The sequence below is a fragment of the Pseudohalocynthiibacter sp. F2068 genome (genome assembly GCF_023015645.1).
GTDB lineage: Bacteria > Pseudomonadota > Alphaproteobacteria > Rhodobacterales > Rhodobacteraceae > Pseudohalocynthiibacter > Pseudohalocynthiibacter aestuariivivens.
The window spans coordinates 1-57,671 of sequence record NZ_JALKAK010000016.1 but is presented as its reverse complement, the minus strand read 5'-3'; the positions used below and the strand labels follow the sequence as shown (position 1 = coordinate 57,671).

Genomic DNA, 57,671 nt, shown 5'->3' with positions numbered 1-57,671 from the left:
GTACGAGGCTGCGATCCCGCGCCTTCGCAAAACCTTGTCTGACGCTCATATGGGTTTGCAGGTTTATCTGGCGGGTACAGAAAGCATCATTGGCCAGGCAATGCGCGAAGCAACCGATGCCGGTATTCCGCATACCGCCATTCAGACCGAACATCGCGGTTCAACCGCGCGCCGGATGCAATGTGTGCATTGCAAAGGTATCACCGAGGACGTGACTCATGATCCGTTCCAATGCGCGCACTGCGGTTTGCATCTGTTCGTGCGTGACCACTATTCGCGCCGCATTGCGGCTTATCAGGCCGTGCGCGTCGATGCCGAAGATCCCGGCAGTATCCCCGAACCGGTGGAGCGTTTCAAATGAGTGCAGGAACCGCAAAAATAAATGTAACCGTCACCGATGTGACCAAAGTCAACGATCTGGTAACGCGCTTTCGGTTTGCCAGAACTGATGGCGGCCCCCTGCCCCATTTTTCTGGCGGTGCGCATACCGTCGTTGAAATGGATGACAATGGCGTAACCCGTCTAAACCCTTACTCGCTGATGAGCGACCCAGCCGACCAATCTGGCTACGAAATTTCGGTCCGGCGTGATGACGAAGGCCGCGGCGGATCGCTGTTCATGCACAACAATGCCAAACCCGGCATGGAGATGGTGATCAGCTATCCGGTCAACCTGTTTCCGCTGGATTTACGCGCACGCAAACATTTGTTTCTGGCAGGCGGCATTGGCATCACACCATTCCTTGCGCAGATCAAACAGCTCTCAGCCTCAAACGGTCTTTTTGAGTTGCACTACTCAGTACGTTCAAAAGCGCTCGGTTCGTATGTCCACGAGCTAACCGATCACTACCCCAACAGTGTCCACATTTACTACGACGAACAGAAACAGGCGATTGATCTGAAAAACCTGCTGGATGGACAACCCTTGGGTACACACACCTATGTCTGCGGCCCCAAGGGTATGATCGACTGGGTGCGCAGCATGGCAGAATCTCTTGGCTGGCCGCGCGAAGCCGTACACCACGAAGAGTTCCTGGCACCGTCCTCCGGTAAACCGTTTGAAGTCAAACTTTCGCGTTCAAACAAAGTCATCAAAGTGGGCGAACATCAAAGCCTGCTTGAAGCAATTGAAGCCGCCGGTGTCGACGCCCCGTACCTTTGTCGCGGCGGCGCCTGTGGCCAATGCGAAACCGAAGTGATCGGCTATGACGGCAAATTCCTGCATAACGACCACTGGCTGACCGACGAAGAGCACGCCAGTGGCAAGAAAATCATGCCATGCGTGTCACGGTTCGAGGGCAAGACCCTCGTCCTGGACCGATAGGAGAAACCGATGGGTATTAACTTCAAAGACGAAACGTTCCGCGACGATTTCACCTTTTTCAATTCGCCGGAACAAATTCGCCGCTTTCCGTTCCCCTTTCACGAAGACAGCTACATGTACTCCGTGAATATGGAACCACACACACCCGTCGTTCCCGGCAGCGTTTATGAAAATCGCTTCGACGTTGATGAGCATTACGTTTCGGAAATGCGTGACCGTGCACTGGTTCTGGCTGAAGATCCGCTTCGCTGCCAGTCCCTGCCGCATATGACCCTTGCGGGTTGGGATTTGCTGGAGCTGATCATGGAAGCGAAATCCGAGGACTACCCAGATCTGTTTTCGCTAACCCGTGACGGCAATAACTGGCATTGGATCAACAAACCCATGGGCATTGACCAGAAGTTTGTGTTCATGGATGAGGCCACTCTACCCTACGGCCCGATGGAATACATCACGCGCCAGACCCAGGGTGATTTTGCCGTGCTGGACCAACGTGACGATAACCTTTGGATGGACGCCGGAATGGTGACAACCCAGGCGGACTGGTCGCTGGATTTCGACATCGGAATGAATTTCTTTGAATGGCACGCCCCGGTTCCGAAAGCCCATGAAATGGGTATTTTTGTACGGGCGCTCAAGTTCCTTCTGAACATTCAGCAAGGTGCACCGGCACGTAGGCTGAACTGGACAATGACGGTAAACCCGCTGCTCGACACGAGCCCCGAGAATTACCACAAATGGGGGGTGCAGAAAAAGGGACTGACGCTTGAAAACATGGGGCAGAAAATGCACCTGAGGGTCGAGCTGCAAACTTTTTTCCGCCTGCCACGGTCAAACGCGCTCGTATTTCCGATCCGCGCTTACCTGATCAAAATGGATGAACTCGTGACTGTGCCAAAGTGGGGGCGTCGTTTTCACCGTGTGCTGCGCGATCTGCCCGAAGAACTGGCCACCTATAAAGGGTTTATCGACAATCGGCCAAAAATTCTCGAATGGCTGTCCAAATACGATGATGGCACGCCAACCTCGCCTGGCGTCTGGGCTGATCCTGTATAGCGGTCAACTCGACTGCGGATATGAAATGATCGAAAGATAGCGAGCCGGCAGAACGTTTAGTTTCTCTGGCCCGTGCGGCGCATCCGCATCAAAGAACAGACTATCACCCGGCTGCATCAGGAAAAGCTGGTCGCCGTGGCGATACTCAATCTCGCCTTCCAGCATGTAAAGCAGTTCTATCCCGGCATGCTGGAATGTCGGAAAAATATCTGATTGTTCGTTCAGGGTGATCATGTATGGCTCGACCATCACACCGCTGGCGTTTGACCCAATGTGCCCAAGCAAATTGTACTGATGGCCTGCGCGTGTTCCAGCGCGTTCCATCTCGACAGCTTCCCCGGCTTTTACGTGCACTACATCGCGGTTTTCCTCGAACCCTCGAAAAAATGATGTCAGCGGAACGCTAAGCGCGTTGGCAAGGGTTTGCAAAGTTGTGAGCGATGGTGACGTTATTCCATTCTCGATTTTGGACAGCATCCCGATCGACAGACCGGTCAAAGCGGAAAGTTCGGCAACAGTAATGTCTTTCTGACGGCGAAACCCGCGCACCTCGCGCCCGATTGCAACTTCCAGAACTTTTTCGCGCGCCTCAACAACCCGGTGCGGGTCCTGATTAAGAGGCATGTTCTTAGAATTCTTTTTTCCTTTAGATGACGCGATAACCACAATATTTCCCTTCTGGGTCGTCAAAATGTACAAAGAACAGCGAACGGCTGATCAATTTGAAACGATACAACAAATTAGGCTATTCTATCGTTCAAAGTTTCCTCTTAGTATAAAAACTATGATTAGAAATGAAAACAACAAGGTTCTTGGTTTCCTGATTTTTCCGGGGTTTCCGATGGCTTGCCTGACCTCGGCGATTGAGCCTTTGCGCGCCGCGAACGAAATTATCGGCCGCAAGGTGTTTTCCTGGACAGTCGTAGGCGAAACCAATTCACGCGTAACATCCAGCGCCAATGTCGGGTTCGACCCAGATGTCGCGCTTTCGGATGTGGAAAACCTTGATTTCCTGTTTCTGCTCAGCGGCCCAATGGGGAATTTTGAAAACCCCAAAGCCTCGAACGGGCAATTGCGTTGGCTTGCACGGCGTGGCATAAAAATTGGCGGCTTTAGCGGTGGGGTTTTTCCGCTCGTTCGATCTGGCTTGATGGACAAACATAAATGCAGCGTCCACTGGTGTTACGAAGCTGCGTTCAAAACAGAATTCCCGGATATCGAAGCAACGGACAATGTCATTACCATTGATCGCAGCCGCTATACCGCGTCAGGCTCAACCGCCGTCTTTGATTTGATGCTGAAGCTGATTGACGAAGAGCTGGGCGCCGAAACGATGACCGAAGTCGCCTGTTGGTTCCAGCACCCCTTCGTGCGCGGTGAAGATGTCAGCCAGAAAATACCGGCCTTCAAAACATCTGGCACCGACGACATGCTTCCATCTTCTGTGAATGATGCGATCAAGATGTTTGCTGAACACATTGAAGACCCTATCCATATTGCCGATGTAGCGTCGGCTGTTGCGGTCTCACCCCGCCAGCTCGAACGCAGCTTCAAACGTGCAACCGGGCAAAGCCCCTCGGCCTATTACCGTACCATGCGAATGAACGCCGCGCGCCAGTTGGTGATGTATTCCAACGACACGATGACAGAGATCGCCATCGCCGTCGGTTACGCCAGCTCAACACCGTTGATGCGCCACTATAGACAGGCCTTCGGCATGTCCCCCCTTCAGGAACGCACCAAGATCAACATGTTCAGGGTCGAGGGGAACAGCGCAATCCCGTCAACGTAGTTCATCGGTGCCAGGCAGGTTAGAGATCGGCATGCACTTCTGGAGTGCCTTGTAATATTCGAACATTTGTTTAGGTTGTGTCGCTCCAGAATGAGCAAAACTTAAATATGAAAAAGTGGCACTTTGTTTTGGCTTAGAAAAAACTCTTCTTCCAAAATTCTCAAAACTAATGAGTTGGAGCCGCTGCTGACATGCGTAACAATAGCAATGTTGCAGGTAACTTCAGCTATGGCCGAAGGTGTAGAAATTGCCGAAACGTCTGGTGACTACCCCAACCCGATTGTTTGCAGTTCCGAGAACAATTGCAGAATTCCATATGACCACATATCCAACTAAACTGACGAACCATTCATGTTTTCGGGCAAAATCGTCGACAGTGGGCATCCTCGGTATTCTGACTACGATAACGCCCTTAGAAAGTTTCGAAGAACGCAGGCTTGTTTGATGTCATCCGAGCGGATGGTCCAAACACCAAACTTGTTAAATATAGAGTGGCCAAATCTTAGGGACAGACATGACTTGGAAGTCTGCCTATTCAGAATATTCCGGAGTCTGGGAAATCTGGACGCTATTCGCGCTTGGTTGGAATTTCACGCGTTTGAAGTGTGGGGACCGACACGAAGCTATAGCGAAAATTGCAGACCGAGGAACGAGCGTGAACCACTTTACAGGTTTGGAGGAAGTTGGGATTCGGAGGAGACGATGAGACATCGTCCAAGTTTACTGTGGCGATTGACCGGCCTTACATTGGTCCACTCGATAGGTGTTAATATCGGGTTATCTGAAAGTGGTGAAGTAGTGGACGTTCGTGTATCCGCAACAATTGAATAGGTGGAGGCTTGGCCAAGTAGAGCCCAGGAGTTGTTGTCGAGTACTGAATACCACTTTACACCGCAGCTTACCCCTACCCTAAAGCGCGCTTATCGCCGCCGTTGTCAGCGTAAGGTGCAACGACCCGGCAGAGGAACGTGGGCCGTAGATGCCAGATCAAAGCCTGGCACATTTGAAAGCCCGATGACACACTCGTTCAGAGCGGCTTTTTAACGATTACACGGCGGTAGGCGTCGACAAGAGCATCGACTTGATGATCCCAGTTCAACTCGGTCTCCACGCGGTTACGTCCGAATGCGCCCATTTCTGCAGCAAGCGCGGGATCGTCCAGAAGTTCAAGAATTTTGTTAGCCATATCGCTTGTGTCGTTAGCGGCCGCATAGAGCGAAGCGCGCCCGGCAGAATGACGCCCTTCGGTCACATCAAATTGTACAATTGGTTTTGAAAATGCCATGTATTCCATGATTTTATTCATCGTAGATTTGTCATTCATCGGGTTTACCCGATCCGGATTCACACAAACATCAGCACTTGAAAGGACTTCAAACAACTCTGCATCCGGTGCCCGGCCGGTAAAAGTTACATGGTCTTGCAAACCCAGATCGTCAGCGAGCGTTCGCAGGCCCTGTAACGCCGGGCCACCCCCGACCAAGACAAACTGCACATCTCGCCCGCGATCCTGCACAATGATACGCGCAGCCTCAAGCAACAAATCAATACCCTCCTGATCGCCCATGACTCCGACATACCCGACCATATGTGCACGGCCATTGTGCCAATCTGGATTGGGGGCTGTTACCACCAACCGACTGAGATCAGGGCCAGAGCGGACTATAAACACATCTTCAGCCGCAACTCCGCCGCGCTCCATCGCGATCTCCCGGTAGCTTTCATTCGTAGAAATTACCACATCTGCAGTCCGGAACGTCCAGCGCTCGAACAGCACCATCAGACGCCAGAAAAACCCTCTGCGGCCGAATTTTGCCTCATAGAGTTCCGGATTTATGTCGTGATGGTCGAAAATAAAGCGCTTGCCAAACAATTTGAAAGGCAGAGCCACGAGAAAGATAAGATCTGGCGGGTTGCAGGCTTGAATCGTATCAAATCCCTGGCGACGTGCGACCTTGAGCGCCAGACGCATTTCATGAAAGAGCGCCATGCCGTATTCAAGCAAGTATCCCAGTGCGCCGCTCGCATCCAGCGGCAAAGAATGGCGATAAATATGGACACCGTCAATTTCCTCATACCGGGCTCCATAGCCCTTTCCAGTCGGGCAAATAACGGAAACTTCAGCCCCAGCCGCACGAAGGGTCCTGCATTCATGCCAGACCCTACGATCAAAAGGCAGGGGCAGGTTTTCCACGATTATCAGGATGCGCCTGCCGGAAAGCGGCAGGGTCTGACGCACGGCGTTCATGCGCGGCGTCTGAACAGGTAATATCTCCTTCATGGCAACCGCCCGATATGCCGAATTTCCGGTGCGCCTGGTAGGACGAGACCATCTACTGTCGCATTTGTTGCAATCACCCGGTCGTACCGGTTTGTTTCAGCATGTGCTCGGTCAATCAGCAGACGTTCCAGAACCGGAAGCTGACTAAAGGCATAGCCGAGATTGGCGCCAACAAGCTTTGAAGCATCAATGCCCGGATCGAGAATTTCCAGGTCGAAGCCCGCCGCAAGTAGTTTGCGCGCCAAGTCGACGTTTGGACTTTCCCGCAGATCGTCTGTTCCCGCCTTGAACGCCAGCCCTGCCAAAAGAACCCTGGCACCCTTTTCAAGCCCCTCAGTCGCATATTCGAAAAGCCTATGCTTGTGTGCCTCGTTAGAGGTCATCAGGTTGCTGATCATTGGCAGATTAGCGCCAATATCAGCGGCGATATGTTGAAAAGCCCGAACATCCTTTGGTAGGCAGGACCCTCCGAATGCCCCACCAGGTCGTAAGTAGTAGGGCGAAATATTGAGCTTGGTATCAGCGACAAAAATCTCATGAACTTGGCGCGCCGATATTCCAAGCCCCAGACAGGCTCGCCCAACTTCGTTAGCGAAGGTTACTTTGACTGCATGCCAGCTATTGTCGACAAATTTCGTTATTTCCGCCTCGCGATACCCAACGACGAAGACCTGGGCATCTATATTGACATTCAGTTCTTCCATAGCCTCATTCGGCTGACTGTCACGGGTACCAATCACGATTTTTGGGGGCTTGAAATAGTCTTCGACCGCACTGCCCTCGCGCAGAAACTCGGGGTTGTAAACAACATCAACGCGCTGCTCCGCCTCGCCCCCCAAAACCGCCTGAAAAATTGGTAAAACAAGTTCTTCGACCGTACCGGGGCGGAAAGTAGACCGGTACGCGACCACCAATGGGCGTGCCCGATCTGCTATCAGCGCAGTCGCGATCTGGTGCGTAACATCAGCGATAAAACCCATATTGTGTGACCCGTCTGCCGCAGATGGTGTCCCCACGCACACAATAGCAAGATCGCAATCATCCAGATGCGCACCAATCGCCGTATCTGCCGTGATCAAACCTGCTTTCAGCCCGTCGCTTAGCATGTTCTGAACGCGCGGTTCCACAATCGGAGCGTGCCCGGCCAGAATTCTGCGAACCTTGTTCTGGCTCACGTCGATCCCAATAACTTCGTGGCCTTCACTAGCCATGCAGCAAGCTGCCGTAAAGCCAACATAGCCCAATCCCAACACAGCAACCTTCATAAGAACCTACCAAACATTAAACCACTAGAAATACATTGAAATATCATTGCTTTCCCTTCAATAAACCTCAGTTCCGAAGATGCAAGCAGCCTTAAGCAACCCAACCACGTTCTTCAGATCCTTCACACCATCCATATCTGTCACCAAATTGGTCTGCCGGGAACTGGGCCAAAGTCGTGCCCCTGATCCCCCAAAAAGAACAACTGGATGAACCAACATTTTCTCCAAGCTCAATTTTCAAAATAATTCGTTTATTAACCAACGAATACCTATCTAGCCAAGTTGCAGAAATAAAGGCAAAATCTGGACCGAATATGAGCTTTCAATTGATGTTAACAATTCTCGATCGCTGCATCTCGTTAATTACGGCTCTCTGGATATTTTCTTTTATTTTTAATCTGTTAGCTCTATTGCACCCACCGCTCAAAAGCTCCAGATATTCGGACCAATTCAACAACTGTTTCGCAATGAGGTCGTTAGCGTGCTGGAAAGGGGGCTGGTCTCGTTAAAAACCGATAAGAAAACAAAGCGTTTTGCGTTCGGCGTAAAAGTCGGACGTCAGCTATACCCGCAACGCGTCCCGCGTGCAGTCAAACTCTCAAATGGATGTCGCTTATCCTACCCTAAAGCGCACCTACTGCCGCCGTCGTCAGCGCGTGATGCAGGGACCCGGCTGACGACCTTGGGCCATAAACGCTAAACGCTTCGCCCGCCGTGCGGCACAACAGAAAGCATCCGGTATGGTCGATCGCCGTGCGTGATACCGTATCGCTTTCCATCTTTCGGATATTGACTGGGCAAAGGCGTTCAAACACTTTTACAGCCCCCTGCCCCTCGACATCAAAGCGGCACCAGCCGTCGGTTTGTTCCGTGACTGAGGCCGTGTTTTTCAAACCCGCCTTCAAAATTGAAGCGAGGTCTTCATGCGTCTCAAACGGGGCTTCGACAAACCATTGTTCCGGGCCGGTCCAGAAGGCATTGAACACACCTCTTGATGCCATTTTTCCAACATCCGGCAATGCAACACCCAGCACTTTTTTCGCCGCCGTTGCACAAGGTTTTTCCTTGCCAACCCGGCTTGCGATTGACGCCAGCGCCACCCCGGTGAATTCGGTGATCGTCAGACCTTCAAACCGGTCAACCTTCGGTGTCGCCCCCCCAAGAGGCGCCAATGCTTTAAAACGATGTTCAGGCACGAAGACGCTCCCCTTCCGGATCAACAAAGTGGGCGCTGACAATTTCGACCTCTACGTCTGTCCCTGCCAGCAGGTTCACAACACGTAGCCTATCACCCTTACGATGGGCCCCGTTCTTCAAGTAGCCGAGGCCGATCGAATGGCCGAGGTTTGGCGAGAACGCCGCCGAGGTGACATAGCCCTGATCATTGGCCGCATTCGCGACATGACCCCGATTGATCAGATGGCCCCCGGCCGTCACCGGATCAGCCGGATTAACAGGTTTGATGCCAACCAACAAAAGCCCGTCCTCCTGTGCCAGACCTTCGCGCTCTGAAAGGGTTGAACCGATGCTGTCTTTCTTCTTTGACACCATCTTTCCCATACCAAGGTTCAGTGCGGTGGTTGTTCCGTTCAGCTCATTGCCCGCTGCATGACCCTTTTCGATCCGCATAACACCAAGCGCCTCTGTCCCATAGGGCACAACGTCAAATTCCTTACCAGCGTCCATCATCGCGCGGATCAAGCCATCACCATAGCGTGTTGGCACCGCAATCTCATAGGCAAGCTCTCCTGAAAACGAGATGCGGAACAACCGCGCCCGCAGCCCACCGCAAACCGTGATGTCGCCACACGCCATAAACGGGAAGGCATCGTTTGACAGGTCAAACTCTGGATCAACGATTTTCTGCAGCAACTTCCGTGCGTTAGGCCCTGCTACCGCATACTGCGCCCAGGCCTCGGTCGTTGAAATCAACTGCACGTCCATGTTGGGCCACAGGCATTGGCGGCAAAACTCCATATGCCGGTAAACGCCAAGGGCATTGGCCGTTGTCGTTGTCATCACAAACTGATCGTCGGCAAATCGCGCGGTTGTGCCATCGTCCATCGCAATGCCATCTTCGCGCAGCATCAGCCCGTAACGCACCTTGCCCACCGGAAGTTTGCCAAAAGCGTTGGCATAGACCTTGTTCAAAAACTCGGCCGCATCGGTGCCCTGAACGTCGATTTTACCAAGCGTTGTCACATCGCAAATTCCTACAGAGTTGCGCGTTGCCAGAACCTCGCGGTCTACAGATTCGCGCCATGTGGTTTCACCGGGCTGCGGGAACCACTGCGCCCGCATCCAGTTGCCAACTTCGACGAAAACAGCCCCCTGTTCCTCGGCCCATTTGTGGCTCGGTGTCAGGCGCGTTGGGTGGAATTCCTTGCCAACCATACGGCCCGCCATCACGCCCATTGAAACAGGGGTATAGGGGGGGCGGAAAATCGTTGTGCCCACCTCGGGAATGGACTTGCCCGCGAGCTCGGCCATGATCGCAAGACCACCCATGTTTGACGTCTTGCCCTGATCAGTTGCCATACCCAGCGTGGTGTAGCGTTTCAGGTGCTCGACCGAACGGTAGTTTTCCTGATGCGCGAGTTTCACGTCCTTGACGGTTACGTCATTTTGCTGGTCAAGCCAGGCACGGCCCTTACCTTCATGCACATACCAGAACGGGGTGATGTTTACTGGCGCATCTTCGGTTTTTGGTATCACGGCCGCACGGGCGGTGAACCCCAAATCGCGCACTGCGGCTGCGGCTTGTTTAGCGCCGGATGAAAACGCGCCCGACGTCGTCAGATCACCCGTCGCAGCACCCGCAACGGTCATCCCGTCGGGCATATCTTTGCCAGGAACAAATGCTGCTATGTCATCGTTCCAGACGGGTCGGCCGCGTTGATGACAGGTCAGATGCACATTCGGGTTCCAGCCTCCGGAAACACCAAGTGCGCCGCATTCGATTGTGCGGGAACTGCCGTCATCCAAACGAACCTTGACGAATGCCAGTCCAAGCCGCCCGGCGGTATCAACCACCTGCGCCCCGCGCAGCAATTCAGTGTCGGTCAGACGCGGTGCATCTGGCCGCGTGTCAATCACCGCTGCAACCTTAACGCCCTTAGCCATCAGATCCGCCGCAGTTCTGTGCCCATCATCGTTGTTGGTAAACACAGATACGGTTTGCGCAGGCGTTGCCGCCCAACGGTTCGCATAGGACCGGATTGCACTGGCCAACATGATGCCCGGACGATCATTGTTTTCAAATCCAATGGGCCTTTCAATCGCCCCTGCACACAGCAAGCTGCGTTTCGTATAGATTCGCCACAGGATTTGGCGTGGCCTACCCGCGTCGGGAACCGCAACATGATCCGACACACGCTCGACCGCACCATAAATACCGTGGTCAAAAGCACCAATCACGGTGGTGCGTGTCATCAGCCGAACGTTGGCCATTGAGTCGAGTTCTGCAACACTTTCTGCAACCCAATCGTCTGCTGCCTGATCACCAATCGCAATCGTCTCTGCGTTTAGTCGTCCACCAAAAGCGAAATCCTCGTCAGCCAGAATAACCTCGGCCCCTGCCCTGCCCGCTGTCAGCGCCGCAGCCAAACCAGACGGTCCCGCACCAATGATCAACAGGTCGCAATGAAGGAAACCCTTGTCATAGACATCGGGGTCATCCTGCATCGACAATGACCCAAGGCCCGCAGCTCGACGGATAATTGGTTCATAGAGCTTTTCCCAGAACGCTTTGGGCCACATGAAAGTTTTATAATAAAAACCAGCAGTTAAGAAGTTTGAGAACCTGTCGTTTATCGCCATCGCGTCAAACTTCAGCGACGGCCAGCGGTTTTGGCTTTGCGCCTCTAGCCCGTCAAAAAGTTCTGCCGTGGTTGCGCGTGTGTTCGGCTCTTGCCGCGCACCGCTGCGCAGTTCAACCAGTGCGTTTGGCTCTTCCGATCCTGCGGTCAGCGGCCCACGTGGGCGATGGTACTTGAAGCTTCGCCCCATCAGGCGTACACCATTCGCCAGCAATGCCGAGGCAAGCGTATCGCCCGGATGCCCCTGATAAGACGCACCGTCAAAGCGGAAATTCAGCGTTTTCGACCTGTCGATCTGACCGCCTTTAAGTCTGTTGATCTGGCTCATTTGCTTCGCCCCCGCGCGCGGGCCACATCGCAGGCCAGTTCCACCTTGGAAATTTCGTGTGTCAGTGTGTTCCGGGTCACAACCAGCCAAGACCGGTCGCCCTGTTCATGAAACCAAAGCTCCTGATGTTCACCTGCGGGGTTGTCCCGCTGGTAAAGATATTCGGTGAACTGATCGACAGCATCTTCGGCCTGCCAGTCAGGGCGGGTGATCAGGCTCGCGTCGCCCAGATAGGTAAATTCCTGACTGTCGCGGGGGCCAAGAAGCGGGTGATTGATAATCATCGTGTCATGCCTCCGTTAATGCAGGTTGGGCTGTGCACCCTGCCCTTTTTCGTCAATCATCAGGCCCTTGCGGAACCGGTCAAACCGATAGGCCGTAGCTGTGTCATGCGGTGTGTCAGTTGCCAGCAAATGCGCATAGGAAAAGCCCGATGCAGGCGTCGCCTTGAACCCGCCATAACACCAGCCACCATTAAAATAGAGCCCGTCAATATGCGTGCGGTCGATGATGGGCGAGCCATCCATGCTCATATCCATGATCCCACCCCACATCCGCAGCAGACGCGCACGCCCGATCATTGGCATAAGGGACATTCCCCCTTCGCATACATCTTCGACCACAGGCAGGTTGCCGCGTTGCGCGTAGGAATTGTAGCCGTCGATATCTCCGCCAAACACCAACCCGCCTTTATCAGACTGGCTGACGTAAAAGTGTCCTGCCCCGTAGGTGATAACACCCGGCAAAACAGGTTTCAGCCCTTCAGACACGAAAGCCTGCAACACATGGCTTTCTATTGGCAGGCGCATCCCGGCCTTGGCCATCAGGCGGCCAGAAGATCCGGCAACCGCGCTGCCAACCTTGCCCGCACCGATAAAGCCGCGCGACGTTTCAACACCCAGACATTTGCCATTCTCAATTCGGAAACCGGTCACTTCGCAGTTCTGGATAATATCTACGCCACGGCTGTCCGCGCCCCGCGCATAGCCCCAAGCCACCGCATCATGGCGTACTGTGCCACCGCGCCGCTGCGCCAAACCGCCTTTGATCGGGAAGCGTGCATTTTCAAAATTCAGGAAGGGGTATTCCTTACGCACCTGTTCGGCCGTCAGCATTTCGGCATCGGCACCGTTCAAGATCATCGCATTGCCACGCCGGGTGAACGCATCGCGCTGCGCATCTGTGTGAACAAGGTTCAGAATACCCCGCTGGCTGACCATGGCGTTAAAGTTAAAGTCCTGCTCCAAACCTTCCCATAGCTTGAGCGAGAATTCATAAAACGGCTCGTTTCCATCAAGCAGATAATTGGAGCGTATAATCGTTGTATTCCGCCCGACGTTCCCGCCGCCGATCCAGCCCTTTTCGATAACGGCTATGTTTTGCTGACCATATTCTTTGGCCAGATAATAAGCCGTCGCCAGCCCATGCCCGCCACCGCCGATAATCACAATGTCATAATGTGCTTTTGGTTCAGGGTCACGCCAGGCCGGAGTCCAACCTTTGTGCCCAGTCAAAGCCTCTTTGATAACCCTGAATCCCGAATACCGCATGATGTCCTCATCGTTCTGTCTGGGTATAGTCACCAGATTCTTTCATTTTGCTGCATCTGAATCGGTCATCAACTGTTTCAGTTACGACATCGGCGCCAAAGACTCGATTTTCGCAGGCGGGCAAACGGAGAATCGCTATTGTATTAACCGATAGCCTTTCAGGCTCGGGTCGATGCGCCTAAGCGAGGATATCAAGCGTTCTGACAGATGCGTCTGAATGTAAGACGCGTGAAACTTCGTGGGAACAGCCAGAACCAATGTGTCCCCGTCCCTGCCCGCCTCGGTCAATTGATGAAACCATGAACCATAACTAACAGGGTCATCGGCAAAAAGAATTGCCCGCGCATCTGACCATAGCGTGCCATCGGCTTGCGGCCCGTTTTGCAGAGACTTCGAAAAAGGAACGACATTACTGTCGGGCCTATCCGTCGCCCTGCCCTGCATCATGCCCATCCGGTCAATAAAATCCGGCCCAATCTTTTCCCAGCACGGGCGCGTCACTTCGAACACAATATCCAGTTCAAGACCATAGCTTGTCACCCTGCCCCGGGCCCCTGCCCTTTTGACCGTAAGCCAGCCGAGACTTCGAAGCTTTGCCAATTCACGTTTTACCGTACGTTCATCAACCGACCAGAGTTTTGCAATTTCCCGCTGGCCCATCGAAAGCTCGTTTCGTTGCCAGTTGTACCGTGATGTGATCAGGGCAATCAGCCGCATCACTTGCCGCTGCCTGTGTTTATCCTCGGACAAGGCAAATGTCGTGAGGGCAGTCAGGATATCGTATTTCTTCGTTGCGGCATCACGCCCAACTGCTTTGTTAACCAGCATCGACTGCCAGCTCCTTCCTGCTTCCATTTCCGACAAGCGGAATATAAATCTGCCTCAATGTCTTCGTATCTTCGAAGATCTTTCACGTGTTCAGGATGCGCTGTTCCCAACGCTATTCCCGACCACACAGGTATTTGCGTCCGATTGTCCGATTCTGTCAAGAAGCTTGTGCTTTGAAGCGCTGGTTCGGGCTGCCTTCATGCCCAATTCAATTAAAGAATTAGGTAAGTATTGGTAAAGGGGGACATCCTGTCTGTCACCTTATTAGGCACTTATGTCACCCTATTGGCGGTGTCGCGGACTGACCTGTCCCCCAATATTTAGCGTCACGCCCTAGGGCCTTGACGTTAAACCCGGACGCGTGGGCTGCCCTACCCGATTCGCTCTATACCCCTTTGTTCCAAGCAATCTTCCCCGCAGGGAAGGTCTTTGAACAAAGTCTATATTCCCTTTTGCATTTTTTGCAAATCCAGCGTAATTACAGAATTGAGCAGAATTAACGTCCTAAGAATAACGGAGTGAAGATGTACACCCACGAGGACCTCAGTAACCTACAGGCCCAGTCCCTGAAAATGCAGACCTGGATTCGGCGTCAGACCTTCAGCCCCGAGCTTGAAAAGACCCTGCGTCGGTTTTCCAGCTGGGAAGTGTCCGAACTGATTTTCAAGGTCAACCAGTCCACCTTTCGCGGGCGGCTTGCCGCAGATCCTTCTCTGCCAGCGGGCACGGTTGAGGAAGATGGCCGTCAGCGCTGGTTTACATTGGATGAGATCAATGAGCTGCGCCGCCGGATCAAGGTGAACCGCAAATCCCTTATGCCAACCCGCCCCGTTGGCAAGCGCGCGGTCCGTGTTGCGATTGCGAACTTCAAAGGCGGCGCTGGTAAATCAACCGTTGCATTGCACCTTGCCCATGCCTCGGCACTGGATGGGTACCGGGTTCTCCTTGTCGATTTTGATCCGCAGGCGACGCTGTCGCACTCTATGGGCCTGAACGACGTTGCCGAAGATCATACCGTCTGGGGCATTATGGCGCGCGATCTGGTGCGGGAAACCGACAGGATGAACGCAGTCTCACAGGGTGCCGAGAGCGGCACCACCCTGCCCCAGCGCCGTATTCCCGCGTCAATCCGCGATCTTGGGCTCGATGAACTTCGTATCAACGACTTTATTAAACCCACCGCCTGGTCAACGATCGATATCGTTCCGTCCTGCGCCAACGCCGCCTTTGTTGAGTTTGCTTCGGCTCAGTACAGGCACCTTAACCCCGAATGGTCCTTCTTCGGCGCGGTCAGCCGTTATCTCGATGCTTTGCCGGACGACGCCTATGACCTGATTATTTTCGACTGCCCGCCAGCGATTGGATATCAGTCGATGAACGCGGTCTTTGCGGCGGACATGCTCTATATTCCTTCGGGTCCCGGTTACTGGGAGTATGACAGTACCACCAGCTTTATCGGCCAACTTGCCGAAGCTTTGGGCGATCTTAGTCATGGTTTTGACGGAACCTTCCCCGCGGGGAAGATAACACTTCCTAAAACATTCTGTGATATCCGCTTCCTGCTCACCCGGTATGAACCCGGCAATGAATTGCATCGCGCGATGTTTGATGCCTTCAAAAAGGTTTTCGGTGACCGGGTAACAGAGCACCCTGTGGAAATGACCCGTGCTGTTGAACAGTCGGGGCGGTTCCTGAGTTCAGTTTACGAAATTGATTACCGAGAAATGACACGCGAGACTTGGCGGCGCGCCCGCGCAACCTTTGATCGGGCTTATGACGAGTTCAAAGAATCTGTCATCAACGTGTGGGACAAACTGGAGGATGAAAAATGAGCAAGAGAAGACGTATCTTTGACATCGATATCCCCGAAGATGAAATCGTCCCCGCGGGGAAGGTTGAGGAAAGCGCACCGGAAATTAAGCGTCGTGGCCCGATGGCGACAGCGATAACAGAAAACGCCGAAAGCTTGCGGGAACGGCGCGATCTCGAAAGTCAGATTCGCGCTGAAAACGATGCGCTGGCCCACGAGCTTGTCCGTCTGAAGAAGCTTGGCCTGATCACCGATCTTATCCCGCTGGATCAGATTGAGTCGTACAAGCTTACGCGTGACCGTTTCAAAGCAGCGGATATGGAATTGGCGGACCTTGCGGCCTCGATCAAATCAATTGGCTTATCGAACCCGATTCAGGTGGAACCACGTGAAGACGGTAAGTACGAACTGATACAGGGCTACCGCCGGCTAAGCGCCTATAAAGCGTTGCTGGCAGAGACGGGTGACAAAGACGCATACGGCACAATTCCTGCAACGATACTGTTGGCGGGGGAAACGCTTGATAGCCTTTATCGTCGAATGGTTGATGAAAACCTTGTACGCAAGGACATCTCATTTGCCGAGATGGCGCAGCTCGCTATTCACTATGCGATGGACCCGGACACAGAAGAAAACGATCCGGACAAGGCCGTCGCGGTGCTGTTCAAATCAACCGGGTACCAAAAACGTAGTTATGTGCGAAGTTTTATCAAACTGATGAGCAGGCTAGGGGATGTGCTGCAACATGCGCCGGATATTCCCCGGTCGCTCGGTCTTGCGCTTGTATTGCAGCTTGAAGAAGTTGAGGGCACTGCTGTCGCGATCAAGGCAGAGTTTAAGGATTGGGAAAACAGGTCTGTTCAGGACGAACTGACCGTGCTGCGCAGATATGCGGGAACAGAGACTAACAAGCCGGTTAGAGCCGAAAAAACGACCGTTCCTGCGGTGAAGATTGAGCCAACTGGCAAAGCCAAGACAACTTTTCAGATCATCCGGCCGCAGGGCAGGGCGAAATGTACCGCGTCATCTGGAAAGCTTGAGGTGCGTTTGCCCAAGGATTTTTCAACTATCGACCGCCGCCGGCTAGAAGCCGCAGTGCGGGGGATGCTTGATCAGCTAGAGGGATGAAACCTTCCCCGCGGGGAAGATCAGCCAAGCAGGTCGGTCGCCGGGTTGTCGGCCACATCGACGTCATCATAGTATTTTTGCGCCTGTGCCATTGATCGATGCAGGCTCAGGCGCATCGCAGCCTGAAGTGGTGCGCCATCCAGCGCAGCCTGCGTCAGAAAGCCAGATCTTAAGCCGTGTGGCGACGCAAAGCCTTCGTCATAACCGGCAAGCTGTAATCGGCGCTTGACGATCTGGTAAACAGCATCGGGAGATAGGGCGCGGTCCAACGGGTTGTCTGACTTGCTGATAGGGCGGAACAATGGGCCGTCAATAATCTCTGCCATGTTGATCCAATGAACCAACGACCTGGCCGCGCGACCCTTCAGGACGAGGCGCGGGGTTTTGCCTTTGGCAGTGGTTTTGGTTTCCAGTATGGTGATCCAGACAAGCCCCTCAGACTCGAAATCCTTTAGTGAAACGTCTTCGCGCCTCAGACCCGTGATTTCAGAACGCCTACGGCCACCAGACGCCCAGCCAAGCATCAGCAGCGCGCTGTCGCGAAGGTCACGCAAGGAATACCCACATGTCGCCAGCATCGCGTTCAGAACCTCACGGGTTATGGGGTGTTCTGATTTTGGGGCAGGGGCACGCGCCGCGGCACGCCGGGCTTTTGCGCGGGCTTGCCTTAGGATCGGGGCGTCAAAGGGGCTGTCGAGGTTCCGCATCCGGTGAAACGCCCGCCAGCTTGCGATGCGGCGGTCTAGCGTCGCCGGGGCAGGGCAGGCGAGTGTCTTGCGCAGGCCCTGACGGATCAAACCTTCAGCGGCAGCTCTAGCCGGGTCTTGCTGGTTGGCATCACCCAGATCGCGCGCGTGATCCAGAACGAAGCGCAAAGCCACAACATCGCTTTCGGGCCATGTTAGATCCTGATCATAGACAGCGCGCTTCCATGCGGTGACGTAAATCAGGTCACGCTCATACGCGCGCAGCGTATTCGCGGGCGTGCCCCGAATATAAAGATCTGTCAGCGCTTCTTCGTCGGCCTGCGAAAGGGCAGGGGGGTGGGCGTACGAGAGGGCTGCGTCATGTGTCATGGTGCCATTCTGAGCGGTTTTGGACGTGAAATCAATAAGACATGATAACTATAGCTTATCATGTGTGATATTTGCTCCCCGAAAATTGCATTAGTGCTGTGCTAAATAGGTAAATTATGCACAATGGATAAAAAGAGCAGTTGAAGCACAATGAAAAATACGACGCCTGACGCAGGCCCAAGATCACCCTATGATCCGGACCCGACCGGTGAAGAAGATCTCTGGTTTCTTCCGGAGCTTGATGCAGCTGAGCAGGCGGCGGATTTGCCATGGCGCGTCGCAGACGTTGAAAAGAGCGACGTAGAAACATGGCGCGCAGCGGAAGCAGCAAATGCAGTTGCACTTGCCAGAGCAGCTGCGGCCTTTGGCGCATTGGATGAGCGATTGCGCCATGCAGCGAAGGGTGCCCAACATAGGATCGGGTTGATGCAGGTGGCAGAGCTTAGCTGGCACCTAGGCGATCGGCTGACGGAAGATCGTATCGCGCTATTCCTCGCCGCACGGATTACACGCGCCGGAAGTGACATTGCGGGTTTTGCCCGCGCTGGATGGGCGCACAGGCGGCTGCTGGACGGGCAGGGGGCGTTGCCCGGCGAACTTGGCGAATTTCTGGGGCGGGTTCCTGTTCCTGAGGTCGCCCCACGGGATTTGATAGAGCGACCACAGGGTGCAGAGTTTGCAGCACTGGAAGACCGGTTTTGGGCCGCTCTTGCGGAGATGCAGGAAAATCACCCGATCACGCGCGCAGCATATGCCTGGGCGCTTTGGCACAGGTTTGATCTTTCCGGAGACACCGCCCGTATCGAGGGCGCAGTGGTTGTTTCGAAAATCGGAGCAGAAAACAGCCGTGGTGGCGCTCGTTTCTTGCAGTTTGATGGTGCAACCCCGATTGGCACGCCGGACGTTCAACTGGGCAAGTTTTACGCTGGAACAGAGACGTTTTGTTTGCGTGCCATGATGGAGCTTGACCGAATTACAGCCTGGCAAAGGAAAGCAACCGCCGCAACAGCCCACCTGTCTGGCCGTACACCCGCCCGCCTGATCAAAGCGCTTGCCATTTGGCCAATGTTGTCAGCCGAGGCGCTGGAGTTGCAAACAGGCGCCTCGCGCGCGGCCGTTCAAAGGAACTTGGACAAGCTTTCAGAACTGGGTCTTGTTCGCGAGGTGACGGGGCAGGGAAGGTTTAGAATGTGGAAGGCGAAAGGGTAGGGGGTGAAAGAGGATGGTCTATCTGGAACGCCACATTGATGAGGATAACCTCCACCGCTATTATGCGGTCGATATTGATCGGGATTTGTTTGGCACATGGGTTCTAATGCGCAGATGGGGCAGGATCGGGCGCCATGGAGGGCAAAGCCTGACAAAGTCTTTTCCATCAGAGACTGAAGCCATTGCTGAACAGGACGCATGGCAAAAAGCGAAACTGAAACGCGGGTATGGTTAAAGGATGTATCAGCTCTCTCTTTCGACAGATGCTTTCAATCCAGCGGGGTATCCGCCTTATCGTGAAGAGGCGGATCGGATGCATAATCTCGTGGAGCGGTATGTCGCAACGACCGGTAACCTAGTCGGTGCCGTGGAAAAAACCGATGGTGCAGAATTGCGGCCCCACAAAAACGTAAGGATGCGGGGGGGCAACCTTTTCACGCTTAACATTAGGCTGCATTCTGGAAACATTGCAGCGACGCAATGGACACAGAAAAGGATTTGGCAACGACCGAAGATGCAGTTGGGGAGTAAAAACAGAACCCGTCTATGCGATTCGGGCGCTTTGGCGTCAAAAGGTAAGTATTTGGCTGCTAATACTATTTCTGATTCTGAAGAATCTGTGCCTGTCAAGTGACAGGTGCAAGTTTTAAGGCGAACAAATTGTTTCCATAAGCAAGAAAACACTTATGCGCCATATTCTGGGCGCGTTTTTGCCGCAAAACACCAGATTATTAGCTTTCGGGGTGCATGATTGAAACGTCCTGCGTAAGTGATGCACGGGGCTCAAGACTTGGCAGGAGTAATGCAATATGTCTGTTTTTAACGTAAGTAACTCGGCGGAACTTTCTGCCGCATTGGGCGCCGCAACGGGCGGCGACGAGATTAGGCTTGCGAGTGGTGACTACGGGCAACTATCGCTGAATTCTGGTGACAGCTTCTCCTCTGAGATTACAATAACCTCCGCTGATCCGAATGCACCGGCATCGTTTTCCAAATTGCGAGTTGACGGGGCGTCGAACGTAACCTTCGACAGCATCTTATTTGACTACACGTTCAGCAGCGGAGAACGTGATACTTACGAACCATTCGCTGTAAAAAATAGCGACCACATCAAGTTCGTGAACTCGGTCTTTGACGGTGATGTTACGCAAGGCGTTTCGACTTTATTGGACGGTACCGGAACTGGCCGTGCGTTGGCCATTCGGAACTCGACCTCGATCGAAGTTTCTAACAATGAAGTCTTTGACTTTTGGAAAGGAATCTCGGGAACGACTGTGACGGACTTTGTTGTTGCGGGTAATGACTTGCATGCTATCCGAGCCGATGGCATGGTTTTCGGCAATGTTCACAACATGGTTCTTGAGAACAATTACCTCCATGATTTTGTTGCAGCAATCGGGGTTTCTGACCACCGGGACATGATTCAGTTTGGTAAGAGTGTTCAACACGGACAGGCAAGCTCGGATGTTGTGATCCGCAACAATGTTTTTGATATGGGAACCGGAGACCATGGCCAGACGTTGTTTATGGGGAACAATAGCGTCGATCCAAATGACACCAGCATGTTCTATCAGAATATTTTAATCGAAAACAACATCATATATAACGCGCATGTTAACGGTCTCGTTGTGGCAGAAGCTGACGGGCTGATCATCCGAGATAATACAGTTGTAGCAATTGATCGCGGAGAGACGAAGGGTATTGCCGTACCAGTAATATCAGTTTCTCATTTTTCTCAAAACGTGGTTATCGAGAATAATGTTACGCCGGACGTCAGAGGGTATAATGGACAATCGAACTGGACCCTTAGCAACAACGTTCTGATCCAGAACACCGACCCGAACGCGCCAGGATATTATGATGACGTGTTCGTATATCATGCGACAGGTCAGGCGGATGGCTACAATCAGTGGGGCGTGAAGCCAGGTGGCGAGATTGAAGCTGCGGGTGCTGGCTCTAGCCTGGTAGATTTTTATCCACTTCCATATGACGCATGGCCAGCAAACTGGGGTTCTTCCGTGACTTCGGCTGGCGCGACGTCTGGTACCGGAACGACGACTGGTGCTGGTACGACGCCAACAGATACAGGTACGACGCCAGCAGATACAGGTACGACGCCAGCAGATACAGGTACAGCACCGGCGGACACAGGTACAGCACCGGCGGACACTGGAACAAGTGGTAGTTCTGATGGGGCAATGATATTTGACGACTATTCGCTGGATATCGCTGGATTGCCAGGAAACAATCAGGCAACACTGAAAGGTGACTCGCAGGTAATAGACTATGGCACGCATAGTGTTCTCAGCTTTGACGGTGACAAAGATAACGCGAAGCTTGGTCGCCTGACACAGTTTGAACAATCAGAGCAGCTTGCCTTCACAGTAGATTTCGCCCGTCATACCGCAGACGGAAGTGAGCAGCGATTGATCTGGAACCACAAGAAGATGGCGCTGACCCTAACCGACGATGGTCTCATAGCGCATGTTGCAAACACGACAGGCAAATTTCACAAAGGATTTGAAGTCTCTAACATTGGCTTGAACGATACCGAGGTGCATCAGATCTCGCTTTTGGTTGATCAGGCGACTGATCGTCTGCAGGTCATTGTTGACGATGTGCTGGTACTTGATGAAACAGGAACAGATTTTGACTTTGTCGGTGCGGGTGGTCGAGAATGGGGCTGGAATATTGGGACTGGCTGGGGACGCTATGTAGATGGTGAAGTCAGTAATTTCCAAATTGATGACGAAGTTCAGTTTATCGAAGATCAGACGGTCTTGGGTGATACGTTCTTTGGTTAAGAAATAGGGTGTGCGATACCTTAAGCAGCACTGGATAAAATGCCTTAAAGGTGTTTGTCCGGTGCTGTTTGTATTTTACCCTAAAGTAGTCAACAGAGCTGTTGAAAATTTGGGACTTAAAGAGTTTTCTGAATTTCACGAAAAATGGATTTGTTACGTATTAAAAGGCGCGGTCGCTGAAGTGGTTTTATTCTATCCAATCCAAAGCTTAACCTTGTCACCAGATTTGGTCTTCATAGGCAGTCGAGGTTTGCAGGAGGCGTGTTTATGGAGCCTGTAAAAGAGCTGCGTGTTCACTTGGGTGCGCATAAGACAGCAACAACGCATTTACAGGATACCTTGCTAGCGCATCAAAATAACATCGCGCTTCATGGAATTGACTATATCCCTCGAGAGCGATTTGGCCCTCTTCAAAGAAGGTTTTCAGATCCAAGCCGCTGGCGTAAAAATTTGTGGTCATGGCCTGTTGAAAGGCTGTTCAAAAGGCAGTTTCAGAAATTGCGCGAAGGTGGTGATGTTGTATTGCTTTCAGATGAAGATCTTCTGGGCTACGCATATGATCTTTTCACGTCGCCCATCTATCCGGATCTAAGAGGTCTTCATACGATCCGTAGTTTGGCAAAGGATACAAAGCTGAAGCTTTTTCTGGGTGTCCGGTCTTTTGACCGGCTTTTGCCGTCGGCTTTTGCGCAGACGATCAAGACAATTGCCCCGGAGCCAGATTGGCTGGATGAAGTTCTGACCAATATGAGCAGAACCCCCCCAAGCTGGGTAGATCTTGTTGACCGCCTGATGGCGATGTTTCCGGACGCCTCGCTCATGCTATGGCGTTATGAAGATTACAGTGCTCATTCGCAGGAAATCCTTACGTCTTTTGTTGGGCAGGATGTTGGCCAGTTTCCAGAGTTACCCCCACCGGTGCGCACAACCTCACCTTCGCACGATGCGATTTTGAAGGCAGAGAAAATTGATCGGCATTTAGCGGTAGAGGAACGTAGAGCACAGGTGCGACGCATTTATTATGAAGAGCTGCCAATTGGGGATGGTCGTACAGCTTTCAAACCGCTTGATCAGGCTGACGCTGCCCGTTTAGTCGATCGTTACGAACAGGACCTGCACGATTTGGAACAACGATACCCAAGAATGATTTTCAAGCCGTCGGCCACTTCTTGAGTTTAGTTTCAAGAGTTTTCAGCTGCAGTAGACAAAGGCTGCACCGAAGCTTTTTCGCTCCCTAGTAAAAGAGATTTTGCCATTGCGATCTGTTCCTCGTTCCACTGCCATCGCAGTTTCTGAACGGGAACAGCACCATCTGCAATGATTAACGAAACCTTTTCCACGTCTCGATTGGAAACAATACAATCGTGAACGATATGTGGCCCCAAACATCCAATCTTTGGAACGCTTTCGTAGGTTTTTCGAAATGAAGGGAGCATATACAGCAACGTTTCAAACAGAGTGTGCGGCCAAAAATATAGGTGTGGGTGCAAGCGCCCCTCCCAATAGTCAAAGCAGTATTCTTCCCAGACTGAAATTATCGCCCCGTCACGTTCTGAAGCCAAGAACCAATTGGTCAATTCTCGTTTGTACCCTGGCCAAAGAAACCACTGGTCCGCTTTTGTCCAGGTAAACGCAAAGAAACCCTGTTGGGCCACGATGGGAAGCCAGTGATTCAGAGGACGCACGCAAAAAGTGGTTGCGTCCGCCCATACGCCGCCATGTTCTTTGAGAAGTCTGCACCGTAGTAGATCTGCAAATGCCTGAACCGAAATTTCGGGGGAAAGGTCTGGCAATGTTGTGAATTGAGAAACAGAATCTTTGTCGAGGACATGAATTGTCCATTCCGGGTTTTGTTCGCGCCATGAAGCGATGCACATTTTGACCAAGTCAGGCGCTCTTTCTTCTCCGGAATCCCAAAAGATCCAAACGGTTTTTGGGATCAGCCGTGGTGCAGATATTTCAAAACCATCCGGGGATTTATGCGTCAGTTTGCGCTTGATGCGGCGGCCGATACTCCGAAACTGCTTAATCCTCACAACGGAGGCGAAAAACCAAACCCAAGGTTTATGAGAGGGCACTATATAGCCTTTCAATTCGAAAATAAAATTAACAGAATAAATAGTAACGGCTTCGGTTAGTGTAGTCAGCCCCAATTGAGTGGTTGAAGCTAATTTCCAAATCTTGATTATCGGTGGCTTTTTTCCTGTAGATTTCGCGATAAAGATTATAGTTCTGTTTATCTTTTATCCATACTATCAAAAGGCTAGTGTATTTTTCGGGTGTCATCCTAGCGGAGCAGGAGTGCCGACGATGGCAGTCGGAACAATTTTACCATACTGCACGAAAGCCAAATCAGGGATTCACCCCTCTCACACCGAAGAAAACGGACTATTTTGCAGCGCTTGAAAACCACACGTTCCAGAACAGGCAGTGTCTTTGGTTTCTTGGGATTGCTAGATATATTTTCGAAAAACTTCCGCATTGTAGCACTTCAATCTCGCGAAGGTTTAATCAGTCTTGCCCAAATCGAAACCAAGAACTACGATTCCCATTAGTATGTTCCTTCTTGTCCACAAGTGTACGCAACCGGACCTGCGTTCAGATGGTAAAGCAGTTCATCCCATTAGGTCAGCTGAGTTGCTACCCCTATTTGGACAAGCCTGCTAAAGAGTGGTTAGTTGAGGTTTAAGTTAGGAAAAGATTGACGATGAATACCATCGCAAGTTCTTCAAAAAATGCAGGCGTTTCAGCGGGACGAAAAACATGGGTGGTTCTACTGCTGCTGTCTTTCGTGATGCCGTTTTTTTTCTACCTGGTCGGTTTGAAGTTTAGCGCCTACCGGATTGTACTTCTGGTATTTTTTTTACCAGCTATTTTTTTCTGTATGTCAGGGAAAGCGGGACAGATTCGATCAATCGATTATCTAGTAATTTTGTTTGCGGTTTGGTCCGCTCTTTCATTGGCAGTCAATCATGGAGTGGGCGCGACGTGGGAATTTTCGGGTATCTACATTATCGAAACACTTGGGCCTTATTTTATAGCCAGGGCAGCCATACGTGATTTGGAATCATTCAGGTTTTTTGTGAAGTGGCTCTTTTTTATCGTTCTGGGGCTTTTACCGTTCAGTGTTTATGAAAGCGTAACTGGGCAAAATATTTTGCTCGATTTGTTTGACAAAATTTTCAATGTTTACAACAACGCGACCAAGGATCCTCGGTTTGGCTTTGAACGTGCACAGGCATCAATGCCACATCCGATTCTATTCGGCGTCTTCTGTTCGCCCGCCTTCGCACTGGTCTGGTACACGCTGCGGAGTAACGACGGAAACCGAGGCCAAATATGGCGGCCGGCTGCCGTCGTTCTTGCTGTCTTAACATCTCTGTCGTCTGGGGCATTTTTGAGCATAATGGTACAGTTCTTCCTGAGTGTGTGGAACAGTGTGTTCCAAAATGTGCAAAAGAAGTGGAACATACTGGCTGCTTGGGCAGGGCTGGCTTACCTAGTGATAGAGGTGTTTTCGAACCGTACAGCGTTTGAAATCATCGCATCCCATTTGACGTTTTCCAAAGCGACAGCATGGACTCGGATCATCATCTTTAACAACGCAAGTGACGATGTCATGAACAACCCAATTTTTGGCATTGGTCTAGGAGATTGGACGCGCCCTGTTTGGCTGAAGTCGAGCGTCGACAATTTCTGGTTGCTGATTGCATTACGTTACGGCTTGCCTGCACTCATCATCATGCTCGTAATCCTGTTTCTTCTGTTCCGTCGAATTGGGCGTGCACCGCTAAGCGGGGCCCTGGCGACAGCTAGGACCGGATATCTGATTTCCGTATTTGGCATAAGCTTCGCAGTAATTTCGGTGCATATGTGGGATGCGACCTATTGCTTGTACATGTTCTTTCTGGGGGCGGGTATCTGGTTTATCGATGCGCAGGGGCAAGAAGAGATAGAAGGACCCATTCAGGAAGATGAAGCATCTGATCGTAAGATCAGATATACGAGATTTCCAGTTGCTGAGGCTCAGATATAGTCAGAACAGCGGAAAATACCGTCGCTTTGCCATGCTGAGCGTTCGGCGAATCCGCTGCCTTAGAGGCAAGGTACCGGCTAGTATTTCGTCGATATCTGCAGTCGTCATGTCGTCTCGAATGGAGGTTCGGGGTCGCAGGAAATCTGCACAGTTCATGGGTCCAAGGTCGCTTGAATAGGCGCAAGAGTAACCTGCGCGACGCAGTGCTTTTAAAACTTGGGCATCATATTTTCCAAAGGGGATGCCGGCCTCTTTGACTGGTTGATTGCAGATCTCTTCAAGTATTTCGCGGGAGCGGACAATCTCTTGGGCAAGGTCTTCACCCTTCAGCCCTGCCCAGGGGACATGGGCGTATCCGTGACTTCCGATACGCATGCCAGATGCTTGAAGTTCAAGTACATCAGGCACGTTGAGCGACCCCACTTTGCCCAAGCGACCCGCTAAAACGAAGAACCGGGCCGCAAGGCCGCGCGCGACGAGTGCGGGTAGGGCGATGCGGTGGTCTGAAAGATTGCCGTCGTCAAACGTGATAACGTAGCGCTTTGGATCTACGCAGTTTTGAACCCGGTCTAGTATGTCGATGAATTGTTTTTCGCTGATCCAATAGGGTGCTTCTCCTGGTTCCAGATCGCGTTCTGGGCAACCTATTCCATGAAAATTCAAACCGATCACTTGCTTCAACCCTTGCCCTACCATTTTTTATAAAGTGCTTCAGCCCCAAGTATCAGTTTCGGGATTAACCCATCAGGGCTGCTCTCATAAGGGCCAGGAGCGGTCACATCTGCGCCGCCCGTCCGCAACTTGAATCGAGCAACGCTGGGGTTGTCTGCCTCGTCGATTCCACCTAGGTCGAAGCGGCGCATTCCGCGCGCCCGGCAGTGTAGCATCGCTTTCCACATTAGGAAGTGCCCTGCATTCAGGTGCCGTCCAGCCGCAGTTGTGGCGCCGAACAGATAAACGGCATTGGGCCCCGTTATTCCGATTGTCATGCCGCCAACATCCTGACCGCCCTCGCGAGCAATGAGCGCCTCTTGAGTGAAACCGGACCCAGAGAGAGTGTAATAAAATTCGGGTGGAATATCAGGAGAGAACCCCTTTGCCCTTCGGACGTCCTCATAAAGCTGGTGAAATCTCTCGGAAAACTCGGCAAGAGAACCTTGTTCAAGTGAAAGTCCGGATTTGAGTGCATTTCGCAGAGGATTGCGCCACTTTCCGTGAAGCGCGCGCATTAGCGCGTCTTCCTCCTGTTCCAGATCGATTATAACAGAGCGGTAGGATACGGATCGATCAGTGGGCTGATACCCTTCAAGTGTTATCAAACCGTCGATTGTTTCGGGGGCGAAGCCTGTTACTGCAGAAAGGCGTAGTCGCAAAATATGGCCTGCGGCGTGGCAATGGTCACGCAGGGTGGCAAAAACGGCGCGTAGCTGCTCGGGACTTAAGGCTGGGTTTCCAAGCTTCCGGACCAGCGGTCCCGAAGCGATCCAAGCGATACCGCGCTTTATACCAGGAAGATGTTTGAAACGCAGGCAAGCCGCAGCAACGAGTTTCCCTTCTGTGCTATATAAAGCGACGAACATTACCTCTGCACCGATCCGTGCAGCAGCAGCCTGACCGTATGTTGCGCTCTGTTCGTAAGTAATGTCCTCGAACTCACTGGAGACACCTAGCCAATTGGCGGAGTCGACGGGACGAACGGTAAGGTTTGGGAGGGTCATGGTTGTTTCACCAACTAGCTCTGTGTTGTTCCAGCAGATCGCGGATACGCGTTTCAATTTCGAGGTCTAGAGGCTTAGAACGGGGCGCTGGGAAATGTTCTTGTATATCCTGCCTCCGTTCCATCGGAACACCGTTCGAAGACAGGAAAGTCTCAACTTGATCAAGCATCAGTGAGGGGTCTGCGCAAAGACCGGAGTAGTCAACGGCTAAGTGGTTTTTGCGCCCCATAAGACCAGTGTCGCGGGCGATGTCGTCCGCAACACCGGTGACCTGCAGGCAAGCCCGTTCAATCAAATCAGCACCACCTGCGTTTGAGGGTTGTACCGACCACCATTGATCGTCGTTAAGTATTGGGCCCTTTTCGCGGAGCTGTGCCCGGATTATTGAGCGTACGGTTTCCGTTGGATCACGACGCATTTCCAGGATTAAGCAATCGGGAAAAAGCGTTTGTAAAAGGCGAAGGCGGTTAGAATGCATAACATTCTTGTTTACAAAAGGAGCGTCAAAAACTCGCGACATGGCTGCAAGCGTTGCCCGTATTTCTGCTGAAGGCAGGTTGGGCAAGGCGCTTTCGTCGGTCCAAGGACCGTCTTCGAACCAGCGTTGCCATATTTGGCCGCCTTCATTCGGAGCGGACCATCCGGAAATATGTCCATAGTTGCTTCTGAACTGGCTTTTGCGGTTTTGGATAATGGATCGCCCACACCAACTGGCAGCGACGGGTGTTTTGTAGAATCTGTGGGCTAGGTTAGAAAAGAACGCAAAACGATATCGTGTGACAAGAAGTTCGTAAAAAAGCGATGTGCCTGATCGAGGTGCACCTACTATAAAAACGTGTGGCCACTGGGCCTCTTTATAGCGTTCAATAAGGCGCGCTTCCAACGGGGAAAGAATAGTGTGGACGCTGGTACGAACCACGGTTTTGATCCACGATTTCATCTTCCAGCGAGCTCCGCAGGCGGAGGTTTCTGACCTTTAGGTTGGTTAAAGAGGGCTTTTATTAAGAAGCCTGTCTTCGCGCTCCAGAGGGCAGCTTTCTGCGTTTTCGAAGAACGTAGTAGACTTGGCAACAACCAGACGCCTCGAAACAATTCCCCTAAAAGCATTAAGACTGTTGCAGCCATTGCGCTGGCGGGTCCTCTGGAGATTCGTAGAAAGAGGATCTGGCTTCTTGTTATTTCAACGGATTTCCAAGGCGACGACTGCCCGGTAGATACAGCTCCGTAGTGAGTAATTTGGACGTCCGGATTATATCGGACACTGTAGCCAGCCTGCTTCACACGTAAGCACCATTCGGTTTCCTCGCTATACATGAAGAAACGGTCATCCATCAAACCGACTTGATCAATTACTTTGCGGGGAAGCATCATGAAGCATCCGGCAACGACATCGACATCGATAGCTTGATCGTAGGGTTGAGAAGCGTAACGCTGATCGCCGAAATGTCGGCTTTTCCGGATAACGCGGTTCGGAACAAAAATGTGCCAGAATAAGTTGCTTAGTGAAGGAAATCGGAAAATAGTCAACTGTCGAGAACCGTCTTCCAACGAGACACTCGCTCCGAGAATGCCTACCTCAGGGTGGGCGTTCATATAGTCGACTGCGCGTTTTAGTGTGGTTTCATGAATTAGTGCGTCGGGATTCAGGATTAATACGTAACGTCCCCGGGCTTTATGGATGCCGACATTGTTGCCCCACGCGTAGCCGCCGTTGTAACCGGTATCGATTACCTTGACCTGCGGAAACTCTGCGCGAAACGCCTGAACGCTACCGTCACTGGAGGCGTTGTCCACGACAATGATTTCGACCTCTAGCCCACCTGTACAACGTAGCACTGATGTGATCGCATTCTCAGTGACTTCGCGCGTGTTGTAGTTGACAATAACGGCAGTGATATCGACTGCTTTTTTAGAATTTTCCAAAGTACCAACATTATGGCTCATTGTATCCATTTGGCCATTTACGGGTTGGGTCTTTGAGTTCGCAGCCATTTTTAAATCCATTAAATCGTTAAATCATGTTCTCGTTTCAATGCGCGCCCCACTAAGTTCTAAATTTCAGAATACAGTAGAAAATGTAATGGTGTACCAAAACTCTTTTAAAGGTGTTGCTCTCAGTGTAGCATTCCATCTTACTGAGCCCGGCGTTTAGCGACATATCTGCGAATGCGACTAAGGAATGAAAGTACCACGCTTTCGAAACCATCCGGCTTTCCGGCGAGGGTCCACAGCAGAAAGTGGATTCCAACATAAGCAATTATTCCGATGAGAACTTTGATCAGGATTAAAGTGAAAATCTGTAGTGAAAATGAATCGGTTTCAAGCAACCATCCTATTGCAACAACGGCTATCGCCATCGCGGCACTGGACAAAAAACTGCGCCATCCGCAAAGGAGAGGGTCAAAGAACCCCCCTGTTCCAAATCGTCTTGCAAGCACGAGTGTCATGAAAAGGGCGGCTAAACTGGACGCGCCGGCCGCGATCACCGCTCCGAAAAAATCGAAGTTAACCCCAAACCGCATAAACAGGCAAACAATCACCAGAAGGATAATGTTTCTTACAAATAAAACCTTCGTAGAACCCTCGACATATACTGCCGCCCTTACATTCGCTTGAAGCGTTTCAAGTGCTTTCAGGGGGGCGAGTATCCAAATTACCTGTGCCGCAACGATCCATTTGTACCCCACGCCTGCCAAGATAACGTCCTCGGCGATCAACGCTATACCAACGCTGATGGGTAAGAGGATCGCAAGCATGTACGAGTTCAGCTTGACGAAGGCCTCTTGCCGACGATCTGTATTGCGGGACACATCGGCAAGGCCGGGATAGATGACGCGCTGCATTGGGGCAAAAAACTGGGTTGTCACCAGTGTTGTAATTCGGTTTCCAAGTCGGAACAGGCCAGCATCTGCCAGTCCAAGGGTCAGTCCGATCACAAGTTGTGGCATATCCTTTGCGAAGAACTGGGCGATCTGGGCACCCATTGACCATGTCGAAAATGAAAAACTGTCGCGCCATCGTGAAAGGGAGAGTCGTATAGACATGGGCGCGAAAGAAAATGTCCATACATTCCGTGCCAACTGGCTTACGAAAGTTGCAACAACGATGGCCCAATAATCACGCCACAACCACGCCAACCATATCGCCACCACAGAGTAGATAATTCGATTAGCGGTCTCTTCCGCAGCGGCCCGACCAAATTGGAGATTGCGTTCGAACAGCACGAAGCGAGGGCTTCTGAATGCAATAATGATCGACATGAGTGACATCGTGGGTGCCAGCTGAGTCAATGCCGTGATGCCAAGACCAGCAATGAGCGGTTGGGCGACCCAGAACAAAGATGCGGCGCTGATACCAAAGATAAACTGCATGGTAAGTGCGGTTTCGAAATGTTCGGATGTGACCGCATCAATTCGGATCAAAGACATGGAAATCTGTCTCTGCAACATTTCCAGAAATGCCACTGCGATCATAAAATAGGCTACAACACCAAAATCCTCAGGTGTCAGCAACCGGGCGGTTACGACAAGTGTCAGCAGACCTAGGCCTTGACGCAGCAATCCTGAGACAAGCAAAGTAACCGCTCCGGCGACAAGAGCGGCACTTCTACTCGGACTAGTGCCCTTCGACGTCATTTTACCCTCGTCTACCACTTACTTTTGATGGCAATGAATCAGATTAACCTTGAAATGAAAATGCTGTTTTGTTGTTGTTTGGCCATATGCCTGGATAACTCAAGTCGAAAAACCACTCGTTCGTCAGGAATGTCAATTGGTGCTTAGTTGCCCTCGAAGCTGAGGGACCTCACTCAGAACTGGCGATAACCAGTCTAATTCTGACGCTCGTTGCCCAAAGTAGCGGGCGCCGTCGATTGTCCAGTGCCCATAGTCGTAGAGAGCTTTCCATCCGCCTTTTGTAATGAGATCGCAAACTCCATCAGCATCGTTGCAGACAAGCATGCGTCGATCCAGAAACTGTATGTCCATCTCTTCAGCGATGTCTTTGACAAGTTCGCTTTGCTTGTGGGTTTCAACATTCTCATGTTGGTGTGCGATTGTTCCTAGATCAGACAGAGAAACATTTTTGCCCTCTCGCCGGATGTACCAGTCGAAGATTGGCATGTTACCAATCAACGAAAATTCGGCCGTGTTGCCCGCAAGCACAACACGTTTTCCCAAGTCACGAAGTTGAGTGATAAAGCCAGGAAGATTTTCAACTGTGGCCTCATAGTACTTCGATGAGATCAGCACGATGTCCGCTGCCTGAAAGTTTGGAGCATCATAAAGCAGCTCGCGCTGTTTGGCGGGAAAAGAAGATTCCATACCGAAATGTGCAAACGCCTGATCAGGGAAATGGTCACTGTTGAGGTAGAGAGCGTTGAACAAATCTTTGCTGTGCGAATTGCCCACGATCAAAATCTTTATTTGATCGGTATCTGGATACCAGAGATTATTCTGTTCGTTCTGCGAGGGCGCGTGTGCATTCCAAGTCTCGATTTTTTCCTCTCCTGCCAGGTTATCTAGGATTGACCACGACAAGTCGCGAAGGACTTCGTTGTCAAACTCATTCTTCCCGTACAATGCTTGGAGTTGAGGAAATCGATTTGGAAAACCCTGATTTATTGACACCGTGATTGTAAAACCAATGACACACGCTGCGATAGCACTTCCAAAGCCAGCAAATGTGAGTTTTGTGACGCGACGGCGGAACGGTTCTTCTACAAAGCGGTAGCTGAAAGTTGCCATGGCGAAAGTTAACGCGATCCATGTCGCTTTCTCTAATGGTTCGGGCAGGGCGTTCAGATGGCGCCCGAACGCAAATATGGGAAAATGCCAGAGATATAGCGCGTAAGACCTCAATCCGATCCACACGAATGGTCTGGTTGAGAGTAACCGTGTAACGGGTTCCCGTGGTTCGGCAAACCAGATTACAAGGAAAACACCGAGAATTAAGGGGGCAGTGGCAAGACCAGGGTGGACGATTTCGCTAAAGCGAAATGTAACGATTGACCAAAGAATTATGATTATGCCAACGGTCGGTAGCAGACGTTTATCCGTTAAGCTTTTTCCAAATCGGTTAGAGCGTAGAGACAACCATCCCATTAGGGAGCCAACAAGCATTTCCCACGCACGACTGGTCGGAGAGTAGAAAGAAAGATTTGGTTTCCAGAGTGTCGTTGTATAGGCAAAAATTAGGCCCAAAACTATCAAAACAGGAATTGCAAAACCGACCCACGACCGTCGGTGTAGGAACGCTAGAAACAGAGGAAACACAATATAAAATTGCTCTTCGACTGCCAGACTCCAAATATGTAAGAAAGGTTGAAGCAGTGCCGATTGCGCACCGTAGGCGCTCTGTGTTTCGAGCCAAAAAATGTTTGCATAGAACAATAGGGACGCTAGCAACGAATGCGCAAAGATTTCAATCTCGCTCGGAAGCAGGATGATCCAAGCGATTGGGATGAAGATGATGATCACAAACAGCAAGGCTGGCAGAATTCGACGGGCGCGGCGCCAATAGAATTTCGTGATCGAAATACGTCCGCTCGCGTCCAGTTCAGCTAAAAGTATCTTGGTGATCAAATATCCAGAGATCACGAAAAAAAGGTCGACTCCAAGAAAACCGCCTGGGAGGAAGTAACTCCCCGTAGACCCTATTTTCAAATGATAGATAATGACCGAAATAACAGCGATTGCTCGGAGACCATCAATTTCAGGGCTGTACGTTATACTTCTCTGATACTTAGAATTTGGCATCTGTCTCTGATTTTTTGATCGCTGCATCTATATTCCTGTCACTCCAATAAACAATAGACACCTTAAATTCCTTAAATACGAGCCGCACTAAAAGTGAACGGCTTTTCTATGAAGTCAACTAACAACTAACTCGACTGTATCTTTCTTATTTCTGGTGTCAGCGCTGTTCGAACAATTTTCACGCTTTCTCAGAGCTCCTCCTCTCAGTTCAACCAGTTATCTGTTTTGCAGTTCCATCAGTGCCAGCGAGGTGGTCGCAGTTGGAACTTCGCTGGATAACGCGAACACGTTGACAGTAAATAACCTCCCGGCTGTGAGAAGGCTTAGCGGCACGCGAGTGCTAATTTCCAGAAAACATAGCTTTAGAATTTTGGTGTTTTTGCGGCAGGTTTGCTCAACCAAGACGAACATTTCATTTGCTTGGATACAAAAGGTTCTGCTGAGATCGTGCTGCGCATTTGCTCTTCTTGAAAATGCGGCTTTACACCTATCGAGGAAAATTGCGACCACAGGGAATTATTAAGTTCCCGTTTTTCAAATGTGGCGCATTTAAACTTTGTAGCGACAATTATTGACCTTACTATTATTATAATGTTGAGTGAATTGGCTATGATTGAGGTTTGTTCCGTAAATGCGTTAACCAGAAAAGACCGTCGATTGGGATGTTCATATCCCAAATCCCTGAATTATGTGTGTATATAGCAGCAATCCAGGGTCTTCGCTCGGTTTAACAAAAATACATGTTGAGCATTAGGTGGCGCTGCGACAAATAATTTATAAAACAATTATTTAAACGGTATGAAACGGCAGACAGGAGAAATTGGAATGCCGATGTTTCGAACGGGCCCGAAACTTATTTATTTCGCACATGTTCCCAAATGCGCGGGCTCGTCTATGATGAAATACCTTCAGAACCGTTTCGGTGCTTTGGCGTTTCACGACGATTCCTTTCATTTAATTCCCGGAACGCAGCGGTGGTCCAAAACGTCTCCACAGCACATTAATGCCGAAGCACTCCATCGGCTTTTTCCCGAGGACTTTTTCGACGCCTCCTTCACGGTTGTGCGGCATCCGGTCTCTCGTCTTGTGAGCTCCTTTCACTTTCAGCAAGAAGTGGAAAAAAGCATTCCACCAGATACTGACTTTGGAACTTGGTTGCACAACATAGAAGAAGCATACGTCCAAAACCCTTATATTTACGACAATCACGTGCGCCCGATGAACGATATTGTGCCGAAGGGAGCAAAAATCTTTTATCTGGAACAAAGCTTTGATATTTTTGTTTCGTGGCTGGACGAACTGATGGGAGACACAGATGGCCCAAGAACTCTTCCCAAGATCAATAAACGCGGAAGCTACAGTAATCAGAAGACCGAAAAAGTCGTACCATCGACTGAGCAGATCGAGCAGATAGCCCGATTCTATGCACGTGATTTCGATAGGTTCGGTTATGTGCCGGACAACCTAAATCCCATGGGCCAATTGAAAGACGATCCTCCGGAGCGACGACCGCTTAAGGGAATTTTGCGGGCGCTGGGGCTTTCGTAGGCCAGCGGTCTATGGGTGTTTTCTGTGTACCATATTTATCCGACAAAAATTAGTTAACGTGAACAATATCTCTTATTTTTAGAGATTGTCCCGAAATATCAGCGAAGCGGCCGAATCTTTAAAAATCATAGCAAAGCCGTGTTAGATTGGCTGACGAGGCTTCGTAATTTTTTGGGGGTTGTTAGGTGCTTGGGCCGGGCGGTTTCAGATTTCTATTGGCATGGATGGTTGTCGTCGAACATGTATCGAGATTTGAAATCGGAAAAGTTGCGGTCATGGCGTTTTTTACGCTCAGCGGGTTCTGGGTAACGAGGGTTTTTCAGGAACGGTATATTCATGTGGCGGCAGGCATTCCGGTTTTCTATTTGTCCCGTTTTTTACGTATATGGCCGCTTTACATCGCCGTTTTTCTGGTCACGGTCCTGCTTTTCAAACTTTTGCAGTTCCCGATCCATTCTAACATCTGGATAGCGCTCCCCATTTTGGGCGTAGCAACACATCAAACCGATATTCTAGGGGTGACTTGGTCGCTCGACATCGAAGTCCAATTTTATCTTCTGTTACCAATAATCGCTTTGTTTTTGTCCAAACTGCAAACATTGCGTCAGAGGGGCGGCTTTTTTGCGTGCGCCCTTTTGCTCTGGGGGGTCGGATTGTTACTTGGCGGCCGATACGAGATGGAAACGGTTCTGCTGTATCTGCCGCTCTTTCTGATGGGTGCAACGATGTATTTGTATGAATTGAAGCCCGGAAAGAGAATGGCTCATGTCTCTATTTTAGTGTTTTTTGTGATGGCCTTCTGCGCAGTCCTGACCCCAGACCTGAGACCCTATTTGATCTACGGAAGCGGCAGCAATTTTGCTGATAAGGTTTTCGCCCTTTTCTGGGTGATCTTCCTTTTGCCTTTCATAGCCTTCAATGTCAGGCAAAAAAGCGGGCGGATCGACCGGCATCTTGGTAATTTATCTTATACAATTTACCTCGTTCATTTCCCAGCAACGCGCATCGTCCGTAACCTATTAGGGGGTGACATGAGCGATATTGGAAAACTGCTTTTTCTAGTGTTTGTCTTTCTCGTTTCCCTTGCCTTCTATGCTTTGTTTGAAGTGCGGTTTGAACACTGGCGCCGCAGAATTGTTAGTTATGTGCAAACAAACTTGTCTTTCTATCAAACGAGGCGATAAAGATAAGTTTAGTCGGAATGGACTGGTTTGATTTAATATATCAGGTGTTTGAGAGATGATTTTTTCCGAAACAAAGCTTAAGAGTGCTTTCGTTATTGATCTGCAAGAATTGAGTGACGACAGGGGGTTCTTTGCCCGCGCTTTCTGCGCGCGAGAGTTCGAAGACCATGGGCTCAACCCGACCGTCGCACAGGGCAATCTGTCCTATAATCATAAAAAGGGAACCATGCGAGGGCTGCATTTTCAGGCCCCCCCTGCCGCAGAAACCAAGCTTGTACGCTGTACTGCTGGCGCAATATGGGACGTGATTGTGGATCTGCGGCCAGACTCTCCTACACATATGCAACATTTCGGGGTTGAACTGACGTCATCGAACAGGCGTGCCCTTTACGTGCCAGAGATGTTTGCGCATGGTTATCTCACCCTGATAGATGATGCTGAAGTGACGTATTCAGTGGGAGAGTTTTATACCCCCGGGGTCGAAGGGGGCTATCGCTTTGATGACCCTGCCCTTGGCATCAATTGGCCCGTTGATGTTGTGGTTATTTCAGAAAAAGACGCCGCTTGGCCTTTGATCGAGGGGACGACACGATGATACTGGTAGATACAGCCCTTCGTCGCCGCGCAGAAGCAAATAATCCGGTTAAAGTTGGGATGATCGGGGCCGGTTTCATGGGGCGCGGCATCGCAAATCAAATCCTGAACTCTGTTCCCGGTATGAAACTGGTGGCAATCTCGAACCGAAATATCGAGGGTGCGCGGCGCGCTTATCAAGAGGCAGGCGCCGAAAACGTCGTGCAGGTCAAACGCCTTGATGCGTTGGAAGATGCTATTCGCGCGGGGCAACCAGCTATTGCTGAAGATGCACATCTTTTGTGCCGGGCGGAAAACATTGATGTGCTGATCGAGGTGACAGGCGCCATCGAATTTGGCGCGGAAATCGTGCTCGATGCTATCGCGCACGGCAAACATATGGTGCTGATGAATGCAGAGCTTGACGGAACCGTTGGCCCGCTTCTGAAAGCCAAGGCAGATGCCGCTGGGGTTGTTCTTTCAGCCTGCGATGGTGATCAGCCCGGGGTGCAGATGAACCTCTTTCGGTTTGTGAAATCAATTGGCCTGACGCCGCTTGTTTGCGGGAATATCAAAGGCTTGCAAGATCCTTACCGAAACCCGACCACCCAAAAAGGCTTTGCTGAGCAATGGGGGCAGCAGCCGCACATGGTGACAAGTTTTGCAGATGGGTCGAAAATTTCCTACGAACAGGCGATTGTTGCCAATGCCACCGGCATGTGTGTTTCAAAACGAGGTATGATCGGGCGCGACCATCGCGGGCATGTGGATGAACTGACAGCTTTCTACGACATTGACGCTTTAAAAGAATGCGGTGGGATCGTTGATTACGTTGTTGGTAGCCAACCAGGTCCGGGAATCTATGTTCTAGGCACTATAGAAGACCCTAAACAACGTCATTATCTCAATTTGTACAAGCTTGGCGAAGGCCCGCTTTACAGTTTTTACACACCCTATCATTTGTGTCATTTCGAGGTTCCTTTGTCCGCGGCACGCGTTGCGTTGTTTGGCGATGCCGTTATGGCACCGATTGGCGCCCCTAAAGTTGAGGTTGTAGCAACTGCGAAAACGAACCTGAAGGCTGGCGATACGCTTGACGGGATCGGCTGGTATATGACTTACGGCGAAGCGGAAAATGCCAATGTTGTGAAGGCCGAAAGCTTACTGCCTATGGGTGTTGCTGAGGGTTGCGTGTTGCGGCACGATATCCCTAAAGATAAAACTCTCACCTATGGCGATATTATATTGCCCGAAGGGCGTCTGATTGACCGATTGCGCGTGGAACAGGACGCCTATTTTGTTTCTTCTTAAAGATCAGTCTGTTTCTTTGTTCTAATTTGCAAAAATTTTAGAAAAATATGCTATGTATCTGATCAATTAGGTAAACTGAGCGGCAGGTGCCGCTATTTTTTGAGTTCATGTGTTGAGTGTTAAATGAATGAGATTGATAAAAATGATGTTAAAGATCCGGTTCTGACAGAAGCAGAACGTATACGCTCTATCGGTTTTTGGAAAATTACGAGAGAGGACTTTAATCAGCACCGCCGCGATTTCTCAAGACCCGGGTTCCAGACCCTTTGGGTCCACAGAATTGGGGTCTATGCAACCTTGCTACCCAAACCTTTTTGCTGGCCGCTGGACATTTTCTACTTCATAGGCTGGCGTTTTTGTCGGGCATTTTATGGTATCGAGATGCGCCGAACCGCAAACATCGGGCGTCGCTTTGAAATAGGTCATCAACACGGTATCGTTGTTCACGATTTTGGGCGCTTTGGCGATGATTGCGTTATACGGCAGGGTGTAACCTTCGGGATCAGCAATGATTGGGAACGTGGCAAAGGCCCAGTGATTGGCAATCAAGTTTCCTTTGGCGTTGGCTGCGTGATTGTCGGCGATATTACGATTGGCGACAATGTTACAATTGGCCCGAACTGTGTTGTTTCCAACGACGTGCCAGCTGATCGCACCCTGTTCGTTCCACCGCCTAGAGTTATTCCAAAAGAGGTCGCTGAGACCTCTGAATCTGACTAAACAATTCAGGAAATCAATAAATGTCATTTACTTTAGAAGTTGCGATAGAAGCGGTTAAAAATGCGGTAGCAGAAATCAATTTGTCCCTGCCTGAAGACAAGCATGTGTCAGATGATCCCGATGCCGTGTTGTTTGGCGATGGCAGCGCACTTGATTCCATCGGACTCGTCAATGTTGTCATGGCAGCTGAGCAATATGTTTCTGACGAAATTGGCGATGATATCGTTCTGGCGTCAGAGGCTGCTATGTCACGCAAACGTAGCCCCTACAGGTCGTTACGTGCCCTTGCAGAATATGCTGTCGAAGTTTCTGGTGAAGGGGCTGAGGCATGATTGATAACAAAGTTGTTGTCATTACTGGCACCCGCAAGGGGATTGGCCTGTTCATGACAGAGAAGTTTTTGGCGCGTGGCTGGACAGTCGCGGGATGTTCACGTGGCTCCAGCGACTTAGAACACAAAAACTACGTTCACTACGAACTGGATGTGGCGGATGAAAAGGCCGTTGTTGCGATGATTCAGGATTTACGCCGCAAGTTGGGCCGTCTTGATGCGTTGATCAACAACGCGGGCATAGCCTCGATGAACCATGCGCTTCTGACCCCGGGCAGCACCCTGAAACGGGTCTTTGCCACCAATGTGTTTGGCAGCTTCTTCTTCTGCCGCGAGGCTGCCAAACTGATGGGCCGCCGCAAATACGGACGTATCGTAAATTTCGCCACCGTTGCAACGCCGCTAAAGCTGGAAGGCGAAGCAGTCTATGCTGCCTCTAAGGCTGCGGTTGTGTCGCTGACCGAGGTGCTGGCGCGCGAATTGTCACCGCTTGGTATTACGGTTAATGCGGTTGGCCCAACCCCGGTTCCCACGGATCTTGTTGGCTCTGTCCCCGAGGAAAAGATGACAGCCCTGATCGCCCGACAAGCCATCCCGCGTTATGGCACGATGGAAGATGTGCTGAATGTCTGTGATTTCTTTTTGCAGGACGAATCAGATTTCATCACAGGACAAACCCTTTATCTGGGTGGTGTTTAAGCAATGCCCGAAGCGGTTGGTTTTCTATTGGACCGCTTTCGTGCGGCAGGGCCAAAAACCGCCTTTATAGAGCCTGATGGCAGCACTGTTTCCTACGCTGAGCTGTTAGGTCTTATCGAAGGCGTCACAGAATTACTGAACGCAAATGACGTACCACCCGGCGCATCCGTGCAGTTGCGTGGCGATTTCAGCGCCGCATCGGCTGCATGGCTGATTGCGCTGTGGCGCGTCCTTGCTATCGTAACGCCGGTTGCACCGTCGAGTTATGAAAAAGCGGATGAATTTTTAAACGTCGCAGCGGCGGAATGGATCGCCGATCCCGCGACAAACCAGATCACGCGCGCAGCAGGAAATTCTAAGCACAGCCTTTACGACATACTGCGCAGCCACAAGACGCCGGGGCTGATCATTTTTTCCTCGGGCACCACGGGCGCATCAAAAGGCGCGCTTCATGATGCAACCCGGCTTCTGGGTAAGTTTCAAAACCCGGGCAAAGATTTTGTTACGCTTGCATTCCTGCTTTTTGACCATATCGCTGGAATAGACACGCTTTTTTACTGTCTGGCCAACGGCTCGACCATCGTCTGCCCGCCCGATCGCGGGCCCTCCACAATCTGCCGTTTGATCGAAGATCATAGGGTCGAAGTGCTGCCCACCGCCCCGTCCTTTCTGAACCTATTGCTGCTTTCGAACGTGACCGAAAACCATGACCTGTCCAGTCTCAAAATCATCACATATGGGGCGGAAATGATGCCGCAGGGGCTTTTGGAAAGGGTGACGGAAGCCTTTCCAGAAACCCGCATCATTCAGAAATATGGCACCTCAGAAATCGGGGCGCTGCGGTCGCAATCCGAAGACAGCCGTTCGCGCTGGATCAGGCTCGGCGGGGCTGAGTGGCGCGTGGTCGACGGGCTTTTGGAAATCAAAACCCGCACAGCGATGCTGGGGTACCTTAATGCTCCCTCGCCGTTTACCAAAGATGGCTGGTACGAAACAGGTGATCAGGTCGAGGTAAAAGGCGATCTGATTCGCTTTCTTGGCCGCGACAGCGACATTATCAATGTTGGCGGGCAAAAAGTTTTTCCGGCAGAGGTCGAAGCTGCGATCCGCAATATTGACGGCGTCGCCGAGGTCGCAGTTTTTGGCAAGGCACATCCAATTCTTGGCGCCATCGTCTGCGCCCGTGTACGCATGCAAGACCCCACATTTGCAGCCCCTGATGCACGCACAGCTATTCGTAAGGGGCTTGTCGGCAAGCTTGAGTCTTACAAAATTCCGCAGAAGATTGAGATCACCCAAGACGCTTTGACCACGGCGCGGTTTAAGCAGCACAGAGCGCACAAATGAGTACCGTGGAGACCTTGCCTGACGCAGGGCGCTATCAAACCTCGTTGCCAAAAAGATAGAGAATCCGAAGAATGCTCTGCGGACCACGGACCTAACCCGAGCGGGTTCATAGGAGGAGCGCCTGAAACAGCTACGCGCGCGCGGCGGCTGGGTGGCTTGTGCTAAGTCGCTCGGGGCGCTGAGTATTGAAAATAAGGGATTTAAGATGCCCATAAAGGGGTAAAGTTTCGTTGCGGAGCACAAAGAAACTTCCTAGATTTGTATCATTGGAACCAGACCAGCGGGCTCACGATACGGACAATCTTTATGTTAGCGGCTCATCCATCTTCCATCTGGTGGCTACGTCAACCCTACGCTTATGATTGTGTAGTTGTCATTGCATCTTGCTGATCCTTTACGGAAAGGATTAGGGTTGTGTTGAGCTTTGCTCCGAAGATTGTTTATGAGTTTGAAAAAATACACAGTTTAGTCAGGTATTGTTCATGATTAGGGCGCAATTTTCAGCTACGACATGATAACTATCGTTAAAGGCCAGTCGGTAGACATGTATAAATGGAACGGTTCGAGTGCTATCGCATAAAGGGGCAGTGGGGTGAGTTCTGTTGACAGAATTGGGAAGAACGGTGTCAGAATCGAACACAAATGATGAGGCACCACGTGTTGCCGTTTTCTCCCTGAGAAATCTGGAAAGCCACGTTTCGCGGTCTCATGGGTATGAGTTCGAGGATACGATCTTGGACGGCCTGGAGAATGCCACACTTTACGCACCGAGCGACAGTGCGACGATCCGCCCGCTCGTTAAGGCGAAGAATTTGCTTTCCGGTCTGACGGTGCGTGCGCGTGGAATACCTTCAGGATTGCAGCACACAACACTTACGCAGGACTACAGCCTCTTGTTCTACAGTGTGGCTCAGCTGCGGGACCTCAATTTTCTGTCTTCTCTTCGGGGTTGGCGCCGCAGATCAGCCTGCGCGATTTGTTGGCTACAGGAGCTCTGGATTGACAGCCTAGACCGCCAGCGGGCACTGGTGGCGCGGCTGAATGAGTTCGATTTTGTCATATGCTCCTTCGCGGAAACAGCGGAAGTTTTGCAGGACATTCTGTCCGTACCAGTCCTTTATCTGCCTTGGGGCGTGGATATGCTGCAGTTCTGTCCGTATCCTAATCCGCCCCGTCGGGCGATAGACATGCTCAGCGTTGGGATCAAGCATGAAGTTACTCACAAAGCATTAATCGACTATGCTGACCAGAACGGGCAGTATTATTCCTATGAAACCATTTCCGGTCGGGCGGAGATGCAAAATTACCGGGAACACCGGTACAATTATATCGGTCAACTACAACGTACCCGTTATTTCTTTTCCTATATCGCCAAAGTCGAGCGCACGCTGGAACGCGGGCAGCAAGTCGAATTCGGTTTGCGCTACTTGGAAGGGCTGGCTTCAGGAGCCGTGATCTTAGGCAATCGCATAGATAGCGACGCGTTCAAAACTTGGTTAGACTGGCCGGATTCGGTGATTGATATTCCCTATGCTTGTCCTGACATTGGCAGTATTCTGTCTGATCTTGACGCTCAGCCCGCACGGTTGGAAGTGATCCGCACACGTAATATTCTAGAGTGCCTGGAACGGCACGATCACCTTTACCGTTGGGAAAAGGTGCTTGCGTTAGCCGGGATGGAGGCGCATCCGAAACTGGCGCAGCGCCGTGGGGCGCTGCAGCAGCTTATCCGGAACATCAAGCAGGCCAAACCGAAAATCGTAGCGGCGATTTAATACAGCCTCAGGCGGATACTTTAGCTGTCAGTCGAAATTCCTCATCCAGACGCCCTTCGGCCACCAGCGCTTCAAGCTGGGCGAGACGCTTGTATTTGCGACCTTCAAAATCCTCGACCTTGAGATCGCAAGCCCGCACCGCATCATAAAGCTGCTTTGCGCCTCTTTCGGCATCCCACTCTGGCTTGAACCCCGGGATATGCTTTTCGATCTTGGCTGAACTTACCCGGTAAGACCGGTTATCAGGGCCGGCATCAGAGGCAAAATCGATTTCCGCATTCGGCACTGTTTTGGCAACAATTTCAGCAAGATCCTTGATCTGATAGTTGTTTTCCGTACGGCAAACGTTAAACGCTTGGCCCCGGATCGCACCAGCATCTGCTTCAAGAGCGGCCACAAAAGCGCGCGCCATATCTTCAACATGGATAATCGGACGCCAAGGGGTGCCGTCTGACATCATCATGATTTTGCCCGAGGTATAGGCGTGGGCGACAAGGTTGTTCAGCACGATATCAAACCGCATCCGAGGGCTTGCACCATAGGCGGTGGCAAAACGCAGGAAGACTGGGCAGAAGTATTCATCGGCCAGCGGTTTGAGATCACGCTCGGCCAGAACCTTGGAAACACCATAGTCGGTTTGCGGATTGAGCTTGCCGTCCTCGTCCACCATGCCTTCGCCGGCTTTTCCGTAGTTTGAGCAAGACGATGCAAAGACAAAGCGCGAGGCTCCGGCCTCTTTCGCACAACGGGCGACGTGGATTGTGCCCTTGTGATTAATCTCCTGTGTCAGTCCCGGGCGCAATTGACCAAGCGGGTCATTAGACAGGGCCGCAAGATGTACAACCGCGTCAAAGCCTTCAAGGTCCGCGACCGTCAGATCGCGAATGTCCTTACCAATATTGGGAACTTCGGGAACATCCCCACCTGGCGCAAAATCAGCACGGTCAAAGAGATTTATATCGCACCCAGTCACCTGGATGCCCGCCGCGGCCAATACCGGCGCGGCTACTGTCCCCACGTAGCCCAGATGACCCGTTAGAAGGACGCGCTTTATCTTCCCATGTTGCCCAAGGTCGGTTTCCATTCTTCCACATCTCCTCTAGCCGGCGTTTGTCCGCCAGGTGATCCATACAATACCAAAAACCCGGATGGCGATATGCCATCAGTTCACCCATTTCCATGAGCTTGGGAAGGGGTCCTTCTTCCCACATGATCGTTTCTCCGTTTACATCGGCCACGGCATCAAAGACACTGGGTTCGATTACGAAGAATCCACCGTTTATCCAATCCATCGCCGCTTCGGGTTTTTCCTGAAAACCTTCAACCAGACCGTCGTCGCGTACGGACAGGTGACCAAAGGTTGTGAGAGGATGAACCATCGTCATGGTGACCAGTTTTCCGTGTGCGCGGTGAAACTTCAGCAAGGCATCAATGTCGATGTTGGATACACCGTCCCCATATGTCAGCATAAAGGTTTCATTGCCCAAATAAGGCTCCAGGCGGGCTAAACGCCCCCCTGTCATTGTGTCTTCACCAGTGTCTATGAGATCTACGGTCCAGGGTGGATAGGGCAGCAGATCCCGCTGATCTGCTTCGGGTTGGCCGAACAACTCACGATTGGCAAAATCAACGCGGAGATTGCCGTTATACTGGCAAAGATCCGAAATATATTTTTTGATCAGATCGCCCATATAACCAAGTGCCAGCACAAAATCATTGTGCCCATAAGTCGAGTAATGCTGCATGATATGCCACAGGATTGGCCGGTTGGCGATCTCGACAAGCGGCTTTGGACGCACACGGGTTTCCTCTATCAACCGAGACCCTTTGCCCCCTGCAAAAATTGCTACTTTCAATGCCACCTCCTTAAAATACAGCCCCGACAATCCCATTCTGGAAAAGGAGCGCACCTCTTTGAATAAAGGGCAGAATATTGACAGATGCGTCAATACTATGTCCGCTGTTGCCAAAACAAGAGTCTGTGGCCCCCGTACCACGTTTTATTTGTTGTGGTCCGCATTTAAACACATCTACCTGTCTGCCCGGTAAGATACCGGCAGTAAGGCATAGGAACGACATGAGAGAATCACCGCAATCGCTTTTTGACTGCACCTTTGCGCGTTGGCACCCGGGCCTTAGTGATCCTTATTTGATAGATTGGATCATTGTTGTCCTCTATGTACTAGCAGCTTTTCTAGCCCTGTGTGTTTTATGCCGGTCGCATTTCCCAAGCCCCACAGCGCGTTATGAGCGGATTCTCTGGTGGGTCATCTTGCTACTGCTAATGGGAATGGCGATCAACAAGCAAGTTGATCTTCAGTCTGGTCTTATGAGTTTTGGGCGCTGTCTGTCACAAATGCAAGGTTGGTTTGAAAAGCGACGCTTGATACAAAAAGTGTTCACTGTTCTGCTTGCAGGAGGAATTGCAATCGGTGCGCTCGTCATGATCCGGGAGCTGCACGGAACGCTCCGGCGCAATATGCTGGTATTTCTGGGGCTTCTCCTAATTGCGATATTCGTCTTGATCAGAGCGGCAACGATAAATCATATTGGGTCTGTAACGGGCACTATATTGACCATGCAATGGATCAAACACTTGCTTGAAATTTCCGGCCCTCTTTTGCTCAGTATCGCGGCCCTTCGCCATTTGCGAGGGTTTAGGAATGACGGTTTTCCCCGAACCGAAGAGTGATATCTTTGAATTGGAAACAGTCTTTGTGAATGACGTTTGACTGTATGCCAAATGAGAACAAAAATATTTAAAAATAGGAGTTTACGGAATTTTTTATTGGACAAGTTTCCAAAACTGTGGCGAAATTATACCCGAGTGTAGGGAAAATCATTGGATGTCAAATACACTGAAATTTAGATGTGCGACCATTGTTCTGGCGGCGACATTGGTATTCTTCAGCAACTGCTTAGCCGCCACGAATTATTGGAACAGCAATAGCGCAACCTTTGAAATATTTTTTTTTACTGGTGCGCTTTTGCTGATTATTGAATTTGAGGCGGTGCGCCATCCGCGCTGCCCCAAAAGCTTCAGGTCTGTGCGCCCCTGACTGTCCCTAGACACGCGCACAAGATTAGGGCCGCCATTAGCGGCCCTTTTCTTTTTCACCGGAAAAAGATTGGTGGCTCTCGCCAGCTTCACAAAAGCTTGACCGCATATCGGCGGTATGAGGCTTGGATTCGGCGATTGAGTGCCTATTTCAGACTCTAATGTTAAACCCATTAGTCTCGTCGCGTACCTACGATAAGGCTGAGTTAAATTTATAAAGGTTCGGGCTTAACCACGCAACCAAGGTCCTCATCCTTCGTATTTACACTTGTGCTTGTTATTTTTGAGCACGGTACCCTATAGGCAATATCTTGCCGTTAATGATGTGTTAATCCGGCTCTGCCAAACTTTTGCCACAAAGTCTGGCCAGTCTGGTCCGAAAATAATGCGGGCCATGCCGAAAGGCAAAGGTTGCTACGTCAACAGAGGCCTCGAAGGAGGAGATCGAATGGTAATCGGTGTTGTAATACTTGGAATGCTTTTCGGCATAATTGCAGGCGCTACGGCCCTATACTCAGGGCTTTCGTTTCTGACGGCTCTCTGGCTCTACACTTGTGTTGGCACGCTCACGTCACTTGTGACAGTCGTTGCAGTTTACTTCATTTGCGTCTTTCAAAAATTTGACGCCAAGCAGCAAAGCTACAGATAGAATACAATCTCTATCTGCAATTTTCCTGTTTTCCCCGAATGCTTCATCGTGGTTGTCGTCTTTAGCGCGACGGAACCAACCAGCTTAGTTTTCTGCGAACCGAAATCCTGAAAGCATGGTTTAAGGCTGATCGACACTGCATTTGACCCGATGAATTTTTCCAAAGCGAGAATTCATACGCTGTGCCCGGCATTGGAAATGTATCTTTTTCTTGCAGGTATCTCGAAATACACCCATCTCGGGCTTTCACCCAAAATAACGCGGCTTCGAAAGAGCTGCCCGCGTGAAATTTGGATTCCTTACAATAAAAAGTGAATAAGTTTCCTCTACACCGAAGTATTTTATTAGAATAGTATTAGGTCATTACGGTTGGAAGTCGACTTTTAGACAATCGATTTAAGCGTATAGATATCGCTTGGGACTTGTGGTCCGGTTCCTGAAGTTTAATAAATGGCGACAGGGTGATCGACACTCTGGAGAGACTCTGATTTTATGCTGATAGAACATACCAATTTTCCAGACGTTAAGGTTTTAACCCCTCGCCGTTATTTTGATGACCGGGGATTTTTCAGTGAGGCTTGGAGTCGTAGGAAACTGGACGCCGAAGGCTTGCGGTACGAATTCGTTCAAGACAACGAAAGCCTGTCGCGGGTTCAGGGAACGTTGCGCGGGCTGCATTATCAAAGCCCACCTTTTGCTCAGACGAAACTGGTGCGCGTTGTGGCGGGCGCCATTCTTGATCTGGTTGTGGATGTGCGCAAAGGTTCCCCTCATTTTGGTGAATGGGAATCGTTTGAAATTTCGGAGGAAAACGGAAAACAGCTTTTGGTGCCGATCGGGTTTTTGCACGGGTTTCTGACTCTGAAACCAGACACCCATGTAATCTACAAGGTGGATAATTTTTATTCCTCTGAATGTGATGGCGCCGTCGTTTGGAACGACCCCGATCTTGGGATCGACTGGGGAGTGGATGACAAGGACATATCCATTTCAAAAAAAGATTCCGCAGCCCCCCGATTAGCAGATTGGACATCACCTTTTAATTATGAAGGTGAAGCGTGAAGCTTTTGGTCACGGGTGGCGCGGGGTTCATCGGGTCCGCCGTGGTGCGCCAGGGAATCAGGGCTGGGCATTCTGTCGTAAATGTCGATTGCCTGACCTATGCGGCCTGTCTGGAAAACTTGAATGAAGTAGTGGATAACTCCGGATATACCTTTGAAAAGGTGAATATCTGTGACCGGCCAGCGCTTGATCAAGTGTTTGAAGCTCACCAACCCGATGCGGTGATGCATTTGGCAGCGGAATCCCATGTTGATCGGTCGATCGACGGCCCAGGCACATTTGTTGAAACCAATGTCATGGGCACGTTCCAACTGTTGGAAGCTGCGCGCGCCTATTGGATCAAGGCAGCGCGGCCAGATCGCTTTAGATTCCATCATATTTCGACGGATGAGGTTTACGGCAGCCTGGGTCCCATCGGACAATTCACCGAAGACACGCCGTATGACCCGCGCTCGCCCTATTCGGCCTCTAAAGCGGGATCTGACCATTTGGTGCGCGCCTGGCACGAGACGTATGGGTTGCCCGTGCTTCTGACCAATTGTTCAAATAACTACGGCCCCTACCATTTCCCTGAGAAATTGATCCCGGTGGTGATACTGCGCGCGTTGGCCGGAGAACCTATTCCGGTTTATGGCGCAGGCGAAAACATACGTGACTGGCTTTATGTTGAGGATCACGCTGATGCCTTGTTAACAGTCATCGAAAAGGGCGTAGTCGGACGTAGCTACAATATTGGCGGCGAGAATGAAGCTAAGAATATAGATATCGTGCGAAAGATCTGTGCGCTTCTGGATAGGCGGCGGCCAAAATCTACTTCCTATGCGGAGCAGATTACATTTGTAACGGATCGCCCGGGGCATGATCTGCGCTATGCGATTGATCCAAGCCGCATTCGTGCAGAGCTGGGCTGGCGACCATCGGTTACATTGGAACAAGGGCTAGCCAAAACGGTTGACTGGTATTTGGCAAATGAAGTCTGGTGGCGTGCCTTGTTGGACAGACATGGTGTGGGTGCGCGGTTAGGTATCGCCGTAAGTTCATAGTATATAGTGTAAAGGCATCATAAAGAGTGCTTTGCAATAAGCGGCAGGACAGACCAAAGGGAAATGAATGCGGGTTCTTGTTTTTGGGGCTACAGGGCAGGTTGCACGTGGATTGAAGGCGCAGGCAGATGTCATTGCGCTCAGTCGGGCGGATGCAGATCTGAGCAATCCGGAACAGTGCGCAGCGGTTATTGCAAATGCAGATACCGATGTCGTTATTAATGCAGCAGCCTTTACTGCCGTTGATAAGGCTGAAGAGCAGGAAGATTTGGCAACCTTGGTGAATGGGCGTGCGCCCGGGGCGATGGCCCGGTCTGCAGCGGCACGCGGGCTTCCGTTTATTCATATCTCTACGGATTACGTTTTTGACGGTTCGGGCAGCCTCCCCTGGGTACCGAATGATCCGGTCGCACCATTGGGCGCTTATGGACGCTCAAAGCTGAAGGGTGAAGAAGAGGTGCGCGCCGCAGGGGGCCTTTATGCCATTCTTCGTACGTCGTGGGTGTTCTCAGCGCATGGTGGCAACTTTGTAAAAACCATGCTGAGGCTGTCGGAAACACATCAGACTCTGCGAGTTGTGTCAGACCAGATTGGCGGGCCGACACCAGCGGATGCCATTGCCAGTGCCTGCTTGAGCATTGCAAAGACTTTTAATGCGGGAATGGGCAAGGCCGAGACGTATCATTTTTCTGGCGCTCCCGACGTAAGCTGGGCGGAATTTGCGCGTGAAATATTTGCTCAGGCAGGTCGTGATGTAGAAGTTGCGGATATTCCAACGGTAGACTATCCAACACCCGCTCGACGGCCGATGAATTCAAGAATGGATTGTAGCAGTTTGCAGGCAGAGTTTGGCATTGCCCGACCCGATTGGAAGGCCGGTCTTTCCGAGGTTTTAAAGGAGTGTATGACATGACAGACCGCAAAGGAATTATCCTTGCCGGCGGCTCCGGGACGCGACTTTACCCAATTACCATGGGGATATCAAAGCAGCTGATGCCGATTTATGACAAGCCGATGATTTACTACCCGTTGTCCGTGCTGATGCTGGCAGGTATCCGCGAGATTGCAGTGATTACTACACCTGAAGATCAGCAGCAATTCAAACGCCTACTTGGTGATGGGGGACAGTGGGGTGTTAGGCTGACCTATATTATTCAGCCCGCTCCTGAAGGACTGGCGCAAGCCTATATTCTGGCTGAGGATTTTCTGGATGGCGCCCCGTCGGCTATGGTTCTGGGGGACAATATTTTTTTCGGGCACGGCTTGCCAGAGATGCTGGATGCAGCAAACAGCCAAGCGAGTGGTGGCACGGTATTTGGCTACCGGGTGGCGGACCCGGAACGGTATGGCGTGGTGGCGATGAACGCGGCAGGTGAAGTGACCGAGATTGTTGAAAAACCCGCGGTTCCGCCTTCAAATTTCGCAGTGACGGGGCTTTACTTTCTAGATGAAACGGCCCCGGCACGGGCGCGTGCGGTCACACCTTCGGAACGAGGTGAGCTAGAGATAGCGTCGTTATTGGAAATGTACCTGCAAGAAGGCGTACTGACGGTGCAGCGGATGGGGCGAGGTTATGCCTGGCTTGACACCGGCACACATGGCAGCCTGCTCGATGCCGGGAATTTTGTGCGCACCCTACAGTCGCGACAGGGGCTTCAGGCAGGTTGCCCCGAGGAGATCGCGTATGAACAGGGCTGGGTCACTGCCGAGGCGCTGCGCAGGCAGGCAGCCCGGTTCAGCAAGAACGAATACGGGCGCTATCTGGAAGCATTGCTGGACTAATGCCGAATATGGCCTAATCATAGAGACAACCCTTGCAAGATTCCGCGCATGCGGCCAAACTATACTGGCCCTTTAGGGCAGGGCGGGGTATCAGGCATTTTTGCGGTGAAGTCGCTTCAAAGTCTAGGTGTCGGCCGATGGCGAAACAATAGCAGGTTATTGATGCAAGACCCCAGAAACAGGGCGGAAAACCCTTACCGCAACATGCTTCAGCAGCTCAGACGAACCTTTATTCAGGTTGCGCTGTTCAGTGCGGCAATCAATCTGCTGATGCTAACGGGGCCGATCTACATGCTGCAGGTCTATGACCGCGTGCTTTCCAGTGGTTCGGTGGCGACGCTGCAGGGGCTTTTTGTTATTGTCGTGATCCTTTACGCATTCCTGGGCATTTATGAATTCCTGCGCTCACGACTTTTATCGCGCGCGAGCTATCGGTTGGATAGCAGGGTTGGTTCTGATGCATTCGGGTATTGGTTGCGGTCCGGAATCATGGCAGGCAGCGACCGCTATAATCCGGTGCGCGACTTAGAGATTACCCGCGGATTTCTGGCCAGTCCGGCAATTCTGGGGTTGTTCGATCTGCCTTGGATTCCCGTGTTTCTGGCCATTGTTTTTCTGATTCATCCCTGGCTGGGGTATCTCACGCTTGCGGGGGCCGCGGTGGTGGCGCTTGTGGCGTTTATGAACCGAGCGGTTACGCAGAGTTCAATTGCCGAAGCTATGGCGCTGGACGCGCAAGAGCGGACATTTGTGGAACGCAGCCGCCGCAATGCAGAGACTATCCTGTCGCTTGGAATGATGGATAAGATCACCCAGCGGTGGCAGAAAATGCACGAGGCAAGCCTTGCTGGCAACCAACGTGGTGGTGACCGCTCTGAAATGTTTGCCGCGTTTTCCAAATCTTTCCGGCTACTCTTGCAGTCCGCTCTTCTGACTGTAGGTGCCTATCTTGCGATTGCGCAGGAGATTTCACCGGGGATGATCATTGCCGCGTCTATCATTGCGGGTCGCGCGCTTGCGCCGGTTGATCAGGTCATTGGGCAGTGGCGGGCGATTGGCCGCGCAAACGAGGCGCATAACCGCCTTAAAGAGGCTCTTGATTCTGTTCCGCCTCTAAAACCCCGGATAGAGCTGCCGCCGCTCGAAGGTCGTCTGACTGTTACCAAGCTGACCAAACTGACGCCGGCCCAGATTAACACCACAACCCGGGCGCGTATTCTGGATCAGGTCAGCTTCGAGCTTATGCCGGGGGATGCGCTAGGGGTGATTGGCAACAGTGCAGCCGGGAAATCGAGCCTTGCGCGCCTCTTGGTGGGGGCTTGGCAGCCTGATGCCGGAGAAATTCGTCTTGATGGGGCGACAATTGATCAGTGGCGACCCGAAGATCTGGGCCGACGTATCGGATATTTACCCCAGATGGTGGAAATGCTGCCCGGAACGATCGCGGAAAATATTGCCCGTTTTGATCCTGCCGCCAGTGATGCTGATATTGTTGAAGCCGCCCAAATTGCTGGTGTGCACGACATGATATTGGCAATGCCCGAGGGTTATGCCACCGAAATTGGCACTTCGGACCACCCGTTGTCTGGCGGCCAGATTCAGCGGCTTGGTCTGGTGCGCGCGCTTTATGGCAGCCCGAAATTCATTGTGCTGGATGAGCCAAACTCGAACCTTGATTCGAGTGGGGATGACGCGTTGGCACAAGCCATTACGACCCTGCGTGGACGGGGCAGCGCCGTGATCGTCATGGCGCATCGACCCAGTGTGATCGTGTCCGTCAACAAAGTCATGGTTTTGCACAAGGGCAGGGTGGCGCAGTTTGGACCCAAGGAAGAGGTGTTTCGCAAAGCGATGCATGCAGCACCGACTCCAACCTCTGTCATTCAGAAAAGCGGGTAAGCGATGTCGGTCTTTTCCTCAGCCAGCCGCTCGGAACTTAAGACAGGTCTTGCAATACCAGCCCGGTTGGGTGCTTTCGCAAGCCTGTTGTTGCTCGTTTCGGTCTTTGCCTGGATGCAGTTTACCATGATCAGCGGTGCCGTTATCGCATCAGGCCAGATCGTTGTGCGGGGCAAACCCAAGCAGGTGCAGAGCTTGGATGGTGGTGTTGTCGAGGACATCTTTGTTGAAGATGGCGATGTCGTCAAAAAAGGAGATGTGCTGCTGCGGTTGGACCCGAGCCTGTTGCAGATCAACCTTGATATCTACCGGAACCGTCTGGCCGAAGTTCTGGCACGCGAAATGCGTTTGGAAGCTGAATATCAGGGGCTGGAAGAACCGGATTTCACGCTAAATACCAACTATCTGGAAGATGGTGGTCTGGAACGGCACTACGCAGGCCAGCGCGAGATGTTCTCAGCTCGCCGCGACGTGCAAGAGGGGCGCAAGGAACAACTGGTTGAGCGGATCCTGCAGTTTGGCAATCAAATCGCTGGGGTTGAAAGTCAGATTGTTTCAAAGCACGAACAATTGGAGTTCGTCGTCAAAGAGCTTGAGAATGTGCGTGATCTGAACGCCGAGGGGCTGGCGCGCGAAAGCGAAGTGTTGGAGCTTCAGCGGTCGGAATCCATCTTGCTTGGCGGGATCGCAGAGCATCAGACGGAGCTTGCTCGGATACGAAATTCTATCCGCGATACTGAGCTTGAGATTTTACAGGGCGACCGTGAGTTTAAAGAACAGGTGGTCACTGAACTACGAGAGGCGACAGCCTCGCGTGAAGAACTGGTGCTGCAGATCGTAACCGCCGAAAAGCAGCTTGAGCGGATCGAGATTCTGGCCCCCGTGGATGGCATCGTGCACGAATTGCAGGCCTTTACCCTTGGGGGTGTGGTTGCCCCGGAAGCGACAATCGTGCAGATTGTGCCTTTGTCTGAGGGTGTGGAGTTTGAACTTCGGGTGGATCCGCAATCGATTGATCAAGTCTTTGTTGGGCAGACGTCCAAAGTGATTTTCCCGGCGTTTAACATGCGCACGACCCCCGAACTGTTTGGAAATGTATCCGGTATTTCACCAACATCTTTGACAGACCCCGCTACGGGAATAGATTATTTCCGGGTTGAACTGACGCTGGAGCCAGAAGAGCTGGCGCGTCTTGGCGCGGTTGAACTGATCCCTGGAATGCCAGTTGAGGCATTTTTGCAAACTGGCGAAAGGTCTGTTCTGACCTATCTAACGAAGCCGTTGTTTGATCAGGTCAAACGCGCGTTTCGTGAAGGCTAAAGTAAACTAGCTTCTCCGAAACTGTGTGGTTTTTGCCAATTCGGATGCCTGAAATACCTTTTTGGGCCTGTTTTCTTGTTCTGATTCAAAGGTTGTGGCAGGTTTAAGAGAATTAAAACCGCAAACAACAAGACCGCGTAGACGGTTTTCAGAGGCAGGCGGGCAGTATAATGGCAGTAATTTTCGGGCGCAAAGCGCCTTTTTCTGGGTGTGTTCTTGCAAGTCTTCTGGGTCTTGCTGGATGCTCAACCGAGGTTCCTTACCAGAATCCGATGTTTCCGTTTTTGGCAAGTTACTCTCCGACAGACAGGGCCGTTCCGGTTCTTCTGGACAATGCGGAATGGTGGAAAGGTTTTAATGACCCAACGCTGAATGCGCTTGTGGATCGGGCTTTGGCTGACAATCTTGATATGGAACTGGCGAAGGAGCGGGTGATCGAAGCGCGCGCCAATCTGGAATCGGTCCCTCTTTTGGGGTCACTGAACCCGTCTGCGTCGGTTGTGCGACGCCGTGAACGTGGCGGCTCGGACGAAACCCGTGCTGAAGGCGCATTGGGGCTGTCGTGGATGCTGGATCCCTATGGTTCACGACGCCAACAGATTAAGGCCGCCGGGGCCCGGGTCGATGTTGCCGGCGCTGAAGTTGATTCCGCGCGTCTTTTGCTGATCTTCAACATGTCCAATGCCTATGTGGATTTACGCTACAACCAGCGCCTTCTGGCGCTGCGCCGCGAACAACTACGCTCGCGTCGTCAGACAGTGGCATTGACGAGCCGGTTGTTTGACCGTCAGTCTGCAACTCGGCTTGATGTTGTGCGTACCGAAGCATTGGTGGCGCAGACGCAGGCCCAGATTCCCGCAATTGTAGCAGCGATCACGGGCAGGAAAAATGAAATTGCAGTTTTGGCGGGAACCCAACCCGGCACGCTTGATATTGATCTCGACCATCGCGCACGGCAATTGCGCCCTGGTATGTCGCCAGAGGTGGGTATTCCGGCTGATCTGTTACGCAACCGTCCGGATATCAGGATTGCCGAACGGCTTTATTATGCGTCTGTTGCTGAAATCGGGGTGGCCAAGGCGGACCTTTACCCGCGTCTTTCCCTTGGCGGCTCGATCGGAGTGGTCAGTATCGATGGGAATTCGGGTGGAGAATACTTCTTTGGTCCGACAATACAGTTCCCATCTCTGCTGAACAGTGACCGCAGGGCCACTGTGCAGGCTCGTCATTCGCAGGCACGTCAGGCGCATACCTCCTGGAAATCTGCTGTGCTTGAAGCTGTGAGTGAAGTGGAGAATGCATTGGCTAGCTATAGTGCAAGTTCGGCTTCAGTGCAGTCCTCACAGCGCGGTGCGCGACTTTATCGCGAAGCAGCAGATCTGACCCGCGATCTCGTGGAGCGGGACGCAGCAACGATCCGTGATCTGGTTGATGCCGAGGAAGAGATCGCAGATGCAGACGTTGTTCTGGCCGATAACATTCGGTTGCTTGGGCGCAACTTTGTCACTCTGAACGTTAGTCTCGGATCCGGAAACAGTGTTGGAGATTTATCAGAAGCCGACCAGACTGTAATGACAGCCGAGGTAGCCGTAGACGAATGAAAAAACCCTCAGGCTGGTTTTCCAGCCTGAGGGTTTTTCTTTTTACACGCTTTTTCTGATGAAGCGCGTTGTCCAGGATTTATTCGAACAGCCGCCGTTGTGGAACAACGATGACATCGCCGGGCGCCAGTACGGTGCTGCTGCTGATGCTTCCACCATCACTGCCAGCGCTGTAATAGTTATAGCGGTAGACGCTGTCTTCCCGGCGCAACTGGATACGTTTGCCTGCCGCGAACGGGGTCAGCCCGCCTGCCTGTGCGATGGCCTGTAATACGGTTGTCCCAGGTTCGACATCGAGCCTGCCTGCTGAGGCGATCTCACCCGTCACAAAAACACCCTGAGTCACCAGAGCGGCTGCGGTGCCAACAACGCGTGGCGCCAGAGAACCAATTGAGACATAGACATTGGGTGGTGAGGCAAAGTTAGAGGCTAACCCGCTACTCAGCGCGGCGCGCACTTGGTCAACGGTACGCCCGGCGGCCGGAATATTGCCAACCAGTGGAAAACTGATAGAGCCATCTGGCAGCACCAGCACCTGGCGGTTAAGATTGGTATCTTCCACGACCTCGACCTGAAGCGTATCACCGGCTTTGACCCGATATGGGCTTTGGGCCGATCCCCCGGTTGCGAGCAGCATGGAAATGAAAAGGCTGCAAAGAATTTTATACATAGCGTCTCCCCTCGACTACTATTAACTAAATCAGATTACTCTGTCAGGGCCCGGTCTGTAAAACATTGATTTAACAAACCTATCGGACCGCGACACTATTACTGCGGTCACGCTCAGTTATCCCCTCCGTCCGTTGTGTCATTCTCCGGTACTCCTTCAGGTGCAAATCGTGATGACACAATAAATGATTTCTCCGTTGTTAAATTTGCATTGACGAATTTGGTGTTGAATACACCCACTTTAAAAGGCCTTCTTAATATCCTGTACATTTGAGCACGACACCGGCGGTTTGGACGAGTATTATGATGTCTGTTTTCAGGGACAGTTTTTTGCTGTATTCGGTGTCGAATTTAGCGCGTTCAGCGAATGTGCAGTTATTTCGGTCTGAGACTTGCCATGGTCCAGTGATACCGGGGCGCAGGGCGTAGTATGCGGACCCTGGGTAGAGTGGTTTTTGGTCGACCATCATTGGGCGTGGACCGACGATAGACATATCGCCGCAGAGCACGTTCCAGAGTTGTGGCAATTCGTCGAGCGACGATTTGCGCATGATGTTTCCGGCGGCGGTAATGCGGGGATCATCTTTGAGTTTCTGGGAGCTTTCCCATTCTGCGCGCGCGTCCTGGTTTTTTTCCAGGTGCTCTTCCAAGCACGCATCGGCATTGGGAACCATCGTGCGGATTTTCAGCATCCTGAACACGTTGCCGTTCCGCCCGACACGGGGCTGCCAGTAAAAAGGTGATGCGCCATCGCGTGCAACAATCAGTGCCATCAAAGCGATAAGCGGCAGTCCGATAGGGGCTGTCAGAAGCACAAAAGCGATGTCGAAGAGCCGTTTGAAATAGTTTTTATAAATCTTTGATGAGTGCGTTAATAAGTGCGTCATTTTTTGCCCGGCCCCCGGATCTTCGGGCGCGGAAAAATCCTTTAAATGAGTCGTCATAATAGTTACCCCAAGTCATTCAGCAGGTAGCCCATACAAAAGGCCTCGCCGTCAACCAAACCTACACCCCAAAAAAAAGCAGCTTTGTCGTTTCAATAATTGCCGCTGCGTTTTCTGTTACCACCTCGGTAATTTTTAACACTCTTTTTTGCCATGTTTACGAAATATTTGAAAAAAATTGTGGCAGATTTCACTAACACCTTAATTATGCATGGTTTTTCTGATTCGTTACAGTTTGTTTCCATTTTTATTATCTGAAAGGTGAAAACAATCCGCCTTTCCCAGGTGCGATTGATCGCCATCTTTACACAATAACATATGCGCCGCAGATTGGTTTGGAACTGACTTTTCTCAAAAGTGCCATGAAATAGAACGAAT

Annotated in this window: 50 protein-coding genes (1 of these 50 running past the window's edge); 30 read left to right on the top strand and 20 right to left on the bottom strand. The window is 51.4% G+C overall.

The genetic code is table 11. The annotated features are described in order from the left end of the window. The 3 genes in view from MWU63_RS16570 to MWU63_RS16560 are tightly spaced (at most 9 nt apart) and all read left to right on the top strand, a layout consistent with a single transcriptional unit that may run on beyond the window. A protein-coding gene (locus MWU63_RS16570; RefSeq protein ID WP_247078810.1) for a dimethylamine monooxygenase subunit DmmA family protein crosses the window boundary here: on the top strand, positions 1 to 361 show its 3' portion. The gene continues 251 nt to the left of window position 1, outside the view; 361 of the gene's 612 nt are visible here — the last part of the coding sequence; its start codon lies beyond the left edge, outside the window; its stop codon occupies positions 359 to 361. Continuing rightward, positions 358 to 1,323 carry a PDR/VanB family oxidoreductase gene (locus MWU63_RS16565; protein WP_247078808.1) on the top strand — a complete coding sequence of 322 codons (966 nt, stop codon included), beginning with the start codon at positions 358 to 360 and terminating at the stop codon, positions 1,321 to 1,323. The genes MWU63_RS16570 and MWU63_RS16565 overlap by 4 nt, the downstream gene beginning before the upstream one ends. A gap of 9 nt (positions 1,324 to 1,332) precedes the next feature. Further along, on the top strand, positions 1,333 to 2,379 hold the full coding sequence (locus MWU63_RS16560) for a DUF3445 domain-containing protein (RefSeq protein ID WP_247078806.1): 1,047 nt from the start codon (positions 1,333 to 1,335) through the stop codon (positions 2,377 to 2,379). A gap of 3 nt (positions 2,380 to 2,382) precedes the next feature. Here MWU63_RS16560 and MWU63_RS16555 read toward each other — a convergent pair whose 3' ends face one another. Next, positions 2,383 to 3,003 carry a helix-turn-helix domain-containing protein gene (locus MWU63_RS16555; protein WP_247078803.1) on the bottom strand — a complete coding sequence of 207 codons (621 nt, stop codon included), beginning with the start codon at positions 3,001 to 3,003 and terminating at the stop codon, positions 2,383 to 2,385. 160 nt (positions 3,004 to 3,163) lie between these two features. On the opposite strand from MWU63_RS16555, the gene MWU63_RS16550 reads away from it, so the two are divergent. Further along, positions 3,164 to 4,171 (top strand): GlxA family transcriptional regulator, encoded by a 1,008-nt coding sequence (locus MWU63_RS16550; protein WP_247078801.1) that lies wholly within the window; start codon positions 3,164 to 3,166, stop codon positions 4,169 to 4,171. A 1,027-nt stretch (positions 4,172 to 5,198) separates the two neighbouring features. Here the strand turns inward: MWU63_RS16550 and MWU63_RS16545 are convergent. The 7 genes from MWU63_RS16545 to MWU63_RS16515 form a co-directional block, all read right to left on the bottom strand. Beyond that, the gene (locus MWU63_RS16545; RefSeq protein WP_247078799.1) at positions 5,199 to 6,452 is read right to left on the bottom strand and encodes a glycosyltransferase family 4 protein; all 1,254 of its coding nucleotides are present in this window, start codon (positions 6,450 to 6,452) and stop codon (positions 5,199 to 5,201) included. Continuing rightward, positions 6,449 to 7,717 carry a nucleotide sugar dehydrogenase gene (locus tag MWU63_RS16540; protein WP_247078797.1) on the bottom strand — a complete coding sequence of 423 codons (1,269 nt, stop codon included), beginning with the start codon at positions 7,715 to 7,717 and terminating at the stop codon, positions 6,449 to 6,451. The genes MWU63_RS16545 and MWU63_RS16540 overlap by 4 nt, the downstream gene beginning before the upstream one ends. Before the next feature lie 623 nt (positions 7,718 to 8,340). Beyond that, positions 8,341 to 8,913, bottom strand: a complete 573-nt coding sequence (locus tag MWU63_RS16535; RefSeq protein WP_247078789.1) for a sarcosine oxidase subunit gamma — start codon at positions 8,911 to 8,913, stop codon at positions 8,341 to 8,343. Next, positions 8,906 to 11,863: a sarcosine oxidase subunit alpha family protein gene (locus MWU63_RS16530; RefSeq protein ID WP_247078787.1), complete on the bottom strand. Its 2,958-nt coding sequence runs from the start codon at positions 11,861 to 11,863 to the stop codon at positions 8,906 to 8,908. Before MWU63_RS16530 ends, MWU63_RS16535 begins: the two co-directional genes overlap by 8 nt. Further along, positions 11,860 to 12,147 carry a sarcosine oxidase subunit delta gene (locus tag MWU63_RS16525; protein ID WP_247078785.1) on the bottom strand — a complete coding sequence of 96 codons (288 nt, stop codon included), beginning with the start codon at positions 12,145 to 12,147 and terminating at the stop codon, positions 11,860 to 11,862. Before MWU63_RS16525 ends, MWU63_RS16530 begins: the two co-directional genes overlap by 4 nt. A gap of 15 nt (positions 12,148 to 12,162) precedes the next feature. Beyond that, positions 12,163 to 13,413 carry a sarcosine oxidase subunit beta family protein gene (locus tag MWU63_RS16520; protein WP_247078783.1) on the bottom strand — a complete coding sequence of 417 codons (1,251 nt, stop codon included), beginning with the start codon at positions 13,411 to 13,413 and terminating at the stop codon, positions 12,163 to 12,165. Between the two features lie 135 nt (positions 13,414 to 13,548). After that, on the bottom strand, positions 13,549 to 14,241 hold the full coding sequence (locus MWU63_RS16515) for a DnaA N-terminal domain-containing protein (RefSeq protein ID WP_247078782.1): 693 nt from the start codon (positions 14,239 to 14,241) through the stop codon (positions 13,549 to 13,551). A gap of 524 nt (positions 14,242 to 14,765) precedes the next feature. Between MWU63_RS16515 and MWU63_RS16510 the strand changes: the two genes are divergently transcribed. Further along, positions 14,766 to 16,073: an AAA family ATPase gene (locus MWU63_RS16510; protein ID WP_247078780.1), complete on the top strand. Its 1,308-nt coding sequence runs from the start codon at positions 14,766 to 14,768 to the stop codon at positions 16,071 to 16,073. Then, positions 16,070 to 17,179, top strand: a complete 1,110-nt coding sequence (locus MWU63_RS16505) for a ParB/RepB/Spo0J family partition protein (RefSeq protein WP_247078778.1) — start codon at positions 16,070 to 16,072, stop codon at positions 17,177 to 17,179. Before MWU63_RS16510 ends, MWU63_RS16505 begins: the two co-directional genes overlap by 4 nt. Before the next feature lie 20 nt (positions 17,180 to 17,199). Here MWU63_RS16505 and MWU63_RS16500 read toward each other — a convergent pair whose 3' ends face one another. After that, on the bottom strand, positions 17,200 to 18,255 hold the full coding sequence (locus MWU63_RS16500) for a tyrosine-type recombinase/integrase (RefSeq protein ID WP_247078776.1): 1,056 nt from the start codon (positions 18,253 to 18,255) through the stop codon (positions 17,200 to 17,202). 150 nt (positions 18,256 to 18,405) lie between these two features. On the opposite strand from MWU63_RS16500, the gene MWU63_RS16495 reads away from it, so the two are divergent. From MWU63_RS16495 to MWU63_RS16480, 4 genes are all read left to right on the top strand, one after another. Continuing rightward, positions 18,406 to 19,464, top strand: coding sequence for a hypothetical protein (locus MWU63_RS16495; RefSeq protein ID WP_247078774.1), 1,059 nt, complete (start codon positions 18,406 to 18,408; stop codon positions 19,462 to 19,464). A gap of 13 nt (positions 19,465 to 19,477) precedes the next feature. Then, the gene (locus tag MWU63_RS16490) at positions 19,478 to 19,699 is read left to right on the top strand and encodes a WGR domain-containing protein (RefSeq protein WP_247078772.1); all 222 of its coding nucleotides are present in this window, start codon (positions 19,478 to 19,480) and stop codon (positions 19,697 to 19,699) included. Between the two features lie 574 nt (positions 19,700 to 20,273). Then, positions 20,274 to 22,268 carry a right-handed parallel beta-helix repeat-containing protein gene (locus MWU63_RS16485; protein WP_247078770.1) on the top strand — a complete coding sequence of 665 codons (1,995 nt, stop codon included), beginning with the start codon at positions 20,274 to 20,276 and terminating at the stop codon, positions 22,266 to 22,268. 267 nt (positions 22,269 to 22,535) lie between these two features. Then, entirely contained in the window at positions 22,536 to 23,441 is a 906-nt protein-coding gene (locus MWU63_RS16480; protein WP_247078768.1) for a hypothetical protein, read from the top strand. A gap of 8 nt (positions 23,442 to 23,449) precedes the next feature. Here the strand turns inward: MWU63_RS16480 and MWU63_RS16475 are convergent, their stop codons facing one another. Continuing rightward, positions 23,450 to 24,346: a capsular polysaccharide synthesis protein gene (locus tag MWU63_RS16475; protein WP_247078767.1), complete on the bottom strand. Its 897-nt coding sequence runs from the start codon at positions 24,344 to 24,346 to the stop codon at positions 23,450 to 23,452. A 1,004-nt stretch (positions 24,347 to 25,350) separates the two neighbouring features. Here MWU63_RS16475 and MWU63_RS16470 point away from each other — a divergent pair. Beyond that, positions 25,351 to 26,304: a hypothetical protein gene (locus MWU63_RS16470; RefSeq protein ID WP_247078765.1), complete on the top strand. Its 954-nt coding sequence runs from the start codon at positions 25,351 to 25,353 to the stop codon at positions 26,302 to 26,304. On the opposite strand, the gene MWU63_RS16465 is transcribed toward MWU63_RS16470, so the two are convergent. The 6 genes from MWU63_RS16465 to MWU63_RS16440 all read right to left on the bottom strand — a co-directional run bounded on the left by MWU63_RS16465 (position 26,305) and on the right by MWU63_RS16440 (position 33,805). Further along, entirely contained in the window at positions 26,305 to 26,976 is a 672-nt protein-coding gene (locus MWU63_RS16465) for a polysaccharide deacetylase family protein (protein ID WP_247078763.1), read from the bottom strand. It lies immediately after the preceding gene. Between the two features lie 17 nt (positions 26,977 to 26,993). Continuing rightward, the gene (locus MWU63_RS16460; RefSeq protein WP_247078761.1) at positions 26,994 to 28,022 is read right to left on the bottom strand and encodes a peptidoglycan bridge formation glycyltransferase FemA/FemB family protein; all 1,029 of its coding nucleotides are present in this window, start codon (positions 28,020 to 28,022) and stop codon (positions 26,994 to 26,996) included. 7 nt (positions 28,023 to 28,029) lie between these two features. Beyond that, a complete protein-coding gene (locus MWU63_RS16455; protein ID WP_247078752.1) occupies positions 28,030 to 28,962 on the bottom strand; it encodes a sulfotransferase in 933 nt (310 codons plus the stop codon). After that, on the bottom strand, positions 28,959 to 30,014 hold the full coding sequence (locus MWU63_RS16450; RefSeq protein ID WP_247078751.1) for a glycosyltransferase family 2 protein: 1,056 nt from the start codon (positions 30,012 to 30,014) through the stop codon (positions 28,959 to 28,961). Before MWU63_RS16450 ends, MWU63_RS16455 begins: the two co-directional genes overlap by 4 nt. 140 nt (positions 30,015 to 30,154) lie before the next feature. Then, positions 30,155 to 31,657, bottom strand: coding sequence for an oligosaccharide flippase family protein (locus MWU63_RS16445; RefSeq protein WP_247078749.1), 1,503 nt, complete (start codon positions 31,655 to 31,657; stop codon positions 30,155 to 30,157). A gap of 132 nt (positions 31,658 to 31,789) precedes the next feature. Then, positions 31,790 to 33,805: an acyltransferase family protein gene (locus tag MWU63_RS16440; protein WP_247078747.1), complete on the bottom strand. Its 2,016-nt coding sequence runs from the start codon at positions 33,803 to 33,805 to the stop codon at positions 31,790 to 31,792. 771 nt (positions 33,806 to 34,576) lie between these two features. Between MWU63_RS16440 and MWU63_RS16435 the strand changes: the two genes are divergently transcribed. The 9 genes from MWU63_RS16435 (at position 34,577) to MWU63_RS16395 (ending at position 43,266) form a co-directional block, all read left to right on the top strand. After that, positions 34,577 to 35,326 carry a sulfotransferase family 2 domain-containing protein gene (locus tag MWU63_RS16435; RefSeq protein WP_348646247.1) on the top strand — a complete coding sequence of 250 codons (750 nt, stop codon included), beginning with the start codon at positions 34,577 to 34,579 and terminating at the stop codon, positions 35,324 to 35,326. A 185-nt stretch (positions 35,327 to 35,511) separates the two neighbouring features. Then, positions 35,512 to 36,510 carry an acyltransferase gene (locus MWU63_RS16430; RefSeq protein WP_348646246.1) on the top strand — a complete coding sequence of 333 codons (999 nt, stop codon included), beginning with the start codon at positions 35,512 to 35,514 and terminating at the stop codon, positions 36,508 to 36,510. A gap of 55 nt (positions 36,511 to 36,565) precedes the next feature. After that, entirely contained in the window at positions 36,566 to 37,105 is a 540-nt protein-coding gene (rfbC, locus tag MWU63_RS16425) for a dTDP-4-dehydrorhamnose 3,5-epimerase (RefSeq protein ID WP_247078744.1), read from the top strand. Further along, on the top strand, positions 37,102 to 38,394 hold the full coding sequence (locus MWU63_RS16420) for a Gfo/Idh/MocA family oxidoreductase (protein ID WP_247078742.1): 1,293 nt from the start codon (positions 37,102 to 37,104) through the stop codon (positions 38,392 to 38,394). Before rfbC (MWU63_RS16425) ends, MWU63_RS16420 begins: the two co-directional genes overlap by 4 nt. A 123-nt stretch (positions 38,395 to 38,517) precedes the next feature. After that, positions 38,518 to 39,114: a serine acetyltransferase gene (locus tag MWU63_RS16415; RefSeq protein WP_247078740.1), complete on the top strand. Its 597-nt coding sequence runs from the start codon at positions 38,518 to 38,520 to the stop codon at positions 39,112 to 39,114. Positions 39,115 to 39,134: 20 nt separating this feature from the next. Next, on the top strand, positions 39,135 to 39,446 hold the full coding sequence (locus MWU63_RS16410) for a hypothetical protein (RefSeq protein WP_247078738.1): 312 nt from the start codon (positions 39,135 to 39,137) through the stop codon (positions 39,444 to 39,446). Next, a complete protein-coding gene (locus tag MWU63_RS16405) occupies positions 39,443 to 40,144 on the top strand; it encodes an SDR family oxidoreductase (protein WP_247078736.1) in 702 nt (233 codons plus the stop codon). Before MWU63_RS16410 ends, MWU63_RS16405 begins: the two co-directional genes overlap by 4 nt. Positions 40,145 to 40,147: 3 nt before the next feature. Then, positions 40,148 to 41,491 carry a fatty acid--CoA ligase family protein gene (locus tag MWU63_RS16400; protein WP_247078734.1) on the top strand — a complete coding sequence of 448 codons (1,344 nt, stop codon included), beginning with the start codon at positions 40,148 to 40,150 and terminating at the stop codon, positions 41,489 to 41,491. A gap of 734 nt (positions 41,492 to 42,225) precedes the next feature. Then, positions 42,226 to 43,266, top strand: coding sequence for a hypothetical protein (locus MWU63_RS16395; protein ID WP_247078731.1), 1,041 nt, complete (start codon positions 42,226 to 42,228; stop codon positions 43,264 to 43,266). A gap of 7 nt (positions 43,267 to 43,273) precedes the next feature. Here MWU63_RS16395 and MWU63_RS16390 read toward each other — a convergent pair whose 3' ends face one another. Both MWU63_RS16390 and MWU63_RS16385 read right to left on the bottom strand, forming a co-directional pair. Beyond that, positions 43,274 to 44,284 (bottom strand): SDR family oxidoreductase, encoded by a 1,011-nt coding sequence (locus MWU63_RS16390; protein ID WP_247078927.1) that lies wholly within the window; start codon positions 44,282 to 44,284, stop codon positions 43,274 to 43,276. Continuing rightward, the gene (locus MWU63_RS16385; protein WP_247078730.1) at positions 44,211 to 45,122 is read right to left on the bottom strand and encodes a sugar phosphate nucleotidyltransferase; all 912 of its coding nucleotides are present in this window, start codon (positions 45,120 to 45,122) and stop codon (positions 44,211 to 44,213) included. The genes MWU63_RS16390 and MWU63_RS16385 overlap by 74 nt, the downstream gene beginning before the upstream one ends. Positions 45,123 to 45,343: 221 nt before the next feature. Here MWU63_RS16385 and MWU63_RS16380 point away from each other — a divergent pair, with 221 nt between their 5' ends. The 10 genes from MWU63_RS16380 (at position 45,344) to MWU63_RS16335 (ending at position 55,680) form a co-directional block, all read left to right on the top strand. Further along, the gene (locus tag MWU63_RS16380) at positions 45,344 to 45,958 is read left to right on the top strand and encodes a hypothetical protein (RefSeq protein ID WP_247078728.1); all 615 of its coding nucleotides are present in this window, start codon (positions 45,344 to 45,346) and stop codon (positions 45,956 to 45,958) included. A 154-nt stretch (positions 45,959 to 46,112) separates the two neighbouring features. Then, positions 46,113 to 46,325, top strand: a complete 213-nt coding sequence (locus tag MWU63_RS16375; RefSeq protein WP_247078726.1) for a hypothetical protein — start codon at positions 46,113 to 46,115, stop codon at positions 46,323 to 46,325. A gap of 447 nt (positions 46,326 to 46,772) precedes the next feature. Beyond that, the gene (locus MWU63_RS16370) at positions 46,773 to 46,973 is read left to right on the top strand and encodes a hypothetical protein (RefSeq protein ID WP_247078724.1); all 201 of its coding nucleotides are present in this window, start codon (positions 46,773 to 46,775) and stop codon (positions 46,971 to 46,973) included. A 492-nt stretch (positions 46,974 to 47,465) separates the two neighbouring features. Further along, on the top strand, positions 47,466 to 48,035 hold the full coding sequence (rfbC, locus tag MWU63_RS16365) for a dTDP-4-dehydrorhamnose 3,5-epimerase (RefSeq protein WP_247078722.1): 570 nt from the start codon (positions 47,466 to 47,468) through the stop codon (positions 48,033 to 48,035). Beyond that, entirely contained in the window at positions 48,032 to 49,078 is a 1,047-nt protein-coding gene (gene rfbB, locus MWU63_RS16360; protein WP_247078720.1) for a dTDP-glucose 4,6-dehydratase, read from the top strand. The genes rfbC (MWU63_RS16365) and rfbB overlap by 4 nt, the downstream gene beginning before the upstream one ends. 67 nt (positions 49,079 to 49,145) lie before the next feature. Beyond that, the gene (rfbD, locus tag MWU63_RS16355; protein WP_247078718.1) at positions 49,146 to 49,991 is read left to right on the top strand and encodes a dTDP-4-dehydrorhamnose reductase; all 846 of its coding nucleotides are present in this window, start codon (positions 49,146 to 49,148) and stop codon (positions 49,989 to 49,991) included. Continuing rightward, entirely contained in the window at positions 49,988 to 50,860 is an 873-nt protein-coding gene (gene rfbA, locus MWU63_RS16350; RefSeq protein WP_247078717.1) for a glucose-1-phosphate thymidylyltransferase RfbA, read from the top strand. The genes rfbD and rfbA overlap by 4 nt, the downstream gene beginning before the upstream one ends. A 162-nt stretch (positions 50,861 to 51,022) precedes the next feature. Further along, positions 51,023 to 52,759, top strand: coding sequence for a type I secretion system permease/ATPase (locus MWU63_RS16345; protein WP_247078715.1), 1,737 nt, complete (start codon positions 51,023 to 51,025; stop codon positions 52,757 to 52,759). 3 nt (positions 52,760 to 52,762) lie between these two features. Further along, positions 52,763 to 54,079, top strand: a complete 1,317-nt coding sequence (locus MWU63_RS16340; RefSeq protein WP_247078713.1) for an HlyD family type I secretion periplasmic adaptor subunit — start codon at positions 52,763 to 52,765, stop codon at positions 54,077 to 54,079. A 170-nt stretch (positions 54,080 to 54,249) separates the two neighbouring features. Further along, positions 54,250 to 55,680 (top strand): efflux transporter outer membrane subunit, encoded by a 1,431-nt coding sequence (locus MWU63_RS16335; protein ID WP_247078711.1) that lies wholly within the window; start codon positions 54,250 to 54,252, stop codon positions 55,678 to 55,680. Between the two features lie 79 nt (positions 55,681 to 55,759). Here MWU63_RS16335 and MWU63_RS16330 read toward each other — a convergent pair whose 3' ends face one another. Beyond that, positions 55,760 to 56,350, bottom strand: coding sequence for a polysaccharide biosynthesis/export family protein (locus tag MWU63_RS16330; RefSeq protein WP_247078709.1), 591 nt, complete (start codon positions 56,348 to 56,350; stop codon positions 55,760 to 55,762). A 253-nt stretch (positions 56,351 to 56,603) separates the two neighbouring features. Beyond that, positions 56,604 to 57,293 (bottom strand): sugar transferase, encoded by a 690-nt coding sequence (locus tag MWU63_RS16325; protein WP_247078707.1) that lies wholly within the window; start codon positions 57,291 to 57,293, stop codon positions 56,604 to 56,606. Positions 57,294 to 57,671 lie beyond the last annotated feature (378 nt).

Excerpts from the sequence above, each read along its gene's own strand:
- MWU63_RS16565 (WP_247078808.1), top strand. The coding sequence starts at position 358 with ATGAGTGCAGGAACCGCAAAAATAAATGTAACCGTCACCGATGTGACC.
- MWU63_RS16560 (WP_247078806.1), top strand. The coding sequence starts at position 1,333 with ATGGGTATTAACTTCAAAGACGAAACGTTCCGCGACGATTTCACCTTT.
- MWU63_RS16555 (WP_247078803.1), bottom strand. The coding sequence starts at position 3,003 with ATGCCTCTTAATCAGGACCCGCACCGGGTTGTTGAGGCGCGCGAAAAA.
- MWU63_RS16550 (WP_247078801.1), top strand. The coding sequence starts at position 3,164 with ATGATTAGAAATGAAAACAACAAGGTTCTTGGTTTCCTGATTTTTCCG.
- MWU63_RS16545 (WP_247078799.1), bottom strand. The coding sequence starts at position 6,452 with ATGAAGGAGATATTACCTGTTCAGACGCCGCGCATGAACGCCGTGCGT.
- MWU63_RS16540 (WP_247078797.1), bottom strand. The coding sequence starts at position 7,717 with ATGAAGGTTGCTGTGTTGGGATTGGGCTATGTTGGCTTTACGGCAGCT.
- MWU63_RS16530 (WP_247078787.1), bottom strand. The coding sequence starts at position 11,863 with ATGAGCCAGATCAACAGACTTAAAGGCGGTCAGATCGACAGGTCGAAA.
- MWU63_RS16525 (WP_247078785.1), bottom strand. The coding sequence starts at position 12,147 with ATGATTATCAATCACCCGCTTCTTGGCCCCCGCGACAGTCAGGAATTT.
- MWU63_RS16520 (WP_247078783.1), bottom strand. The coding sequence starts at position 13,413 with ATGCGGTATTCGGGATTCAGGGTTATCAAAGAGGCTTTGACTGGGCAC.
- MWU63_RS16515 (WP_247078782.1), bottom strand. The coding sequence starts at position 14,241 with ATGCTGGTTAACAAAGCAGTTGGGCGTGATGCCGCAACGAAGAAATAC.
- MWU63_RS16510 (WP_247078780.1), top strand. The coding sequence starts at position 14,766 with ATGTACACCCACGAGGACCTCAGTAACCTACAGGCCCAGTCCCTGAAA.
- MWU63_RS16505 (WP_247078778.1), top strand. The coding sequence starts at position 16,070 with ATGAGCAAGAGAAGACGTATCTTTGACATCGATATCCCCGAAGATGAA.
- MWU63_RS16500 (WP_247078776.1), bottom strand. The coding sequence starts at position 18,255 with ATGACACATGACGCAGCCCTCTCGTACGCCCACCCCCCTGCCCTTTCG.
- MWU63_RS16495 (WP_247078774.1), top strand. The coding sequence starts at position 18,406 with ATGAAAAATACGACGCCTGACGCAGGCCCAAGATCACCCTATGATCCG.
- MWU63_RS16490 (WP_247078772.1), top strand. The coding sequence starts at position 19,478 with ATGGTCTATCTGGAACGCCACATTGATGAGGATAACCTCCACCGCTAT.
- MWU63_RS16485 (WP_247078770.1), top strand. The coding sequence starts at position 20,274 with ATGTCTGTTTTTAACGTAAGTAACTCGGCGGAACTTTCTGCCGCATTG.
- MWU63_RS16480 (WP_247078768.1), top strand. The coding sequence starts at position 22,536 with ATGGAGCCTGTAAAAGAGCTGCGTGTTCACTTGGGTGCGCATAAGACA.
- MWU63_RS16460 (WP_247078761.1), bottom strand. The coding sequence starts at position 28,022 with ATGACCCTCCCAAACCTTACCGTTCGTCCCGTCGACTCCGCCAATTGG.
- MWU63_RS16455 (WP_247078752.1), bottom strand. The coding sequence starts at position 28,962 with ATGAAATCGTGGATCAAAACCGTGGTTCGTACCAGCGTCCACACTATT.
- MWU63_RS16450 (WP_247078751.1), bottom strand. The coding sequence starts at position 30,014 with ATGGCTGCGAACTCAAAGACCCAACCCGTAAATGGCCAAATGGATACA.
- MWU63_RS16445 (WP_247078749.1), bottom strand. The coding sequence starts at position 31,657 with ATGACGTCGAAGGGCACTAGTCCGAGTAGAAGTGCCGCTCTTGTCGCC.
- MWU63_RS16440 (WP_247078747.1), bottom strand. The coding sequence starts at position 33,805 with ATGCAGCGATCAAAAAATCAGAGACAGATGCCAAATTCTAAGTATCAG.
- MWU63_RS16435 (WP_348646247.1), top strand. The coding sequence starts at position 34,577 with ATGAAACGGCAGACAGGAGAAATTGGAATGCCGATGTTTCGAACGGGC.
- rfbC (WP_247078744.1), top strand. The coding sequence starts at position 36,566 with ATGATTTTTTCCGAAACAAAGCTTAAGAGTGCTTTCGTTATTGATCTG.
- MWU63_RS16420 (WP_247078742.1), top strand. The coding sequence starts at position 37,102 with ATGATACTGGTAGATACAGCCCTTCGTCGCCGCGCAGAAGCAAATAAT.
- MWU63_RS16415 (WP_247078740.1), top strand. The coding sequence starts at position 38,518 with ATGAATGAGATTGATAAAAATGATGTTAAAGATCCGGTTCTGACAGAA.
- MWU63_RS16410 (WP_247078738.1), top strand. The coding sequence starts at position 39,135 with ATGTCATTTACTTTAGAAGTTGCGATAGAAGCGGTTAAAAATGCGGTA.
- MWU63_RS16405 (WP_247078736.1), top strand. The coding sequence starts at position 39,443 with ATGATTGATAACAAAGTTGTTGTCATTACTGGCACCCGCAAGGGGATT.
- MWU63_RS16400 (WP_247078734.1), top strand. The coding sequence starts at position 40,148 with ATGCCCGAAGCGGTTGGTTTTCTATTGGACCGCTTTCGTGCGGCAGGG.
- MWU63_RS16380 (WP_247078728.1), top strand. The coding sequence starts at position 45,344 with ATGAGAGAATCACCGCAATCGCTTTTTGACTGCACCTTTGCGCGTTGG.
- MWU63_RS16375 (WP_247078726.1), top strand. The coding sequence starts at position 46,113 with ATGTCAAATACACTGAAATTTAGATGTGCGACCATTGTTCTGGCGGCG.
- MWU63_RS16370 (WP_247078724.1), top strand. The coding sequence starts at position 46,773 with ATGGTAATCGGTGTTGTAATACTTGGAATGCTTTTCGGCATAATTGCA.
- rfbC (WP_247078722.1), top strand. The coding sequence starts at position 47,466 with ATGCTGATAGAACATACCAATTTTCCAGACGTTAAGGTTTTAACCCCT.
- rfbD (WP_247078718.1), top strand. The coding sequence starts at position 49,146 with ATGCGGGTTCTTGTTTTTGGGGCTACAGGGCAGGTTGCACGTGGATTG.
- rfbA (WP_247078717.1), top strand. The coding sequence starts at position 49,988 with ATGACAGACCGCAAAGGAATTATCCTTGCCGGCGGCTCCGGGACGCGA.
- MWU63_RS16345 (WP_247078715.1), top strand. The coding sequence starts at position 51,023 with ATGCAAGACCCCAGAAACAGGGCGGAAAACCCTTACCGCAACATGCTT.
- MWU63_RS16340 (WP_247078713.1), top strand. The coding sequence starts at position 52,763 with ATGTCGGTCTTTTCCTCAGCCAGCCGCTCGGAACTTAAGACAGGTCTT.
- MWU63_RS16335 (WP_247078711.1), top strand. The coding sequence starts at position 54,250 with ATGGCAGTAATTTTCGGGCGCAAAGCGCCTTTTTCTGGGTGTGTTCTT.
- MWU63_RS16330 (WP_247078709.1), bottom strand. The coding sequence starts at position 56,350 with ATGTATAAAATTCTTTGCAGCCTTTTCATTTCCATGCTGCTCGCAACC.
- MWU63_RS16325 (WP_247078707.1), bottom strand. The coding sequence starts at position 57,293 with ATGACGACTCATTTAAAGGATTTTTCCGCGCCCGAAGATCCGGGGGCC.